General features: G+C 66.4%; 57 protein-coding genes (1 of these 57 cut by a window edge). 29 read left to right on the top strand and 28 right to left on the bottom strand.

All coding sequences use genetic code 11. The features are described 5' to 3' along the window. Window positions 1–1,350: the 5' portion of an aldehyde dehydrogenase gene (locus tag FFS62_RS19925; protein ID WP_137974600.1), read on the bottom strand. 144 nt of this gene lie to the left of the window's left edge; only the first 1,350 of its 1,494 coding nucleotides appear in the window; it begins with the start codon at window positions 1,348–1,350; its stop codon lies beyond the left edge, outside the window. A gap of 214 nt (window positions 1,351–1,564) precedes the next feature. Between FFS62_RS19925 and FFS62_RS19920 the strand changes: the two genes are divergently transcribed. Then, complete coding sequence (locus FFS62_RS19920) at window positions 1,565–1,927, top strand: cupin domain-containing protein (protein WP_137974599.1); 363 nt, start codon at window positions 1,565–1,567, stop codon at window positions 1,925–1,927. Between the two features lie 153 nt (window positions 1,928–2,080). Here FFS62_RS19920 and rpmG read toward each other — a convergent pair whose 3' ends face one another. After that, window positions 2,081–2,236 carry a 50S ribosomal protein L33 gene (rpmG, locus tag FFS62_RS19915; protein ID WP_021702025.1) on the bottom strand — a complete coding sequence of 52 codons (156 nt, stop codon included), beginning with the start codon at window positions 2,234–2,236 and terminating at the stop codon, window positions 2,081–2,083. A 10-nt stretch (window positions 2,237–2,246) separates the two neighbouring features. Next, complete coding sequence (gene rpmB / locus FFS62_RS19910; RefSeq protein ID WP_021702024.1) at window positions 2,247–2,483, bottom strand: 50S ribosomal protein L28; 237 nt, start codon at window positions 2,481–2,483, stop codon at window positions 2,247–2,249. Between the two features lie 322 nt (window positions 2,484–2,805). Here rpmB and FFS62_RS19905 point away from each other — a divergent pair, with 322 nt between their 5' ends. After that, window positions 2,806–4,380, top strand: coding sequence for an ABC transporter substrate-binding protein (locus tag FFS62_RS19905; RefSeq protein WP_137974598.1), 1,575 nt, complete (start codon window positions 2,806–2,808; stop codon window positions 4,378–4,380). Here FFS62_RS19905 and radC read toward each other — a convergent pair. Continuing rightward, window positions 4,377–5,051, bottom strand: a complete 675-nt coding sequence (gene radC, locus FFS62_RS19900; RefSeq protein WP_137974597.1) for a DNA repair protein RadC — start codon at window positions 5,049–5,051, stop codon at window positions 4,377–4,379. The genes FFS62_RS19905 and radC overlap by 4 nt on opposite strands. 138 nt (window positions 5,052–5,189) lie before the next feature. Here radC and coaBC point away from each other — a divergent pair, with 138 nt between their 5' ends. From coaBC to argB, 4 genes are all read left to right on the top strand, one after another. Next, window positions 5,190–6,398, top strand: a complete 1,209-nt coding sequence (gene coaBC, locus FFS62_RS19895) for a bifunctional phosphopantothenoylcysteine decarboxylase/phosphopantothenate--cysteine ligase CoaBC (protein ID WP_137974596.1) — start codon at window positions 5,190–5,192, stop codon at window positions 6,396–6,398. A gap of 23 nt (window positions 6,399–6,421) precedes the next feature. Beyond that, a complete protein-coding gene (dut, locus tag FFS62_RS19890; protein ID WP_137974595.1) occupies window positions 6,422–6,877 on the top strand; it encodes a dUTP diphosphatase in 456 nt (151 codons plus the stop codon). Between the two features lie 1,213 nt (window positions 6,878–8,090). Beyond that, window positions 8,091–9,497, top strand: coding sequence for a phosphomannomutase/phosphoglucomutase (algC, locus tag FFS62_RS23285; RefSeq protein WP_218569305.1), 1,407 nt, complete (start codon window positions 8,091–8,093; stop codon window positions 9,495–9,497). A 23-nt stretch (window positions 9,498–9,520) separates the two neighbouring features. After that, window positions 9,521–10,429: an acetylglutamate kinase gene (argB, locus tag FFS62_RS19880; protein ID WP_137974593.1), complete on the top strand. Its 909-nt coding sequence runs from the start codon at window positions 9,521–9,523 to the stop codon at window positions 10,427–10,429. A 21-nt stretch (window positions 10,430–10,450) separates the two neighbouring features. Here the strand turns inward: argB and FFS62_RS19875 are convergent, their stop codons facing one another. After that, window positions 10,451–11,053, bottom strand: coding sequence for a DUF4124 domain-containing protein (locus FFS62_RS19875; RefSeq protein WP_137974592.1), 603 nt, complete (start codon window positions 11,051–11,053; stop codon window positions 10,451–10,453). Between the two features lie 21 nt (window positions 11,054–11,074). Then, on the bottom strand, window positions 11,075–11,716 hold the full coding sequence (pyrE, locus tag FFS62_RS19870; RefSeq protein ID WP_137974591.1) for an orotate phosphoribosyltransferase: 642 nt from the start codon (window positions 11,714–11,716) through the stop codon (window positions 11,075–11,077). Between the two features lie 92 nt (window positions 11,717–11,808). Here pyrE and FFS62_RS19865 point away from each other — a divergent pair, with 92 nt between their 5' ends. Then, window positions 11,809–12,588 (top strand): exodeoxyribonuclease III, encoded by a 780-nt coding sequence (locus FFS62_RS19865; RefSeq protein WP_137974590.1) that lies wholly within the window; start codon window positions 11,809–11,811, stop codon window positions 12,586–12,588. Window positions 12,589–12,607: 19 nt separating this feature from the next. Here FFS62_RS19865 and FFS62_RS19860 read toward each other — a convergent pair whose 3' ends face one another. From FFS62_RS19860 to rph, 3 genes are read right to left on the bottom strand one after another with little or no spacing between them, the layout of a single operon-like run. Further along, a complete protein-coding gene (locus tag FFS62_RS19860) occupies window positions 12,608–13,543 on the bottom strand; it encodes a DUF808 domain-containing protein (protein ID WP_137974589.1) in 936 nt (311 codons plus the stop codon). Window positions 13,544–13,603: 60 nt separating this feature from the next. Continuing rightward, window positions 13,604–13,969, bottom strand: a complete 366-nt coding sequence (locus FFS62_RS19855) for a DUF4870 domain-containing protein (RefSeq protein ID WP_137974588.1) — start codon at window positions 13,967–13,969, stop codon at window positions 13,604–13,606. A 24-nt stretch (window positions 13,970–13,993) separates the two neighbouring features. Further along, window positions 13,994–14,713, bottom strand: coding sequence for a ribonuclease PH (gene rph, locus FFS62_RS19850; protein ID WP_137974587.1), 720 nt, complete (start codon window positions 14,711–14,713; stop codon window positions 13,994–13,996). Window positions 14,714–14,855: 142 nt separating this feature from the next. On the opposite strand from rph, the gene FFS62_RS19845 reads away from it, so the two are divergent. The 7 genes from FFS62_RS19845 to FFS62_RS19815 all read left to right on the top strand — a co-directional run bounded on the left by FFS62_RS19845 (window position 14,856) and on the right by FFS62_RS19815 (window position 20,450). Continuing rightward, window positions 14,856–15,719, top strand: a complete 864-nt coding sequence (locus FFS62_RS19845; RefSeq protein WP_137974586.1) for a YicC/YloC family endoribonuclease — start codon at window positions 14,856–14,858, stop codon at window positions 15,717–15,719. A 38-nt stretch (window positions 15,720–15,757) separates the two neighbouring features. Then, entirely contained in the window at window positions 15,758–16,378 is a 621-nt protein-coding gene (gene gmk, locus FFS62_RS19840) for a guanylate kinase (protein WP_137974585.1), read from the top strand. A 105-nt stretch (window positions 16,379–16,483) separates the two neighbouring features. Further along, on the top strand, window positions 16,484–16,750 hold the full coding sequence (gene rpoZ / locus FFS62_RS19835; protein WP_137974584.1) for a DNA-directed RNA polymerase subunit omega: 267 nt from the start codon (window positions 16,484–16,486) through the stop codon (window positions 16,748–16,750). Between the two features lie 63 nt (window positions 16,751–16,813). Next, entirely contained in the window at window positions 16,814–18,922 is a 2,109-nt protein-coding gene (gene spoT, locus FFS62_RS19830) for a bifunctional GTP diphosphokinase/guanosine-3',5'-bis pyrophosphate 3'-pyrophosphohydrolase (protein ID WP_137974583.1), read from the top strand. 49 nt (window positions 18,923–18,971) lie between these two features. Next, on the top strand, window positions 18,972–19,352 hold the full coding sequence (locus FFS62_RS19825; protein WP_137974582.1) for a RidA family protein: 381 nt from the start codon (window positions 18,972–18,974) through the stop codon (window positions 19,350–19,352). Between the two features lie 4 nt (window positions 19,353–19,356). Then, window positions 19,357–20,085 carry a hypothetical protein gene (locus tag FFS62_RS19820; protein WP_137974581.1) on the top strand — a complete coding sequence of 243 codons (729 nt, stop codon included), beginning with the start codon at window positions 19,357–19,359 and terminating at the stop codon, window positions 20,083–20,085. 5 nt (window positions 20,086–20,090) lie between these two features. Beyond that, a complete protein-coding gene (locus FFS62_RS19815; protein ID WP_137974580.1) occupies window positions 20,091–20,450 on the top strand; it encodes a type IV secretion protein Rhs in 360 nt (119 codons plus the stop codon). On the opposite strand, the gene FFS62_RS19810 is transcribed toward FFS62_RS19815, so the two are convergent. Further along, window positions 20,426–21,295 carry an SDR family oxidoreductase gene (locus FFS62_RS19810; RefSeq protein ID WP_137974579.1) on the bottom strand — a complete coding sequence of 290 codons (870 nt, stop codon included), beginning with the start codon at window positions 21,293–21,295 and terminating at the stop codon, window positions 20,426–20,428. The genes FFS62_RS19815 and FFS62_RS19810 overlap by 25 nt on opposite strands. 173 nt (window positions 21,296–21,468) lie before the next feature. On the opposite strand from FFS62_RS19810, the gene exbB reads away from it, so the two are divergent. The 6 genes from exbB to FFS62_RS19780 all read left to right on the top strand — a co-directional run bounded on the left by exbB (window position 21,469) and on the right by FFS62_RS19780 (window position 28,319). Then, window positions 21,469–22,569: a tonB-system energizer ExbB gene (gene exbB / locus FFS62_RS19805; RefSeq protein ID WP_137974578.1), complete on the top strand. Its 1,101-nt coding sequence runs from the start codon at window positions 21,469–21,471 to the stop codon at window positions 22,567–22,569. A gap of 3 nt (window positions 22,570–22,572) precedes the next feature. Continuing rightward, the gene (gene exbD / locus FFS62_RS19800) at window positions 22,573–22,998 is read left to right on the top strand and encodes a TonB system transport protein ExbD (protein WP_137974577.1); all 426 of its coding nucleotides are present in this window, start codon (window positions 22,573–22,575) and stop codon (window positions 22,996–22,998) included. Beyond that, window positions 22,995–23,708 carry an energy transducer TonB gene (locus FFS62_RS19795; RefSeq protein WP_137974576.1) on the top strand — a complete coding sequence of 238 codons (714 nt, stop codon included), beginning with the start codon at window positions 22,995–22,997 and terminating at the stop codon, window positions 23,706–23,708. Before exbD ends, FFS62_RS19795 begins: the two co-directional genes overlap by 4 nt. A gap of 93 nt (window positions 23,709–23,801) precedes the next feature. Then, window positions 23,802–24,734 carry a hydrogen peroxide-inducible genes activator gene (locus FFS62_RS19790; RefSeq protein WP_137974575.1) on the top strand — a complete coding sequence of 311 codons (933 nt, stop codon included), beginning with the start codon at window positions 23,802–23,804 and terminating at the stop codon, window positions 24,732–24,734. Then, complete coding sequence (gene recG, locus FFS62_RS19785) at window positions 24,731–26,806, top strand: ATP-dependent DNA helicase RecG (protein ID WP_137974574.1); 2,076 nt, start codon at window positions 24,731–24,733, stop codon at window positions 26,804–26,806. The genes FFS62_RS19790 and recG overlap by 4 nt, the downstream gene beginning before the upstream one ends. 103 nt (window positions 26,807–26,909) lie before the next feature. Continuing rightward, window positions 26,910–28,319 carry an aminoacyl-tRNA deacylase and HDOD domain-containing protein gene (locus tag FFS62_RS19780; RefSeq protein ID WP_137974573.1) on the top strand — a complete coding sequence of 470 codons (1,410 nt, stop codon included), beginning with the start codon at window positions 26,910–26,912 and terminating at the stop codon, window positions 28,317–28,319. Between the two features lie 60 nt (window positions 28,320–28,379). On the opposite strand, the gene FFS62_RS19775 is transcribed toward FFS62_RS19780, so the two are convergent. The 4 genes from FFS62_RS19775 to FFS62_RS19760 all read right to left on the bottom strand — a co-directional run bounded on the left by FFS62_RS19775 (window position 28,380) and on the right by FFS62_RS19760 (window position 30,436). Then, the gene (locus tag FFS62_RS19775; protein ID WP_137974572.1) at window positions 28,380–29,108 is read right to left on the bottom strand and encodes a hypothetical protein; all 729 of its coding nucleotides are present in this window, start codon (window positions 29,106–29,108) and stop codon (window positions 28,380–28,382) included. Window positions 29,109–29,177: 69 nt separating this feature from the next. Next, window positions 29,178–29,576, bottom strand: a complete 399-nt coding sequence (locus FFS62_RS19770) for a helicase (RefSeq protein ID WP_137974571.1) — start codon at window positions 29,574–29,576, stop codon at window positions 29,178–29,180. A gap of 137 nt (window positions 29,577–29,713) precedes the next feature. Next, window positions 29,714–29,986 (bottom strand): HU family DNA-binding protein, encoded by a 273-nt coding sequence (locus tag FFS62_RS19765; RefSeq protein ID WP_137974570.1) that lies wholly within the window; start codon window positions 29,984–29,986, stop codon window positions 29,714–29,716. Between the two features lie 282 nt (window positions 29,987–30,268). Continuing rightward, window positions 30,269–30,436 (bottom strand): rubredoxin, encoded by a 168-nt coding sequence (locus FFS62_RS19760; protein ID WP_068827612.1) that lies wholly within the window; start codon window positions 30,434–30,436, stop codon window positions 30,269–30,271. A 153-nt stretch (window positions 30,437–30,589) separates the two neighbouring features. On the opposite strand from FFS62_RS19760, the gene FFS62_RS19755 reads away from it, so the two are divergent. The 5 genes from FFS62_RS19755 (at window position 30,590) to FFS62_RS19735 (ending at window position 35,629) form a co-directional block, all read left to right on the top strand. Continuing rightward, window positions 30,590–31,138, top strand: coding sequence for a chorismate lyase (locus FFS62_RS19755; RefSeq protein ID WP_137974569.1), 549 nt, complete (start codon window positions 30,590–30,592; stop codon window positions 31,136–31,138). A 67-nt stretch (window positions 31,139–31,205) separates the two neighbouring features. Further along, complete coding sequence (gene ubiA / locus FFS62_RS19750; RefSeq protein ID WP_137974568.1) at window positions 31,206–32,099, top strand: 4-hydroxybenzoate octaprenyltransferase; 894 nt, start codon at window positions 31,206–31,208, stop codon at window positions 32,097–32,099. Window positions 32,100–32,185: 86 nt separating this feature from the next. After that, complete coding sequence (gene phoB / locus FFS62_RS19745) at window positions 32,186–32,875, top strand: phosphate regulon transcriptional regulator PhoB (protein ID WP_137974567.1); 690 nt, start codon at window positions 32,186–32,188, stop codon at window positions 32,873–32,875. A gap of 36 nt (window positions 32,876–32,911) precedes the next feature. Beyond that, window positions 32,912–34,216, top strand: coding sequence for a phosphate regulon sensor histidine kinase PhoR (gene phoR, locus FFS62_RS19740; RefSeq protein WP_137974566.1), 1,305 nt, complete (start codon window positions 32,912–32,914; stop codon window positions 34,214–34,216). A gap of 72 nt (window positions 34,217–34,288) precedes the next feature. Continuing rightward, a complete protein-coding gene (locus tag FFS62_RS19735; RefSeq protein ID WP_137974565.1) occupies window positions 34,289–35,629 on the top strand; it encodes a hemolysin family protein in 1,341 nt (446 codons plus the stop codon). A 58-nt stretch (window positions 35,630–35,687) separates the two neighbouring features. On the opposite strand, the gene FFS62_RS19730 is transcribed toward FFS62_RS19735, so the two are convergent. The 10 genes from FFS62_RS19730 to FFS62_RS19685 form a co-directional block, all read right to left on the bottom strand. Continuing rightward, window positions 35,688–35,960, bottom strand: coding sequence for a hypothetical protein (locus FFS62_RS19730; RefSeq protein ID WP_137974564.1), 273 nt, complete (start codon window positions 35,958–35,960; stop codon window positions 35,688–35,690). Between the two features lie 79 nt (window positions 35,961–36,039). Next, window positions 36,040–37,866 (bottom strand): diguanylate cyclase, encoded by a 1,827-nt coding sequence (locus FFS62_RS19725; protein WP_137974563.1) that lies wholly within the window; start codon window positions 37,864–37,866, stop codon window positions 36,040–36,042. Between the two features lie 95 nt (window positions 37,867–37,961). Beyond that, on the bottom strand, window positions 37,962–38,858 hold the full coding sequence (locus tag FFS62_RS19720) for a peptidoglycan DD-metalloendopeptidase family protein (RefSeq protein WP_137974562.1): 897 nt from the start codon (window positions 38,856–38,858) through the stop codon (window positions 37,962–37,964). A gap of 217 nt (window positions 38,859–39,075) precedes the next feature. Further along, window positions 39,076–39,993: a response regulator gene (locus FFS62_RS19715; protein ID WP_137974561.1), complete on the bottom strand. Its 918-nt coding sequence runs from the start codon at window positions 39,991–39,993 to the stop codon at window positions 39,076–39,078. A gap of 121 nt (window positions 39,994–40,114) precedes the next feature. Continuing rightward, window positions 40,115–40,840 (bottom strand): phosphate signaling complex protein PhoU, encoded by a 726-nt coding sequence (gene phoU, locus FFS62_RS19710; protein WP_137974560.1) that lies wholly within the window; start codon window positions 40,838–40,840, stop codon window positions 40,115–40,117. A gap of 55 nt (window positions 40,841–40,895) precedes the next feature. After that, on the bottom strand, window positions 40,896–41,729 hold the full coding sequence (pstB, locus tag FFS62_RS19705) for a phosphate ABC transporter ATP-binding protein PstB (RefSeq protein ID WP_137974559.1): 834 nt from the start codon (window positions 41,727–41,729) through the stop codon (window positions 40,896–40,898). Between the two features lie 77 nt (window positions 41,730–41,806). Then, window positions 41,807–43,423, bottom strand: a complete 1,617-nt coding sequence (gene pstA, locus FFS62_RS19700) for a phosphate ABC transporter permease PstA (protein WP_371920167.1) — start codon at window positions 43,421–43,423, stop codon at window positions 41,807–41,809. An 82-nt stretch (window positions 43,424–43,505) separates the two neighbouring features. Continuing rightward, the gene (locus FFS62_RS19695; protein ID WP_137974558.1) at window positions 43,506–45,788 is read right to left on the bottom strand and encodes an ABC transporter permease subunit; all 2,283 of its coding nucleotides are present in this window, start codon (window positions 45,786–45,788) and stop codon (window positions 43,506–43,508) included. A gap of 177 nt (window positions 45,789–45,965) precedes the next feature. Next, complete coding sequence (locus tag FFS62_RS19690; protein ID WP_137974557.1) at window positions 45,966–46,931, bottom strand: PstS family phosphate ABC transporter substrate-binding protein; 966 nt, start codon at window positions 46,929–46,931, stop codon at window positions 45,966–45,968. 153 nt (window positions 46,932–47,084) lie between these two features. Further along, window positions 47,085–48,392, bottom strand: coding sequence for an MFS transporter (locus FFS62_RS19685; RefSeq protein ID WP_137974556.1), 1,308 nt, complete (start codon window positions 48,390–48,392; stop codon window positions 47,085–47,087). A gap of 203 nt (window positions 48,393–48,595) precedes the next feature. On the opposite strand from FFS62_RS19685, the gene FFS62_RS19680 reads away from it, so the two are divergent. Together FFS62_RS19680 and FFS62_RS19675 are read left to right on the top strand one after the other, a co-directional pair. Next, window positions 48,596–49,000 carry an acyl-CoA thioesterase gene (locus FFS62_RS19680; RefSeq protein ID WP_137974555.1) on the top strand — a complete coding sequence of 135 codons (405 nt, stop codon included), beginning with the start codon at window positions 48,596–48,598 and terminating at the stop codon, window positions 48,998–49,000. Window positions 49,001–49,111: 111 nt separating this feature from the next. Beyond that, complete coding sequence (locus tag FFS62_RS19675) at window positions 49,112–50,011, top strand: D-hexose-6-phosphate mutarotase (protein WP_137974554.1); 900 nt, start codon at window positions 49,112–49,114, stop codon at window positions 50,009–50,011. A gap of 55 nt (window positions 50,012–50,066) precedes the next feature. Here FFS62_RS19675 and FFS62_RS19670 read toward each other — a convergent pair whose 3' ends face one another. The 4 genes from FFS62_RS19670 to purE all read right to left on the bottom strand — a co-directional run bounded on the left by FFS62_RS19670 (window position 50,067) and on the right by purE (window position 52,567). Then, window positions 50,067–50,597, bottom strand: a complete 531-nt coding sequence (locus FFS62_RS19670; RefSeq protein WP_137974553.1) for a DUF3299 domain-containing protein — start codon at window positions 50,595–50,597, stop codon at window positions 50,067–50,069. 55 nt (window positions 50,598–50,652) lie between these two features. Continuing rightward, window positions 50,653–50,898 carry a GlsB/YeaQ/YmgE family stress response membrane protein gene (locus tag FFS62_RS19665; RefSeq protein ID WP_137974552.1) on the bottom strand — a complete coding sequence of 82 codons (246 nt, stop codon included), beginning with the start codon at window positions 50,896–50,898 and terminating at the stop codon, window positions 50,653–50,655. Between the two features lie 83 nt (window positions 50,899–50,981). Continuing rightward, on the bottom strand, window positions 50,982–52,064 hold the full coding sequence (locus FFS62_RS19660; protein ID WP_137974551.1) for a 5-(carboxyamino)imidazole ribonucleotide synthase: 1,083 nt from the start codon (window positions 52,062–52,064) through the stop codon (window positions 50,982–50,984). Between the two features lie 14 nt (window positions 52,065–52,078). Further along, window positions 52,079–52,567, bottom strand: coding sequence for a 5-(carboxyamino)imidazole ribonucleotide mutase (gene purE / locus FFS62_RS19655; RefSeq protein ID WP_137974550.1), 489 nt, complete (start codon window positions 52,565–52,567; stop codon window positions 52,079–52,081). Window positions 52,568–52,961: 394 nt separating this feature from the next. Here purE and FFS62_RS19650 point away from each other — a divergent pair, with 394 nt between their 5' ends. Beyond that, a complete protein-coding gene (locus FFS62_RS19650; protein WP_137974549.1) occupies window positions 52,962–53,141 on the top strand; it encodes a hypothetical protein in 180 nt (59 codons plus the stop codon). Between the two features lie 83 nt (window positions 53,142–53,224). Next, a complete protein-coding gene (locus FFS62_RS19645; protein WP_137974548.1) occupies window positions 53,225–54,019 on the top strand; it encodes a hypothetical protein in 795 nt (264 codons plus the stop codon). The last annotated feature ends 32 nt before the right edge of the window (window positions 54,020–54,051 follow it).

The raw sequence follows: 54,051 nt of genomic DNA, 5'->3' as shown, positions 1-54,051 counted from the left end.
GGCACGCAGGGCCTTGCCGACCAGGTGCGCCTTGGACAGGTTGCTGGTCCAGACGCCGGCGGCCAGGCCGTAGATGGTGTCGTTGGCGATGGCCACGGCTTCCTCGGTGGTGTCGAAACCGATCACCGACAGTACCGGGCCGAAGATCTCTTCCTTGGCGATACGCATGGCGTTGGTCACGCCGTCGAACACGGTCGGCTCGACGTAGGTGCCGCCGGTCTCTTCCAGCACACGCTTGCCACCGGCCACCAGCTTGGCGCCGTCGTCGTGACCGGCCTGGATGTAGCTCAGCACGTTGTTCATCTGGGTGGTATCGACCAGGGCACCGACGTTGGTCGCCGGGTCCAGCGGATGGCCCGGCTTCCAGGCCTTGATCGCCTCGACCACCATGGGCACGAACTTGTCCTTGATCGAATTCTCCACCAGCAGACGCGAGCCGGCAGTGCAGACCTCACCCTGGTTGAAGGCGATGGCACCGGCGGCGCCCTCGGCGGCGGCCTGCAGATCAGGCGCGTCGGCGAACACGATGTTCGGGCTCTTGCCGCCAGCCTCCAGCCAGACGCGCTTCATGTTCGATTCGCCGGCGTAGACCATCAGCTGCTTGGCGATCTTGGTCGAACCGGTGAACACCAGGGTGTCGACGTCCATGTGCAGGGCCAGAGCCTTGCCCACGGTGTGGCCGAAGCCTGGCAGCACGTTGAACACGCCGGCCGGAATGCCGGCCTCGATGGCCAGCTGGGCGATGCGGATACCGGTCAGCGGCGACTTCTCGGACGGTTTGAGGATGATCGAGTTGCCGGTGGACAGGGCCGGGCCCAGCTTCCAGCAGGTCATCAGCAGGGGGAAGTTCCACGGCACGATGGCGGCGACCACGCCGACCGGCTCGCGGGTGACCAGGCCCAGTTCGTCATGGGAGGTGGCGGCCACTTCGTCGTAGATCTTGTCGATCGCCTCGCCGCTCCAGCGGATGGCGCGCGACGCGGCCGGCACGTCGACGTTCAGCGAGTCGCCGATCGGTTTGCCCATGTCGAGGGTTTCCAGCAGGGCCAGCTCCTCGGCGTGGGCGTCGATCAGGTCGGCGAAGCGGATCATGATCTCCTTGCGCTTGACCGGCGCCAGGCGCGACCACACGCCGGATTCGAAGGTGGCGCGGGCATCCTTGACCGCCAGCTCGGCGTCGGCGGCGTCACAGCTGGCCACCAGGCCGAGCAGACGACCGTCGACCGGGCTGATGCACTCGAAGGTATCGGCGGCAGCGGCCTCGGTGTATTCGCCGTGGATGAAGGCGCGACCTTCGATCTTCAGGTTCTTGGCGCGCTGTTCCCAGTCGGCACGGGTCAGGGTGGTCATGCGAGGATCCTCGGGTGGAAGCGTGTCGCAAATCGACAACACGCACTGTCAATTATTCTGCCAGGCCGATTGCCGGCCTTTATGCAGGCAACACTAAACCAGAGCGCCCAGCCTTTTCAATATTTTTGACACGCAGGACGCAAACGCCTTGAAATGTTCGCTTTATCAAACATAGACTTCCGGCCATTCGCGCCTCACAACAATAGGAACCGCCATGAACATCGAGCAGATCGTCGACTTCGCCACGGCCACCAGCGCGCCGCAACACTACCGCCCCGCCGCCGAGAAGATCCTCAAGGGCGATCCCGAGCAGAGCGTGCGCAACCACTACGATAGCCCCTGCGGCCAGTTCAACGTGGGCATCTGGGAAGGCGCCGTCGGCCAGTGGACGTTCAACTACACCGAGCACGAGTATTGCGAGATCCTCCAGGGCGTGTCGGTGATCCGCGACCAGGACGGCAACGCCAAGACCGTGCGTGCCGGCGACCGCTTCGTCATCCCGGCCGGCCTGAAGGGCACCTGGGAAGTGCTCGAGCACTGCCGCAAGGTCTATGTGATCTTCGAGGCCAAGGCCTGAGGCCAACAGTTTCGGCGGAGTTCGATCCGCCCACCGCTTGATCCTGCGACACCCTGTTAGCCCGCACCCCTGCGGGCTTTTTTTCGCCAGTACTTTTTCGTGGGCAAGAAAAAACCCGCCGAGGCGGGTTTCTTCGTACAAGGGCCGGATCAATTACTTGATCTTGGCTTCCTTGTAGGTCACGTGCTTGCGGACGACCGGATCGTATTTCTTGATCTCGATCTTGTCCGGAGTGGTGCGCTTGTTCTTGTCGGTGGTGTAGAAGTGGCCGGTACCGGCGCTGGACACCAAACGGATCAGTTCACGCATGATTAGCTCCTTAAACCTTTTCGCCGCGAGCGCGCAGCTCGGACAGAACTACGTCGATGCCGCGCTTGTCGATGATGCGCATGCCCTTGGCGGAAACGCGCAGACGCACGAAGCGCTTCTCGGACTCGACCCAGAAGCGATGGTGCTGCAGGTTCGGCAGGAAACGACGACGGGTTTTGTTGTTAGCGTGGGAAACGTTGTTCCCGGTTACCGGACCCTTACCGGTAACTTGACAGACTCTCGACATGCCTCAGCCCTCTAAACCACATGCCCAACCCGGCATGGGTTGGCCGCTTGAACTCAATAGTCATTTGGCGCTCAGCGCCGCGTTTCTCGGGGGTCTTACCGGCGTTTAGCGTTGCCGCTGGACCGGGCCCCTAGAAAAGAGCGCTGCTTTATACCAGAACACCCGGTCGCCCGCAAGAATTGCCGCGCCTTGCGGAACACCGCCGCCGCCAGGAACGGCGGCCTCTCGAGGCTACGGCGGCCCAACCGCTCGTCGCCCGATTCGATTGTCTGTCCGCAGCCTTTGGTCTAGGGTTGGCCTCTTGCCATTCGGAGGATTCGCGATGCGCCTTGCCGCCCTGCCCCTGCTGCTCGCTCCCGTGCTGAGCCAGGCCGCCACTCTCAGCGTGTGCACCGAAGCCAGCCCGGATGGTTTCGACGTGGTGCAGTACAACTCGCTGACCACCACCAACGCCTCGGCCGACGTGCTGATGAACCGCCTGGTGGACTATGACGTCGCGGCCGGCAAGCTGATAGCCAGCCTGGCCGAGCGCTGGGAAGTATCCGCCGATGGCCTGAGCTGGACCTTCCAGCTGCGCCCCGGGGTGAAGTTCCAGCGCACCGAATGGTTCGCCCCGAGCCGCGAACTGAATGCCGACGACGTGCTGTTCAGCTTCCAGCGCATGCTTGATCCCGCTCATCCCTGGCACAAGGTCGCCGCCAGCGGCTATCCGCACGCCCAGTCCATGCAGTGGCCGGCACTGATCGAGCGCATCGAGGCGCCGACGCCGTTGAGCGTGCGCTTCGTCCTCAAGCGCCCGGATGCCACTTTCCTCGCCACCCTGAGCATGGGCTTCGCCTCCATCTATTCCGCCGAGTACGCCGCCAAGCTGCTGGCCGCCGGCACGCCGGAGAAGCTCAACACCCAGCCGGTCGGCACCGGCCCGTTCGCTCTCAAACGTTTCCAGAAGGATGCGGTGATCCGCTATACCGCCAACCCGGACTATTTCGCCGGCAAGCCGGCCGTCGATGGCCTGGTGTTCGCCATCACTCCCGACGCCAACGTGCGCCTGCAGAAGCTCAAGCGTGGCGAGTGCCAGATCGCCCTGTCGCCCAAGCCGCTGGATGTGCAGAGCGCACGCCAGGAGCCGAAGCTGAAAGTGAGCGAGACGCCGGCCTTCATGACCGCCTTCGTCGCCCTCAACAGCCAGCACCCGCCACTGGACAAGCCGCAGGTGCGCCAGGCCATCAACCTGGCCTTCGACAAGGCCAGCTACCTGAAGGCCGTGTTCGAGGGCAGCGCCACCCCGGCCAGCGGGCCCTATCCGCCAAACACCTGGAGTTACGCCCAGCAGCTGCCGGGCTACGCCCACGACCCAGCCAAGGCCAAGGCGCTGCTGGCCGAGGCCGGCTTGCCAGACGGCTTCAAGACCACGATCTGGACCCGCCCCACAGGCAGCCTGCTCAACCCCAACCCGACTCTCGGCGTCCAGCTGCTGCAGGCCGACCTGGCCAAGGTCGGCATCCAGGCCGAAATCCGCGTAATCGAGTGGGGCGAGCTGATCCGCCGGGCCAAGGCCGGCGAGCACGACCTGCTGTTCATGGGCTGGGCCGGCGACAACGGCGACCCGGACAACTTCCTGACGCCGCAATTCGCCTGCGCCTCGGTGCAGTCCGGGCTGAACTTCGCCCGTTACTGCGACCCGCAGCTGGACCAGCTGATCGCCGAGGGCAAGGCCGCCAGTGCCCAGGAGCAGCGCAGCGCCTTGTACCAACAGGCGCAGACGCTGATCCAGCAACAGGCACTGTGGCTACCGCTGGCCCACCCCACTGCCTTCGCCCTGCACAGCGACAAGATCAGTGGCTACCAGGTCAGCCCGTTTGGCCGCCAGGACTTCGCCAAGGTGCGGCTGAACTAGACCCAGCCAAACTCGGCCATCGACAGTGGCTCACCATCGCCAACGATAAAGTGGTCGAGCACCCGCACCTCGATCAAGCCGAGCGCCTCCTTGAGGCGCTCGGTCAGCAGACGGTCGTCCTGACTGGGCTCCGCCACTCCTGAGGGGTGGTTGTGCACCAGGATGGCCGCGGCCGCATTATGCGCTAGAGCGCGCTTGACCACCTGGCGCGGATAGACGCTGGCACCATCGATGGAACCGAAGAACAGCGCCTCGAAGCAGATCACCCGGTGCTTGGCATCGAGAAACAGACAGCCGAACACCTCGTGCGGCTCGTGACGCAGGCGCGCCTTGAGGTAGTCGCGCACCGCCTGCGGACTCTCCAGCGCCGAGTCGCGCCGTAGCCGTTCGGCCAGATGGCGCCGGCCCATCTCCAGCACCGCCTGCAGCTGAGCGAACTTTGCCGGCCCCAGACCCAGGCGCTGGCTGAACGACTGCAGATCGGCCTCCAGCAGCGCCCGCAGGCTGCCGAAGTCGGCCAACAGGTGGCGGGCTAGGTCCACGGCACTCTGCCCGGCCACGCCCGTGCGCAAAAAAATCGCCAGCAACTCGGCGTCGCTCAGGGCCGCCGCACCCAGTTCCAGCAGCTTCTCCCGCGGGCGCTCCGCCGCGGGCCAATCGCGTATGCTCATGACATCTCCCTGTCCGTCGGCCCGCTGTTCCGGCGCAGGCCCTGTGCTATCTTAGCCCGGCTTTTTTGGCGCGTTGGTCGGCCTGGGGAGGCGCCTCCTTCGCGTTGCTATCCACACCACATTATTAAAGGCAGGCCTATGCAGCGGCTGTATCGGAAACGCATCGTCCTGGGCGTAGGCGGCGGCATCGCCGCCTACAAGAGCGCCGAACTGGTCCGCCGCCTGCGCGATCAGGGCGCCGAGGTGCGGGTAGTCATGACGCGCGGCGGTCGCGAGTTCATCACCCCGCTGACCCTGCAGGCCCTCTCCGGCCACCCGGTGCATCTGGATCTGCTCGATCCTGCCGCCGAGGCCGCCATGGGTCATATCGAGCTGGCCAAGTGGGCCGACCTGGTGCTGATCGCCCCCGCCACCGCCGACATCATGGCGCGCCTGACCCAGGGCGTCGCCGACGATCTGCTGACCACCCTGGTACTGGCTACCGATGCCCAGGTCGCCCTGGCCCCGGCGATGAACCAGGCCATGTGGCGCGACGATGCTACCCAGGCCAACGCCCAGACCCTGCAGAAGCGCGGCTACCAGCTGTTCGGCCCGGCATCCGGCAGCCAGGCCTGCGGCGATGTCGGCCTCGGCCGCATGCTCGAAGCCGACGAGTTGGCGCTACGCGCCGCCGACTGCTTCCAGTGGCAGGCGCTGACCGGCAAGCACGTACTGATCACCGCCGGCCCGACCCAGGAAAACATCGACCCGGTGCGCTACATCACCAACCACAGCTCCGGCAAGATGGGCTTCGCCCTGGCCGAGGCCGCCGTGGAAGCCGGCGCCAGGGTGACGCTGGTGACCGGTCCGGTACACCTGCCGACGCCCGACCGGGTCAACCGCATCGACGTGGTCAGCGCCCGCGACATGCTGGCCGCCTGCGAGGCCGCCATGCCCTGCGACCTGCTGATCGCCTCCGCCGCCGTAGCCGACTACCGCCCGGAAGTGGTGGCTCCGCACAAGATGAAGAAGGACCCGACCACCGGCGAAGGCCTGCTGCTGCAACTGGTGCGCAACCCGGACATCCTCGCCACCATCGCCGGGCGCGAAGATCGTCCGTTCAGCGTGGGCTTCGCCGCAGAAACCGAGAACCTGCTCGGCTATGCTGCGCGCAAGCTGAAGGACAAGAACCTCGATCTGATCGTCGCCAATGACGTGGCCAACCCCACCATCGGCTTCAACAGCGAAGAGAACGCCATCACCGTGATCGATCGCGAGCTGCAGGCGAGCGCCTTCGCCCAGACCAGCAAGAGCAAGATCGCCCGCCAGTTGGTGGCCTTCATCGCCGAGCGCCTGAACCGCGCCTGAACCATTCGTTTACGGAAACCGCCATGCACGCTCTGCAAGCCAAGATTCTCGACCCGCGCCTGGGCAGCGACTTTCCCCTGCCGCAGTACGCCACGCCCGGCTCCGCCGGCCTCGACCTGCGTGCCATGCTCAAGCAAGACACCGTTCTCGAGCCGGGGCAGACCCTGCTGATTCCGACCGGCCTGTCCATCTATATCGCCGACCCGAACCTGGCTGCGCTGGTCCTGCCGCGTTCCGGCCTGGGCCACAAGCATGGCGTCGTACTCGGCAACCTGGTCGGCCTGATCGACTCCGACTACCAGGGCGAGCTGATGGTGTCCTGCTGGAACCGCGGCCAGACGCCGTTCACCATCGCCATCGGCGAACGTATCGCCCAGCTGGTATTGGTACCGGTGGTGCAGGCGCACTTCGAACTGGTCGAGGAATTCGACGAAAGCCAACGCGGCGCCGGTGGCTTCGGCCATTCCGGCAGCCACTGAATCCGCCGCTCAGGATTAATCGCCAGGGAGACGTTGCGTGAAACTAAAGCGTGCAGCCAAGGATACCGACTCGCTCATCGCCGCCGCTCCGGCCAAGCCGGCAGCCAAGGTAGGTAACGACCAACAAGCCTTGCTGCCTGGCGCCATCGCCGCCCTCGGCGGCCTGCTACTGGCAGGCGCACTGATTGCCTTCAACCTCAACGGCAGCGGCCAGCAGCAGCAGCGACAGCTGATCGAAGCCTGGGGCGGCAGCCAGGCCAGCGCCCTGCAGCAGGCTCAACTGCAGTTGCAGGCCGATACCCAGGCCGCGGCAGCCGACCCATCGCTGCTGATTGCCCTGCAGAGTGGCGACCGCAACCTGGTCGCCAGCGCCGAGCGCAGCCTGCAGCACTGGCAGGGCGTGGTCGATGCCCATCTCAATCTGCCCAGCCGCGCCGCTCTCGATGTGGGTCGCAGCGGACCGATGAACTTTGCCGCGCTGGATATGCTGCGCCGCCTGGAAAACGGTCAGACACCGGCAGTAGAAGCCTACAAGGTCGGCGAGCGCTGGCTGGTCTACAGCGCCGCACCCCTGCGCAGCCCGGGCAGCGATCAGTTGCAGGGCACCCTGCTGCTGGTGGTCGACCTCGAGCGCCTGCTCGCCGCCCTGCCGGCCCTGCCCGATGACGCCGGCCAGGTGCAACTCGGCCAGCAGTTCGGCAACAGCGCCGCCCAGATCCTGATGCAACGCGGCAGCGCGACCGGTACGGCGCAACGCTTCGACACCGGCAATCCCAACTGGCAGCTCGACTTCACTCCGGGTCCGGCCCTGAGCGGCATGCCCATGTCACCGCTGATCCTCGGCATCGCCGCGCTGCTGGCCTTGTCGGGCGCCCTGCTCGGCCTGATGCTGACTCGCAACCACCTGCTCGGCCGCCTACGCGGCGACGTCCAGCAACTGGCGAGCATGCTGCAGGAGCTTTCCAGCGGAAAGTCGGTCAAAGCCTTCAGCCTGCACTTTGCCGCCCTCGACGGCCTTGCGCAGAGTCTGGCGCGCCTGCCGCGCCCCAAACAAGAAGCCTCAAGAAATGAGGCCGGCAGTTCCCCGATCACTGCCCCCTCGGCGGCGTCCAAGCCCGTGCAGTTGGCGGACCCGCTGTTCCAGGCCACCGATATCCTCGATATCGACATTCTCGACGAAGACCAGGACCTCCTGGGATTGGAGCAACCTTTCATGGATAGCACTGTGCACAACGTACAAACCCCACCCAAGCTGCCCGCCACCATCTTCCGCGCCTACGACATTCGCGGCGTGGTCGGCGACACCCTGACCGCCGAAGCCGCCTACTGGATCGGCCGCGCCATTGGTTCGGAGAGCCTGGCCAAGGGCGAGCCGAACGTCGCCGTCGGCCGCGACGGCCGCCTGTCTGGCCCAGAGCTGGTGCAGCAGCTGATCCAGGGCCTGCTGGACTGCGGTTGCACCGTCAGCGATGTCGGCATGGTGCCGACCCCGGTGCTCTACTTCGCCACCAACGTGCTCAAGGGCAAGTCCGGCGTGATGCTGACCGGCAGCCACAACCCGCCGGACTACAACGGCTTCAAGATCGTCATCGCTGGCGACACCCAGGCCAACGAGCAAATCCAGGCCCTGAAGACCCGCATCGACAACAACGACCTGGCCAATGGTGTCGGCAGCGTGGAGCAGGTCGATGTGCTCGAGCCCTACTTCAAACACATCGTCGGTGATATCGCCATCGCCAAGCCGCTCAAGGTAGTAGTCGACTGTGGCAACGGCGTGGCCGGCGTCATTGCGCCACGCCTGATCGAGGCTCTGGGCTGCAGCGTGATCCCACTGTTCTGCGACGTCGACGGCAACTTCCCCAACCACCACCCGGATCCGGGCAAACCGGAAAACCTGGTGGACCTGATTGCCCGGGTGAAGAGCGAGGGCGCCGACCTGGGTCTGGCCTTCGATGGCGACGGCGACCGCGTCGGCGTGGTGACCAACAAGGGCACCATGGTCTTCCCCGACCGCCTGATGATGCTGTTCGCCAAGGACGTGGTGTCGCGCAATCCGGGCGCCGATATCATCTATGACGTCAAATGCACCCGCCGCTTGGGCGCACTGATCAGCGGCTACGGTGGCCGCCCGGTGATGTGGAAGACCGGTCACTCGCTGATCAAGAAGAAGATGAAGGAAACCGGCGCCCTGCTGGCCGGCGAGATGAGCGGCCACATCTTCTTTAAGGAACGCTGGTTCGGCTTCGACGATGGCATCTACAGCGCCGCGCGTCTGCTGGAGATCCTCAGCCAGGATCGTCGCGACGCCGAGCAGGTGTTCTCCGCCTTCCCGCTGGACATTTCCACCCCCGAGATCAACGTCACCGTCACCGACGAGAACAAGTTCCGCCTGATCGACCGCCTGCAGCGCGACGGCGTGTGGGGCGAGGCCAACCTGACCACACTCGACGGCGTGCGCGTCGACTACCCGAAAGGCTGGGGCCTGGTGCGTGCCTCCAACACCACACCGGTGCTGGTGCTGCGCTTCGAGGCGGAGACCGAGGACGAGCTGTCGCGGATCAAGGAAGTGTTCCGCGCCCAGTTGTACAACGTCGCCCCCGACCTCAACCTGCCGTTCTGATCTGTTCCGGAGCCCGTTCCACCATGACCCTCAACCGTGATGCCGCCACCCAAGTCGCCAAGGTCCTGTCCGAAGCGCTGCCGTATATCCGTCGCTTCGTCGGCAAGACCCTGGTGATCAAGTACGGCGGCAACGCCATGGAGAGCGACGAGCTCAAGGAAGGCTTCGCCCGCGACATCGTGCTGATGAAGGCGGTCGGCATCAATCCGGTGGTGGTGCATGGTGGTGGCCCGCAGATCGGTGACCTACTGAAACGCCTGTCGATCGAAAGCCATTTCATCGATGGCATGCGCGTCACCGATGCGCAGACCATGGACGTGGTGGAGATGGTCCTCGGCGGCCAGGTCAACAAGGACATCGTCAACCTGATCAACCGCCATGGCGGCAGCGCCATCGGCCTGACCGGCAAGGACGCCGAGCTGATACGTGCGAAGAAACTTACCGTGACCCGCCAGACTCCGGAGATGACCCAGCCGGAGATCATCGATATCGGTCATGTCGGCGAAGTGGTCGGGGTCAACACCGATCTGCTGGGCATGCTGGTCAAGGGCGACTTCATCCCGGTGATCGCGCCGATCGGCGTGGGCGCCGAAGGCGAGTCCTACAACATCAACGCCGACCTGGTGGCCGGCAAGGTGGCGGAGGCACTGAAGGCCGAGAAGCTGATGCTACTGACCAATATTGCCGGCCTGATGGACAAGCAGGGCGAGGTTCTTACCGGACTGACCACCGAGCAGGTGGATGGCCTGATCGCCGATGGCACCATCTACGGCGGCATGCTGCCGAAGATTCGCTGTGCGCTTGAGGCAGTACAGGGCGGCGTGACCAGCGCGCACATCATTGACGGGCGCGTGCCGAACGCAGTACTGCTGGAGATCTTCACCGACAGCGGCGTCGGCACCCTGATCACCAATCGCAAACGCCATCACTGATGGCGCCAGTGCGCGGCGAAACTACTCGCCGCGCAACTCTACTAGCCGCGCACGATCGGCGGCAAAAGCTGCCTCTGCCTCGCTGCGGCCCTGCTGGTGACGTTGTATGTCCTTCTCGACGCCCGCCTGCTCAGCCTTGAGATTGTCGATTTGCACCAGCAAATGCTCCGGCACCTGGCGACCAGCGCGCTCAAACTCGGCAGCCTGGGCTTGCAAGTTCGCCTGCTGACCACGCAATGAGTGCAGGTTACTTTGCGCCACACGTATAACCCCATCCAGCTCGGCCAGCTTGCGATCGCGCGCACGGTCTACGTCAATTGGCTCCGAATAGATACGTAGCAACTGGACATCGGACTTTGCCCTGGCCTTTTCCTCGGCAAGGCGCTGACGCTCCTCCAAGGTAGGGGCTGGAGGCACCGTTCGAAGTACTCGTCCATCGACATCGAGCACCTCGTAGCCATTGGAAATAAATTCCGGAGGAATGCCCTGCCGGCTGATCACCACCCTGCCCTGATTGTCCTTGTAGCGATAGGACTCAATACCGGCATCTGCCGTACTGGCGGCGGACGCCAGATGAGGCATCGCGGCAATCATGAGGACCACAAGCTTCGCCAATCGGAACATGGAGCTTTTTCCTTGTTATGGTCAGATGCCGTACTGCGCGCGATATGCCTCCACCGCCGGCAGATGTTTCTTCAGCTCGGCATCACCCGCCAGATAATCCAGCACCTGCTCCAGGGACACAATACTGACCACCGGCATGCCGTAGTCGCGCTCCACTTCCTGGATCGCCGACAGCTCGCCCTGGCCGCGCTCCTGGCGGTTCAGCGCGATCAGCACGCCGGCCGCCTGGGCGCCCTTAGCCTGGATGATCTGCATGACTTCGCGGATGGCGGTACCGGCAGTGATCACGTCGTCGATGATCATCACCCGCCCCGCCAGCGGTGCACCGACCAGGGTGCCGCCTTCGCCGTGAGCCTTGGCCTCCTTGCGATTGAAGCACCAGGGCAAGTCGCGGTCATGCTGCTCGGCCAGCGCCACGGCGGTGGCCGCCGCCAGGGGGATACCCTTGTAGGCCGGGCCGAACAGGACGTCGAAGTCGATGCCGGCCTCGATCAGCGCGGACGCATAGAAGCGCCCCAGCTTGGCCAGCGCCAGGCCGCTGTTGAACAGGCCGGCATTGAAGAAGTAAGGACTGGTACGCCCGGACTTGAGGGTGAACTCACCGAAACGCAGCACGCCGCGTTCGATGGCAAAACGGATGAATTCGCGTTGATACGCCTGCATGCAAAGCTCCGTACGGCACGGATTTAGCTATGAATTTAGCTAATGGGAATGAGCTCGGGTATCATACACGCAGGTGTTTTTGGGGGCCATTTATGCGGATCATCAGTGTGAACGTGAATGGTATTCAGGCCGCAGTCGAGCGAGGTTTGCTCAGCTGGCTGCAGGCCCAGAATGCCGACGTGATCTGCCTGCAAGATACTCGCGCCTCTTCCTTCGAACTCGATGACCCGGCCTTCCAGCTGGATGGCTATTTCCTCTATGCCGTCGACGCCGAGGTGCCCGAACAGGGCGGCGTGGCCCTGTACTCCCGGTTGCAACCCAAGGCGGTGATCCACGGCCTGGGCTTCGAATCGGCCGATCGGTACGGGCGTTATCTGCAGGCGGATTTCGACAAGGTCAGTATCGCTACCCTGCTGCTGCCATCCGGCCAGGGCGGGGACGAGAACCTGAATCAGAAATTCAAATTCATCGACGACTTCACCGGTTATCTGGACAAGCAACGTCGCAAGCGCCGCGAGTACATCTATTGCGGCTCGCTCTACGTCGCCCACCAGAAACTGGATGTGAAGAACTGGCGCGACTGCCAGCAGCTGCCGGGCTTCCTCGCGCCGGAGCGCGCCTGGATGGACGAAGTGGTCGGCACCATGGGCTACGTCGACGCCCTGCGCGAAGTTAGTCGCGAGGGCGATCAGTACAGCTGGTGGCCGGATAGCGAACAGGCGGAGATGCTCAATCTCGGCTGGCGCTTCGACTATCAGCTGCTCACTCCCGGGCTGCGCCGCGTGGTGCGCAACGCCAAGCTGCCGCGCCAGCCGCGCTTCTCCCAGCACGCGCCGCTGATCGTCGACTACGACTGGCTGCTCAGCGTCTAAGCAGCCAGCCCCTCGCCGCTTAGGCGCGCAGCCCTTTCCAGGCCTTGCCCGCCACGCTCACCACCGCCAGCACCAGGGCACCTACCAGCACGCCGAACAGGGCATCGACCAGGGTCGGCGTCAGCACGGCCAGCACGCCGCCGATGCCCGGCACGCCATGAACCGCCTCGGCCCAGTGATGGATCAGTTCGTGGGCGCCGGGAATGCCGTGGGTGAGGATGCCGCCGCCGACCATGAACATGGCCGCCGTACCCACCACCGACAGCAGCTTCATCAGCCAGGGCGCCAGCCACAGGATGCCGCGACCGAAGGCCTGCAGCGCTGCACTGCCACGCTGGCTGAGGTAGAGACCGGCGTCGTCCAGCTTGACGATGCCGGCGACCAGGCCATAGACGCCCACGGTCATCAGCAGGGCGATGCCAGAGAGCACGATGACCTGCTGCATGAAGGCCTGTTCGGCCACCACGCCCAGGGTGATGGCGATGATCTCGGCAGACAGGATGAAGTCGGTACGCACTGCGCCCTTGATCTTGTCCTTCTCGAACGCCTGCATGTCCACCGCCGGATCGGCCAGCGCCTGAACATGTTCGGCGTGATGCTGGGCATCCTCGTGCTTGCTGTGCAGGAACTTGTGCGCCAGCTTCTCGAAGCCTTCGAAGCAGAGGAACGCGCCGCCCAGCATCAGCAGCGGCGTCACCAGCCAGGGCGCGAAAGCACTGATCAGCAGCGCCGCCGGTACCAGGATCAGCTTGTTGATCAGCGAGCCCTTGGCTACCGCCCAGACTACCGGCAGCTCGCGCTCGGCCTTGACCCCGGTGACCTGCTGGGCATTCAGCGCCAGGTCATCGCCCAGCACGCCGGCGGTCTTCTTCGCCGCCACCTTGGTCATTACCGAGACGTCGTCCAGCACGCTGGCGATATCGTCGAGCAGAGTTAACAGACTGGCTCCGGCCACTTCCGACTTCCTTATATGAGTGGTTGCAGAAAAAGGCCCCGCATGCGGGGCCCGAGAGAATTATTTGACCAGGCGCCAACACAGCGGATAGCGGTAGGTCTGGCCTTCGTTGGCCTTGATCCCGGCGATGACGGTCAGCACCAGCGCGGCCAGGCCGAGCAGCGGCAGCAGCAGGAAGCCGATCACCACCACGGCGAGCAGCATGCATACCAGCGCGGCGAGCGACACGGTGATGTGGAAATTCAGCGCCTCCTTGCCCTGGTCATCGACGAAGGGATCGAGGTCGCGCTTGAGTTGCCAGACGATCAGCGGGCCGAGCAGGTTGCCGAAGGGAATCAGCAACCCGGCGAAGGCCGCGAAGTGGCAGAACATTGCCCATTGGCGGGCTTCCGGGCTCGGGGTGGGGCTGAGGTTCTGCTCTTCCATGGGGCTCTCCGCGGGTTGTGGGAATCAGTCGGCCAGGGTCGCGCGCTGCAGTTCGAACAGCTCGCGCATGCCCTGTTGGGCCAGCGCCAGCATGGCATTCAGTTCTTCCGGCTGGAAGGGGGCGCCTTCGGCGGTGCCCTGCACCTCGATGAAACCGCCGCTGTCGGTCATCACCACGTTGAGGTCGGTCTCGGCGGCGGAGTCTTCCAGGTAGTCCAGGTCCAGCACCGGCTCGCCTTGGTAGATGCCAACCGACACGGCGGCAACCATCTGCTTGAGCGGCTCGCCCTTCAGCGCGCCGCGCTTCTTCAGCACCTTCAGCGCATCGACCAGCGCCACCATGGCACCGGTGATGGAGGCGGTGCGGGTGCCGCCGTCGGCCTGGATCACGTCGCAGTCGATGTAGATGGTGTTCTCGCCCAGCTTGCTCATGTCCAGCGCGGCGCGCAGCGAGCGGCCGATCAGGCGCTGGATTTCCAGGGTGCGCCCGCCCTGCTTGCCGCGGCTGGCCTCGCGCTGGTTACGCTCGCCGGTGGCGCGCGGCAGCATGCCGTACTCGGCGGTCAGCCAGCCCTGGCCCTGGCCCTTGAGGAAGCGCGGCACGCCGGACTCGACGCTGGCGGTGCAGATGACCTTGGTGTCGCCGAACTCGACCAGCACCGAACCCTCGGCGTGCTTGGTGTAGTTGCGGGTGATGCGCACGGAACGCAACTGGGTGGAAGCACGGCCGCTGGGACGTTTCATCTGCTGGTACCTGTAGAAAGCGGAAATCTCGGGCGCGCGGCGCCCGACCTGCCGGCATTATAGCGCCGCGACGGGGCGGATTGGGCCGGCGGTCGCTCTGCGCTACAATCCGCGCCCATTCGTCATTTCACGAGGCTCCCCCATGGTGCACAGCATGACTGCCTTCGCCCGCGTCGAAGGCGCAGAGGCCCACGGCACCCTGAGCTGGGAGCTGCGCTCGGTCAACCATCGCTACCTGGAGCCGCACCTGCGCCTGCCGGACTCGTTCCGCGACCTCGAAGGCGCCGTGCGCGAGGCCCTGCGCCAGGGCCTGTCGCGCGGAAAGGTGGAGTGCACCCTGCGCTTCGCCGAGGAAAACGCCGGCAAGAGCCTGCAGGTGGACGGCGAGCGCGCTCGCCAACTGATCTCCGCCGCCGAGCAGGTGGCGGCCCTGATTCAGCAGCCGGCGCCGCTCAACCCCCTGGAAGTGTTGGCCTGGCCCGGCGTGCTGGTGGCCGACGCCGCCGACCCGCAGGCCCTGAATGCCGCCGCCCTGCAACTGTTCGAGCAGGCCCTGGGCGAACTGAAGAGCGGTCGCGCCCGCGAAGGCGCCGAGCTGGCCAATCTGCTCAACGAGCGCCTGGATAGCATCGCCGAGGAAGTCGTCGCCCTGCGCGCGCTGGTGCCGGAGATGCTGGCCAACCAGCGTCAGAAGATCGAGACCCGCTTCGCCGAAATGCGTGCTGAAGTGGACCCGCAGCGTCTGGAGCAGGAGCTGGTGCTCCTCGCCCAGAAGAGCGACGTGGCCGAGGAACTGGATCGCCTGAACACCCACGTGACCGAAGTGCGCCGCGTGCTCAAGGCCGGTGGCGCCGCCGGACGGCGCCTGGACTTCCTCATGCAGGAACTCAACCGCGAGGCCAATACCCTCGGCTCCAAGGCCTTCGACCCGCGCAGCACTCAGGCCGCCGTCAACCTCAAGGTCCTGATCGAGCAGATGCGCGAGCAGGTCCAGAACATCGAATAGCCGCTAGGCTTGAACCAAAGCGTTATCAGGACATGCAGATGACCGTCACCACCGGCACCCTCTATATCGTTTCCGCACCCTCCGGCGCCGGCAAGACCAGCCTGGTCAAGGCCCTGCTCGACAGCGATGCGCGCATCCGTGTCTCCGTCTCGCATACCACCCGCGCCATGCGCCCGGGCGAGCAGAACGGGGTCAACTACCACTTCGTCGACCACGCCCAGTTCGGCGCGATGATCGAACGCGGCGAGTTCCTCGAGCACGCCCAGGTGTTCGACAACTTCTACGGCACCTCGCAGGTGTGGGTCGAGCAGACCCTGGCGGCAGGTTCCGACCTGATCCTGGAGATCGATTGGCAGGGCGCCCAGCAGGTGCGCAAGCTGATGCCGCTAGCGAAATCGATCTTTATCCTGCCGCCCACACAAGAAGCGTTGCGCCATCGCCTGACCAACCGTGGCCAGGACAGCGCCGAGATCATCGAGCGGCGCATGCAGGAAGCGGTCAGCGAGATGAGCCACTACGTCGAGTACGACTACCTGGTGATCAACGACGATTTCGCCCATGCCCTGGACGACCTGAAGGCCATCTTCCGCGCCAATCAGCTGCAGCAGAGCTGCCAGCAGCAGCGCCATGCCGGCCTGCTCAGTGAGCTGCTGGTCTGACCGGCCGCCGAAAGGCCTTCCCTAAACGCTGGTGATTTTTTAGACTATTCAGTCCGCTCGCCCATTCGGGCCCAGCCTTATTTGCTATTCGCCAAGAGGAACACCATGGCCCGCGTTACCGTTGAAGACTGCCTGGAGAACGTAGACAACCGCTTCGAGCTGGTCATGCTGGCTACCAAGCGTTCCCGTCAGCTGGCTACCGGCGGCAAGGAGCCGAAGGTCGCCTGGGAAAACGACAAGCCGACCGTCGTGGCCCTGCGTGAAATCGCTGCCGGCCTGGTCGATGCCGAGTTCGTTGCCCAGGAAGACCTGGTCGAGGACGAGCCGCTGTTCGCCGTCGCCTTCGAGGAAGAGGCCAACGAGCCTCTGTAAGCCTATGCCTGGTCGAAGTCTCGCGGCACCGGGTCAAGCGCCAGCGCGGCAGGGGGTGATCCCTTGCCGAGCATAGATACCCTCGCCGACAGACTCTCGTCCTACCTGGCCGCGGACCAGGTCAACCTGGTCCGCCGCGCCTACTTCTACGCCGAGCAGGCCCACGACGGCCAGCGCCGCCGCAGCGGCGAAGCCTACGTCACCCACCCGCTCGCCGTTGCCAACATCCTCGCCGACATGCACATGGACCATCAGAGCCTGATGGCCGCGATGCTGCACGACGTGATCGAGGACACCGGCATCGCCAAGGAAGCGCTCACCGCGCAGTTCGGCGAAACCGTCTCGGAACTGGTCGACGGGGTCAGCAAACTGACCCAGATGAACTTCGAGACCAAGGCCGAAGCCCAGGCCGAAAACTTCCAGAAGATGGCCATGGCCATGGCACGCGACATCCGCGTGATCCTGGTCAAGCTGGCCGACCGCCTGCACAACATGCGCACCCTGGAGGTGCTGTCCGGCGAGAAGCGCCGGCGCATCGCCAAGGAAACCCTGGAAATCTACGCCCCCATCGCCAACCGGCTGGGCATGCACAGCATGCGCGTGGAGTTCGAGGACCTCGGCTTCAAGGCCATGCACCCGATGCGTTCCGAGCGCATCCGTACGGCGGTCAAGCGCGCCCGCGGCAACCGCAAGGAAATCGTCGCCAAGATCGAGGAGTCGATCACCGCCTACCTGCAGCGCGAAGGCCTGCAGGGCGAAGTGATCGGCCGCGAGAAGCACCTCTACAGCATCTACCAGAAGATGCGCGGCAAGCGCCGGGCGTTCAACGAGATCATGGACGTCTACGCCTTCCGCATCATCGTCGACAAGGTCGACACCTGCTACCGCGCCCTCGGCGTGGTGCACAACCTGTACAAGCCCCTGCCGGGCCGCTTCAAGGATTACATCGCGATTCCCAAGGCCAACGGCTACCAGTCGCTGCACACCACCCTGTTTGGCATGCACGGCGTGCCCATCGAGATCCAGATCCGCACCCGCGAGATGGAAGAGATGGCCAACAACGGCATCGCCGCCCACTGGCTGTACAAATCCGATGGCGACGACGCGCCTAAGGGCAACCATGCCCGCGCTCGCCAGTGGGTCAAGGGCGTGCTGGAGATGCAGCAGCGCGCCGGCAACTCGCTGGAATTCATCGAGAGCGTGAAGATCGACCTGTTCCCGGACGAGGTCTACGTATTCACGCCCAAGGGCCGCATCATGGAGCTGCCGAAGGGCTCCACCGCGGTCGACTTCGCCTACGCGGTGCACACCGACGTCGGCAACAGCTGCATCGCCTGCCGCATCAACCGCCGCCTGGCACCGCTGTCGCAGGCCCTGGAAAGCGGCTCGACGGTGGAGATCGTCACCGCCCCCGGCGCGCGGCCGAACCCGGCCTGGCTCAACTTCGTGGTCACCGGCAAGGCCCGCACCCATATCCGCCACGCGCTCAAGCTGCAGCGCCGCTCGGAGTCGATCAACCTCGGCGAACGCCTGCTCAACAAGACCCTCACCGGCTTCGACAGCCACCTGGAGAAGATCGCCCCGGAGCGGGTGCAGGCGGTGCTCGGCGAATACCGCCTGGAGGTCATCGAGGACCTGCTGGAAGACATCGGCTTGGGCAACCGCATGGCCTACGTGGTCGCGCGCCGCCTGCTGGCCGAGACCGGCGACGCCGCGCCCAGCCCGGACGGCCCGCTGGCCATCCGTGGCACCGAGGGCCTGGTGCTGAGCTACGCCAAGTGCTGCACGCCGATCCCCGGCGACCCCATCGTCGGCTACCTGTCGGCCGGCAAGGGCATGGTGGTGCACCTGGACAGCTGCAAGAACATCGCCGACATCCGCCACAACCCGGAGAAGTGCATCCAGCTCAACTGGGCCAAGGATGTCGCCGGCGAATTCAACGTCGAACTGCGCGTCGAGCTGGAGCACCAGCGCGGCCTGATCGCCCTGCTCGCCAGCAGCGTCAACGCCGCCGACGGCAATATCGAGAAGATCGGCATGGACGAGCGCGACGGCCGCATCAGCGTGGTCCAGCTGGTGGTCAGCGTGCATGACCGCGTGCACCTGGCCCGCGTCATCAAGAAGCTGCGCGCCCTCAACGGCGTCATCCGCATCACCCGCATGCGCGCCTGACGGCGCCATGTCGCAGTACAACAACAATTCATCCGAATCGGAGTTCGTCATGAGCAAGACCGTCATTTCCTCGCCCAACGCCCCGGCCGCCATCGGCACCTACTCCCAGGCGATCAAGGCCGGCAACACCGTGTACCTGTCCGGGCAGATCCCGCTGGACCCGCAGACCATGGAACTGGTGCAGGGCTTCGAGGAGCAGACCGTGCAGGTGTTCGAGAACCTCAAGGCGGTGATCGAGGCCGCCGGCGGCTCGTTCAAGGACGTGGTCAAGCTGAACATCTTCCTCACCGACCTCAGCCACTTCGCCAAGGTCAACGAAGTCATGGGCCGCTACTTCGAGCAGCCCTACCCAGCCCGCGCCGCCATCGGTGTGGCCTCTCTGCCGCGCGGTGCGCAGGTGGAAATGGACGGCATCCTGGTTCTCGAATAACCCCATGCGTCGCCCCCTCCTGATCGCCCTCAGCGCCGGCCTGCTGGCCGGCTGCGCCGCCGACAGCCCCGACGGCACCTGGATCAACCAGCCGATCATCGACAGCGCCCGCCAAGGCGGGCCGCTGCGCGAGGCTCTGCTGGCCCACGGCCCCAACCTGGAATGGCGGCTCGACAGTCAGCGCGGCCTGGCCACCTACAGCAACGGCTTCGAAGCACCCGAAGGCCGCCTGGCGGCCGGCGAACCGGGGCACTGGCAGGTGAGCTACCAGGGCGACTATCAGGAGAACCTCGACCTGCAGGGTGACCAGCTGGTGCAGCAAGCCAGCACCTACGGCCCCGAGCAGCATTTCAGCCGCCCGCCGCACCAGGCGGAGGACGGCGCGCCGATCGGCAGCAGCTTCGAGTGGGCGCTGTACGACGCCTACCTGGGCGGCGAATGGATGATCCGCGAGGGTGTCGGCAAGGGCGGCCTGGTGCTGTTCCACCCGGATGGCCGCCTGGAAGGCCTGCCCGGCGCCGAGCGTTACGCCCTGTGCCTGGCCGGCGATTGCGCCTCGATGGCCGGCGAGCACGATAGCCTGTGGCTGCAGCTCGGCCAGCAGGGTGCCTCGTGGATCTTCGAGCGCGACGGCGACCAGCTGCGCATCCTCCAGGCGCTCAACCAGTCGGCGCCGGACGAGGTGCCCAGCTTCCGTCCCGGGCGCCAGGCCTGGCTGCTGCAGCGCGACTGAGCGACATGCGCGCGCTCCTGCTGTGCCTGCTGCTGGCGAGCCTGGCCGTCCAGGCCGAACAGCGCCATTACGAAGACAGCGGCCGCTATCTGGGGCGCACCGACGACGATGGCCGCAGCTACGATGACAGTGGGCGCTACACCGGCCGTACCGATGCGGACGGCCGCCAGTATGATGCCTCCGGCCGCTACACGGGACGCATCGACGGCGACGGCCGCAGTTATGACGACAGTGGCCGCTACACCGGCCGCCAGGATCAGGATGGTCGCCACTACGACGACTCGGGGCGCTACCAGGGCCGCGACGACCCGGACGGACGCCACTACGACGACAGCGGGCGCTACACCGGGCGCAGCGACGACTGATCGGCCAGCACCGCCGCATAGCCCTCGCGATAGCTGGGGTACTGCGGCGCCCAGCCCAGCGCGCGGGCACGGGCATTGCTGCAGCGCTTGCTGCCGGCGCGGCGCACGCTGTTCTCCTCGGCCCACTGGGTCACGCCCAACTGCTCGCGCAGCCAGCCCACCACCTCGTGCAGCGGCGCCGGTTCGTCGTCCACGCCCAGGTAGCAGTCGGCCAGCTGCGCGCCTTCGGCATCCGCCTGCAGCAGGAAGGCCAGCAACCCGGCGGCATCCTCGGCATGGATGCGATTGGCGTACAGCGGCGGTTCGCTGGTCACCCGATAGCCCTGGCGCACCTGATTGAGCAGCCACTGACGACCGGGGCCGTAGATCCCGGTCAGACGCACCAGGGTCGCCGGCAGGCCGCTGGCCAGGGCCAGGCGTTCGGCCTCCAGCATAACCCGGCCGGAGTAGCCCTCGGCCTCGGCCGGTGAATCCTCGTCGATCCATTCGCCGCCCTGCTGCACATAGACCCCACTGCTGGAGACGAACAGCAGGCGCCGCGGACGCTGACCATGCGCGGCCAGCCAGCCCAGCACGTGGCGCAGGCCATCGACATAGGCGGCGCGGTAGCCGGCCTCGTCGTGCTGGCTGGCCGCGGCGCAATACACCAGATAGTCCAGTTCGCCCTGGGGCCAGGTCTCAGGACAGACCGGTTGCTGCAGATCGCCGGCGACCGGACGGATCTCGGCGGGCAGCTGCGCGACATCGCGCCGCAGGCCGTAAACACTCCAGCCGGCCGCCGCCAGGCGCCGCGCCAGGCGGCTGCCAACATCGCCGCAGCCAGCAATCATCAGGGTCTTGGACATCACTAGGAGTACCTCAAGGAAACGCCGGATTCAGTGCACTGAATCCGAAGTGCACGGCGAATAGTTACATTGTATCTTTCACAAACAAGAATTACTTGCAATAATACACCCCGTTTTTGCACGGAGGTGCCGTTTCCTCCGTCCGACGCTCCCTCACTTCAGGTCCGGCCAGCATGAATTCTACCGCCCTCCGCGCTCAGCCAACCCGCACTTCCCGCCTGCCCATGGCAGCCCTGCTGCTCGGCCTGCTCCTGCCGTTCGGCGCCACGGCCGAGGAAGTGGCTCCGGTCGCGCAGCAACCGGCCGCTAGCGCTCCGGCAACCGCTCCGCTGACCAATGCCAGTGGCGCCCCAGCCAGCGCCGGTCAACTGCCGCCGCCGGTCCAGCATCCCCAGGCCGCCGCCCTGCAGCAGAAGCTGGAGACCCTGGGCGAACAGGCTACTGCCGAACAGGTCGCCGCCGCCCAGCAGGAATTCCTGCAGCAGAACAACATCAGCGGCGCCGACGCCGAACAACTGCTCGCCGCCCTGCAGGCGCTGCAGGCCGAGTCGGCGCTGGAAGGCGAGGAAGAGCTGCTGCACGACCTGTCGCCGTGGGGCATGTACCAAAACGCCGACCGCGTGGTGAAGAGCGTGATGATCGGCCTGGTACTGGCCTCGATCCTGACCTGGACCGTGTGGATCGCCAAGGGCCTGGAGCTGCTCATCGCGCGCCGTCGCCTGCAGCGCGAACTGCCCGATCTGAAGGGCGCGCGCACCCTCAACCAGGCCGCCGAGCAGGCCCGCGTCAAGCACAGCTTCAGCGCCCAGCTGATCGAGGACGCCCGCGAAGAGCTGCGCCTGTCGGTCGGCTGCAAGGAGAAGGAAGGCATCAAGGAGCGCGTCAGCTTCCGCCTGGAGCGCCTGGTCGCCGCCAGCGGCCGCAACATGAGCCAGGGCACCGGCGTGCTCGCCACCATCGGTTCCACCGCACCCTTCGTCGGCCTGTTCGGCACCGTGTGGGGCATCATGAACAGCTTCATCGGCATCGCCGAATCGCAGACTACCAACCTTGCCGTGGTCGCCCCCGGCATCGCCGAGGCCCTGCTGGCCACCGCCCTGGGCCTGGTCGCCGCGATCCCGGCCGTGGTCATCTACAACGTCTTCGCCCGCTCCATCGCCGGCTACAAGGCCCAGGTGGCCGATGCCTCGGCCCAGGTCCTGCTGCTGGTCAGCCGTGACCTCGACCAGCCGGCCGGCGAGCGCGCTCAGGCGCCGATCGCCAAGGCGGTCTGAACCATGGGGCTGCATCTGCACGAGGGCGGTGACGACCTCCAGGAAAACCACGAGATCAACGTCACCCCGTTCATCGACGTGATGCTGGTACTGCTGATCATCTTCATGGTCGCCGCGCCCCTGGCCACCGTGGACGTGAAGATCGACCTGCCGGCCTCCACCGCCAAGCCGGTGCCGCGTCCGGACAAGCCGATCTACCTGAGCATCAAGGAAGACACCAGCCTGTACCTGGACAACCAGCAGGTCGACGCGACCCAGCTCGGCGCCTCCCTGGACCGCCTGACCGGCGCCAACAAGGACAAGACCATCTTCGTCCGCGGCGACAAGGGCGTGGACTATGCCGACCTGATGGGCGTGATGGACAACCTGCGCGGTGCCGGCTACCTGAAGATCGGCCTGGTGGGCCTGGAAACGGTCGGCGCGCAATGAGCCAAGCGCGTCGCCTGCCGCTGTGGGTCATCAGCCTGATCGCCGTGATCGGCCTGCACCTGGTCGTCTATTACGCCGCCCTGCTGTGGCGTCCGGCCGTCACGCCGATCCTGCTGCAACCGGCGGCCATGCTGATCGAGCTGGAGCCGATGGTCGCGCCGCCGCAGCCGACGCCGCCGGAGCCGGTGATCGAGGAACTGCCGGAGCCCGAGATCGTCGAGGTGCCCGAGCCGAAGATCGCCATCGTCAAGCCCAAGCCGAAACCCAAGGTCCAGCCCAAGCCGCAGCCGCCGAAGCCCGAGGTCAAACCGCAGCCCGAGGCGCCCAAGGTGGCGAGCCAGGAGAAGACCGCGGCGCCGATCAAGGCCCCGGTGCAGCAGCAGGTCAGCACCGGCGAGATCGACCGCGAGCGCGCCATCTGGATGGCCAAGGTGCAGGCCTACCTGAGCAAGCACCTGCGCTATCCGGATCGCGAGCGGCGCTTCAACAAGCCCGGCAGCAAGCACGCCCTGCTGCTCAATTTCACCATCGACACCCGCGGGCGCATCCTCGCCGCCGAGGTGAAGCAGTCCACCGCGCGCAACTCCTTCGACCGCGACGTGCAGCGCCAGCTGCGCAAGGCCAGCCCGGTGCCGGCGCCGCCGACCAAGGTGCTGAGCGGCGGCAGCATGTCGATCGACTATCCGCTGAACTTCACCCTCACCCGCTGAGCGGCATGAACCGGGCCGCATCTTTATCGGCGGCCCGGTTGGTTCCATTGAATACAGTCGCTATGCTTGGCGGCATCTCAATGGAATTTACCTATGACCCTCACCGAACTGCGCTACATAGTGACCCTTGCCCAGGAACAGCACTTCGGCCGCGCGGCCGAGCGCTGCCATGTCAGCCAGCCGACGCTCTCGGTGGGGGTGAAGAAGCTCGAAGACGAACTCGGCGTGCTGATCTTCGAGCGCAGCAAGAGCGCGGTGCGCCTGACGCCGGTCGGCGAGGGCATCGTCACCCAGGCCCAGAAGGTGCTGGAGCAGGCCCAGGGCATCCGTGAGCTGGCCCAGGCCGGCAAGAACCAGCTGACCGCGCCGCTGAAGATCGGCGCCATCTATACCGTCGGCCCCTACCTGTTCCCCCACCTTATTCCGCAGCTGCACCGAGTCGCCCCGCAGATGCCGCTGTACATCGAAGAGAACTTCACCCACATCCTGCGCGACAAACTGCGCACCGGCGAGCTGGACGCGATCATCATCGCCCTGCCGTTCCAGGAAGCCGACGTGCTGACCAAGCCGCTGTACGACGAGCCGTTCTTCGCCCTGCTGCCGGCCGGCCACCCCTGGGCCGAGCGCGAGACCATCGACAAGGAGTTGCTCAACGACAAGAGCCTGCTGCTGCTCGGCGAGGGCCACTGCTTCCGCGACCAGGTGCTGGAGGCCTGCCCGTCGCTGCGCAAGGGCGGCGAGGACTCGGCCAAGCACACCACGGTGGAATCCAGCTCGCTGGAAACCATCCGCCACATGGTCGCCTCCGGCCTGGGCATCTCGATCCTGCCGTTCTCCGCGGTGGACAGCCACCACTACGCCCCCGGCGTGATCGAGGTGCGCCCGCTGAGTGCGCCGGCGCCCTACCGCACCGTGGCCATCGCCTGGCGCGCCAGCTTCCCGCGGCCCAAGGCCATCGAAGTGCTGGCCGACTCGATTCGCCTGTGCTCGGTGGCGCGCCCCCAGGGTGAAGCCATCCCGGCATGACCGAGCTGGCGCAGGTCCCGGTCACCGCGCTGAAGGGCGTCGGTGATGCGCTGGCCGAGAAGCTGGGCAAGGTCGGCCTGGAGAACCTGCAGGACGTGCTGTTCCACCTGCCCCTGCGCTACCAGGACCGCACCCGTATCACGCCCATCGGCGCCCTGCGTCCGGGCCAGGATGCCGTTGTCGAAGGCATCGTGGCCGGCGCCGATGTGGCCATGGGCCGCCGCCGCAGCCTGCTGGTGCGCCTGCAGGACGGCACCGGCACCCTGTCCCTGCGCTTCTTCCACTTCAGCCAGGCGCAGAAGGACGGCCTCAAGCGTGGCACCGCCCTGCGCTGCTACGGCGAGGTGCGCCCCGGCGCCACCGGCCTGGAGATCTACCACCCGGAATACCGCGCCCAGAGTAGCGACGAGCCGGCGCCGGTGGAGCAGACCCTGACGCCGATCTACCCGACCACCGAGGGCCTGACCCAGCAGCGCCTGCGCCAGCTCAGCCAGCAGGCCCTGGCCCGCCTCGGCCCGCACAGCCTGCCCGACTGGCTGCCCGCCGAGCTGGGCCGCGACTACCAGCTGGGCCCGCTGGCCGAGGCCATCCGCTACCTGCATCGGCCGCCGCCGGATGCCGACCAGGAAGAGCTGGCCGAGGGTCGCCACTGGGCCCAGCATCGCCTGGCCTTCGAGGAACTGCTGACCCACCAGCTGTCGCTGCAGCGCCTGCGCGAGCAGGTGCGCGCCCAGGCGGCGCCGGTACTGCCGCCGGCCAAAAAGCTGCCGCAGCGCTTCCTGGCCAACCTCGGCTTCGCCCCCACCGGCGCCCAGCAGCGGGTCGGCGCCGAGATCGCCTACGACCTGAGCCAGCCCGAGCCCATGCTGCGCCTGGTGCAGGGCGATGTCGGCGCCGGCAAGACGGTGGTCGCCGCCCTGGCCGCCCTGCAGGCGCTGGAGGCCGGCTACCAGGTGGCGCTGATGGCGCCGACCGAGATTCTCGCCGAGCAGCACTTCCTCAATTTCAGCCGCTGGCTGCAGCCACTCGGCATCGAGGTCGCCTGGCTGGCCGGCAAGCTCAAGGGCAAGGCCCGCGCCACGGCGCTGGAGCAGATCGCCGGCGGCGCACCGATGGTGGTCGGCACCCACGCGCTATTCCAGGACGAGGTGCGCTTCTCCAAGCTCGCGCTGGTGATCATCGACGAGCAGCACCGTTTCGGCGTGCAGCAACGCCTGGCCCTGCGCCAGAAGGGCATCGACGGGCGCCTGTGCCCGCACCAGCTGATCATGACCGCCACGCCGATTCCGCGAACCCTGGCGATGAGCGCCTACGCCGATCTGGACACCTCGATCCTCGACGAGCTGCCGCCCGGGCGCACGCCGGTGAACACCCTGGTGATTGCCGACAGCCGCCGCCTCGAGGTGGTCGAGCGCGTGCGCCTGGCCTGCCGCGAAGGCCGCCAGGCCTACTGGGTGTGCACGCTGATCGAGGAATCCGAGGAGCTCACCTGCCAGGCGGCCGAGACCAGTTTCGAGGAGCTCTCCGCCGCGCTGGGCGAACTGCGCGTCGGCCTGATCCACGGGCGCATGAAGCCCGCCGAGAAGGCCGCGGTGATGGACGAGTTCAAGCGCGGCGAGCTGCAGCTGCTGGTCGCCACCACCGTGATCGAGGTGGGCGTCGACGTGCCCAACGCCAGCCTGATGATCATCGAGAACCCCGAGCGCCTCGGCCTGGCCCAGCTGCACCAGCTGCGCGGGCGGGTCGGCCGTGGCAGCGCCGCCAGCCACTGCGTGCTGCTCTACCACGCGCCGCTGTCGCAGCTTGGCCGCGAGCGCCTAGGCATCATGCGCGAGACCTGCGACGGCTTCGTTATCGCCGAGAAGGACCTCGAGCTCAGGGGACCGGGCGAGATGCTCGGCACCCGCCAGACCGGTCTGCTGCAGTTCAAGGTGGCCGACCTGATGCGCGACGCCGATCTGCTGCCGGCCGTGCGCGAGGCGGCGCAAGAGCTACTGGCGCGCTGGCCGCAGCATGTCAGCCCGCTGCTCGAACGCTGGTTGCGCCACGGCCAGCAGTACGGCCAAGTGTGATCCGCCGCACGTAATGCCGCTGGTCGCCCGTCCGGCGGCCGAGCCTATCCCGCGGGGCGCTGGTTATACTCCTCGTCAGTAGTTCCTCAGCCGGATGTCGCCCATGACCGAAGTCGCCCTCGCCCCCGATTCCGCCCCGCGTCCGCCGGTGGTGATCCTGCAACTCCTCGAGAAACTCGGCGTCCCCTGCCACATCCGTCCCGACCACCCCGCACATCCCGCCGCTCGCCGCGTGCAGGCCGCGCTGCTGGAAGACGCGGTCGGTGCCCTGCTGGTGCTGTTCCCCCAGAGCCAGCTGCTCGACCTCAATCGCCTGGCCGAGCTGACCGGGCGCAAGCTCACCGCGGTCAAGCCCGAGCGCATGGAGCGCATGCTGGCCAAGCATAACCTCGGCCTGCTGCCCGGCCTGCCGCCGCTGACCAGCTCGCCCTGCCTGTACGACGAGCGCCTGCTGCAGGAGCCTAGCCTGCTGGTGGAGTCCGGCCAGGCCGGCGTGCTGCTGGAGATCGACAGCGAACACTACAAGGCCATCCTCCTGGCCAAGGCCAGCGCCGCCCGCTTCGGCGAGCCGCTGCTGGGCATCCGCCCGAACCTGAATCGCCCGGACGACGACCGCGCGGAGATCACCCAGGCCGTGCAAGCCTTCACCGCACGCCGCATCCAGCAGCGTCTCGAGGAAACCATCGAGATTCCGCCGCTGCCGGAGACCGCACAGAAGATCATCAAGCTGCGCGTCGACCCGGACGCTACCGTCGACGACATCACCGGCGTAGTCGAGACCGACCCGGCCCTGGCCGCCCAGGTGGTCAGCTGGGCCGCCTCGCCCTACTACGCCGCCCCCGGCAAGATCCGCTCGGTGGAGGACGCCATCGTCCGCGTGCTGGGCTTCGACCTGGTGATCAACCTGGCCCTCGGCCTGGCCCTGGGCAAGACCCTCAGCCTGCCCAAGGACCAGCCGCAGCAGGCCACACCCTACTGGCAGCAGGCGATCTACACCGCCGCCATCATCGAGGGCCTGACCCGCGCCATGCCGCGCGCCCAGCGCCCGGAAGCCGGCCTGACCTACCTCGCCGGGCTGCTGCACAACTTCGGCTACCTGGTCCTGGCCCACGTTTTCCCGCCGCACTTCTCGCTGATCTGCCGGCACCTGGAGGTCAACCCGCACCTGTCCGCCGGCTATATCGAGCAGCACCTGCTGGGCATCACCCGCGAGCAGATCGGCGCCTGGCTGATGCGCTTCTGGGACATGCCAGAAGAGCTGGCCACCGCCCTGCGCTTCCAGCACGACCCCGCGTACGACGGCGCCCACGCCGCCTACCCGAACCTGGTGTGCCTGGCCGTCAACCTGCTGCGCAGCCGCGGCATCGGCAGCGGCCCGCAGCATGACCTGCCGGACGAACTGTTCGAGCGCCTGGGGCTGACTCGCGAGAAGGCCGACGACGCGCTGAACAAGGTGCTGCAGGCGGAAGTGGCGCTGCGCGAGCTGGCCTCGCAGTTCAACCATCCGCACTGAGTGCGTCCGCCATGAAAAAAGGGGCCTGCGGGCCCCTTTTTCGTTGTGTCGGCTGGCTCGTTACTTGAGCTTGGCCCGCCGGGCGGCGAACACTTCCGGCAGGGCCTTGGTGCTGGCCTCCAGCACCGCGCGCAACGGTGCCTGCTCGTACAACGCGGCGTATTCGCCGAGCTTGTCGCTGGGGGTCTGGCGGTAGGCATAGAGCATGAAGGCTTCCACTCCACTGGCGCTGGACGCACGCAGCGGCGCCAGCTGGGCGGCGGTCTGCTCGGCCAGGGCCTTCTCGTCCAGATCACCACCACGGGCGCGCAGGGTCAGCAGGGCCTGGGTCTTGCCCACCTCGTAGCGCAGCAGGGTCGCCAGCTCGGTGGTGTGGGCAGCCTTGTCCAGGCGGCGCACCAGGTCCAGGCGCTTGCCCAGCGGCGGGCGCTCCTGCAGCTGCTGGCGGTAGGTGGCCAGGCCGCCATCCTCGCCCACCGCCCGCTCGGCGGCGGTGAAGTGCTGGGCCAACGGGCTATCGAGCAGCTTGAGTGCGGCCTCCAGCTGCTCGCGCTTGACCTTGAGCGCCACGCGCTTGGCCAGGTCGTCGCACAGCGGGGCGGCGGCGAATGCCTTGCCGAGGGACTTCTGCTGCTCGGCGCTCATGCCGCGCTGCAGCAGCGGCGCCGTCTGCTCGCATAGCAGCTGTACGCCGGCCAGCTCCAGCACGCGCTTGAGGGTGGCGTCGGTCGCCGCCTGGGCCGAGGCGACCAAGGACAGGAGCAGGGCGAGGATGAACAGCGGACGCATAACGGGACTTCCGTGGAAAACGCCCAGCCTAGCCAAGTGGCGCGGCCCGGGCCAGCAAGGGAAGGCGGCTCAGGCCGCTTTCTTGACCTCGGTCTTCTTTTTCTTCTTCGGCACCACGTGCTTGAGCAGGCCCTGGAACCAGATCACCAGCGCCGGGTTGCCCTGGATCTGGATGTCCTTGTTCTGGATGCCCTGCATGAAGGCCAGCTGCTTGTTCTTGGCGTTCATGGTGGCGAAGCCGTAGACCGCGTCCTTGAAGCCGATGGCGAAGGCCGGCTCGCGGGCCGTGCCGGCGTGGCTGGTGACGCGCTTGTCCTTGATGCGGTAGTGACGGGCGACTTTGCCGTCGAGGGTGTGCAGCTGGAATACCAGCTCCTTGCCTTCCAGCTGCTGCTGGAACTCGGGATTGGTGCGGCTGGCCTTGACCATCAGGCGGTCCAGCATCCAGAGGAGAAAGCGGAATTTCATGGCGCGCAGCCTCGAGGGTGATGAAATCGGCGGCGCATTGTAGCGGATGGCGCAGAACACTACATCCCGTCTGGCGGGCGTTTCGGCGCTGGAGAGGGGGGTGGCCCGGAGCCCTGGAGCTCCGGGCCGGGACTTGCTCAGTTGACGGCGTCGCGCAGGGACTTGCCCGGCTTGAAGGCCACGGTGTTGCTGGCTTTGATCTTGACCGGGGCGCCGGTCTGCGGGTTCTTGCCGGTACGGGCACCGCGGTGGCGCTGGAGGAAGGTGCCGAAACCGACCAGGGTGACGCTGTCCTTGCGGTTCAGCGCGCCGGTGATTTCTTCGAGCACGGCGTTGAGTACGCGGTTGGCCTGGTCTTTGGTCAGATCAGCCTTCTCGGCGATGGCCGCGGCGAGTTCAGGTTTGCGCATAGATGCCTCTTTGACTGTTTGTTGTTGTTGTGTGTCCGAGCTGTCTTTCCAGAACAGCGCCAAAGGCGCCGCAACGGCTCTGCGCTGCGGCAGACTGGGGGAGAATGGCACGCCATCCGGGACTGCGCCAGTGCTGCCGGGCAGTTTGCCCGACGGCGAATATGGTGAAGCAGACAGAACATCCGCCATTTCCGCCAGAAGCTGATCGATGCTCCGAATTCCTGGGGCAGAAACGCCGACGGCGGCCCGCAGGCCGCCGTCGAGGGTGTTGCACGAGCGGGATCAGCCGATCTCGATCATCTCGAAATCGGCCTTGCCGACGCCGCAGTCCGGGCACAGCCAGTCGGCCGGCACGTCTTCCCAGCGGGTACCGGCGGCGATGCCGTCGTCGGGCCAACCCTGGCTCTCGTCATAGATCAGGCCACAGACCACACATTGCCACTTCTTCATGCTCTACCTCATCGAGGGTCGTCTCTGGCGGACGTTGCCCTGGTTAAAAAATCAGCAGGCTTTGTACTGATATGGACGCCGTAGCGCAAGTGTCCGGGGCGGCCCTTCGTCGTGCTAAGCTCGCCGCCGTCCCCGGTAGCCGAAGCCGTTGTCGTGCCCTCCTCCGCCCTCGCCCACCCGCCCCGCTGGCTCAACGCCGGCCAGTTGCATCCTGCCCCCGCACCGCTGCTGCGCGACTGGCTGTTCGGCCAGGGCTCGCTGACCCGTCGCCTCACTGCCCTAAGTGCCGAGCGCTTCGCCGTGCAGCCGTTGCAGCAGGGCTGGCAGGTGTTGCGCGCCGACGAGTGCAGCGCCCTGCAGGTGCCGGCCGGCAGCATGGGCTGGGTGCGCGAGGTGTTCCTCCTCGGCGCCGGCCAGCCCTGGGTATTCGCCCGCAGCGTGGCGCCACGCACCGCCCTGGAGGGCTCCGGCTTAGAGCTGGGCAAGCTGGGCAGCCGTTCGCTGGGCGAGCTGCTGTTCAGCGACCGCGCCTTCGTGCGTGGCGAGCTGCAGGTCTGTCGCTACCCAGCGGCCTGGCTGCCCGCCGAGGCACGCGCTGAGCATCTCTGGGGACGCCGTTCCTGCTTCCGCCGCGACGGCCTCGGCGTGCTGGTGGCCGAGGTGTTCCTGCCGGCGTTCTGGGACCACGCCGCGCAGAACTAGACGCCGCCCTCGCTCCCGGTCCGGCCGCTGCTCGTATAATCGGCGCACCTGGCCCGGAGACCCGCCGATGTACCAATCCTTCCTGCTCGCCCTGAACCGCCTGCACCCGCGCACCTGGGACTTCGTCCAGCTGATGCGCCTGGAGAAGCCGATCGGCATCTATCTGCTGCTATGGCCGACCCTGTGGGCCCTGTGGGTGGCGAGCAAGGGCGTGCCGGACTTCGGCCTGCTGCTGATCTTCGTGTTCGGCACCCTGCTCATGCGCGCCGCCGGTTGCGTGATCAACGACTATGCCGACCGTAATTTCGACGGCCATGTGGCGCGCACCCGGGCGCGGCCAATGGCCGATGGCCGGGTCAGCCCGCGCGAGGCGCTGATCCTGTTCGCCGTGCTGGTGGGGCTGAGCTTCATCCTGGTGCTGTTCACCAACCTGACCACCATCCTGCTGTCGTTCGGCGGCCTCGCCCTGGCCGCCTGCTACCCCTTCATGAAGCGCTACACCTACTACCCGCAGGTGGTGCTGGGTGCGGCCTTCTCCTGGGGCATGCCGATGGCCTTCAGCGCGGTGACCGGCGAGCTGCCGCCGGCCGAGGCCTGGCTGCTGTACATCGCCAACCTGCTGTGGACGGTGGCCTACGACACCTACTACGCGATGACCGACCGCGAGGACGACCTGAAGATCGGTGTGAAATCCACCGCCATCCTGTTCGGCGATGCCGACCGCATCATCATCCTCACCCTGCAGGGTCTGGCCGTGCTGTGCCTGGCCATGGCCGGCGCGCGCTTCAGCCTGGGCATCTGGTTCCTCCTCGGCCTGCTCGGCGCCGCCGCCTGCTTCGCCTGGGAATTCTGGAGCACCCGCGACCGCGATCCGCAGAAATGCTTCGCCGCCTTCCTGCACAATCACTGGGCCGGCCTGGCGATTCTGCTGGGCATCGTCATCGACTACGCGCTGCGCTAGATCGGGGCCTGCCGCATGGCTGTCACATCGCTGCAATAATTCCGTTATCTAATGCGGCGCAAGACAGACGACCCGAGGCTCGACCCATGGTTGGCAAGAACATCCTGATCGTTGACGACGAAGCTCCCATCCGCGAGATGATCGCGGTGGCCCTGGAGATGGCCGGCTACGACTGCCTGGAAGCGGAAAACACCCAGCAGGCCCACGCCCTGATCGTCGACCGCAAACCGGACCTGATCCTGCTCGACTGGATGCTCCCGGGCACCAGCGGCATCGAGCTGGCCCGCCGCCTCAAGCGCGACGAGCTGACCGACGACATCCCGATCATCATGCTCACCGCCAAGGGCGAAGAGGACAACAAGATCCAGGGCCTGGAAGTCGGCGCCGACGACTACATCACCAAGCCCTTCTCGCCGCGCGAGCTGGTGGCCCGGCTCAAGGCCGTGCTGCGCCGCACCGCGCCGAGCGACGGCGAGGCGCCGATCGAGGTCGGCGGCCTGCTGCTCGACCCGATCAGCCACCGCGTCACCATCGACGGCAAGCCGGCCGAGATGGGCCCCACCGAGTACCGCCTGCTGCAGTTCTTCATGACCCATCAAGAAAGGGCGTATACCCGCGGCCAGCTGCTCGACCAGGTGTGGGGCGGCAACGTCTACGTCGAGGAGCGTACCGTCGACGTGCATATCCGCCGCCTGCGCAAGGCGCTCGGCGAGGTCTACGAGAATCTGGTGCAAACGGTGCGCGGCACCGGGTATCGTTTTTCCACCAAGAGCTGACTCACGCTCCTCGCGTCCAGAGAAAGGAAGCACTAGGTGAACCAAGACTGGCGCGGCGCCCTGGCGCGCCGCCTGCTGTTGTTGTTGGTCGGTTGCGGCCTGGTCGGCCTGATCACCGGCGAGTACGCCTGGGCCCTGGCCATCGGCCTCGGCGGCTACCTGCTGTGGCACCTCAAGCAGCTGCTGCGCCTGCACAAGTGGCTGCGCGAGCGCCAGCCGGACGAGGCGCCGCCCGAAGGCTACGGCCTGTGGGGCGAGATCTTCGACAACATCTACCACCTGCAGCGCCGCGACCAGCGCGTGCGCGGTCGTCTGCAGGCAGTGATCGACCGCGTGCAGGAGTCCACCGCCGCCCTGCGCGACGCGGTGATCATGCTCGACGCCGAGGGCAACCTGGAGTGGTGGAACCGCGCCGCCGAGCAGCTGCTGGGCCTGAAGACCCCGCAGGACAGCGGCCAGTCGATCGCCAACCTGGTACGCCACCCGCGCTTCAAGGAGTACTTCGAGGCCGGCAATTACCAGGAGGCCCTGGAGCTGCCCTCGCCGATCAACGACCGCATGCGCCTGCAGCTGCAGATCACCCAGTACGGCAACCACGAGCACCTGATGCTGGTGCGCGACGTCACCCGCCTCCACCAGCTGGAGCAGATGCGCAAGGACTTCATCGCCAATGTGTCCCACGAGCTGCGCACACCGCTGACGGTGATCACCGGCTACCTGGAGACCCTGCTGGACAATGTCGAGGACGTGAACCCGCGCTGGCTGCGCGCCCTGCAACAGATGCAGCAGCAGGGTTCACGCATGCAGAACCTGCTCAACGACCTGCTGCTGCTAGCCAAGCTGGAAGCCACCGACTATCCCTCGGACAACCAGCCGGTGGCCGTCGACCTGCTGCTGCTCTCGATCAAGAACGACGCCCAGGCCCTGTCCGGCGCGCGCAACCACCGCATCAGCCTGGAGGCGGACAGCCAGATCCGCCTCAAGGGCAGCGAGGCCGAGCTGCGCAGCGCCTTCTCCAATCTGGTGTTCAACGCGGTGAAGTACAGCCCCGAGGAGAGCGAGATCCGCATCCGCTGGTGGGGCGACGAACAGGGCGGGCACTTCAGCGTGGCCGACAGCGGCATCGGCATCGAGGCCAAGCACCTGCCGCGCCTGACCGAGCGCTTCTACCGGGTCGACTCCAGCCGCGCCTCCAACACCGGCGGCACCGGCCTCGGCCTGGCCATCGTCAAGCACGTGCTGCTGCGCCATCGGGCTCGGCTGGACATCAACAGCCTGGTCGGCAAGGGCAGCACCTTCACCTGCCACTTCCCGCCCCAGCAGGTCAGCCGGCGCGGCTAGAAATGGCCGGCGGCTTGCAATCACCGGCCTCAGCCGCCAACCTGTAGCGATCTTCCGCCAACCCTAGTACCCATGGACCCTTCCTCTAGTCTCTCCACTTCCGCCCTGGTCGCCGACCTCGGCCTCGTGCTGTTCGCCCTGTTCCTCGTTCTGCTCAACGGTTTCTTCGTCGCCGCCGAGTTCGCCATGGTCAAGCTGCGCGCGACCAAGGTCGAAGCCATCGCCGAGCAGCACGGCTGGCGCGGACACATCCTGCGCACCGTGCACAACCAGCTGGACGCCTACCTTTCCGCCTGCCAGCTGGGCATCACCCTGGCCTCACTCGGCCTGGGCTGGGTCGGCGAGCCGGCCTTCGCCGAACTGCTCACCCCGCTGCTCGGCGCCATCGGCATCGAGTCGGAGAAGCTGGTCCACGGCATCGCCTTCTTCTTCGCCTTCTTCATCATTTCCTACCTGCACATCGTGGTCGGCGAGCTGGCGCCCAAGTCCTGGGCGATCCGCAAGCCCGAGCTGCTGTCGCTGTGGACCGCCGCGCCGCTATACGCCTTCTACTGGCTGATGTACCCGGCCATCTACCTGCTCAACGCCAGCGCCAACGCCATCCTGCGCATCGCCGGGCAAGGCGAGCCGGGGCCGCACCACGAGCATCACTACAGCCGCGACGAGCTGAAGCTAATCCTCCACTCCAGCCGCGCCCGCGACCCCAGCGACCAGGACATGCGCGTGCTGGCCTCGGCCGTGGAGATGGGCGAGCTGGAGGTGGTGGACTGGGCCAACTCCCGCGAGGACCTGGTGTACATCGACGCCGATGCCAAGCTGGACGAGCTGTTCAACGTGTTCCGCCGGCACAAGTTCAGCCGCTACCCGGTGTACGAAGAAGCCACCGGCGGCTTCGTCGGCGTGCTGCACATCAAGGACCTGCTGCTGCAGCTGAGCCTGCTGGAGATGCTGCCGTCCAAGTTCAACGTGGCCGAGCTGATGCGCCCCATCGAGCGGGTCAGCAAGCACATGCCGCTGTCCTCACTGCTGGAGCAATTCCGCCAGGGCGGCGCGCACTTCGCCCTGGTCGAGGAGGCCGACGGCAAGGTGGTCGGCTTCCTGACCATGGAGGACGTGCTGGAAGTGCTGGTCGGTGATATTCAGGACGAGCACCACAAGGCCGAGCGCGGCATCCTCGCCTACCAGCCGGGCAAGCTGCTGGTGCGTGGCGATACCCCGCTGTTCAAGATCGAGCGCCTGCTCGGCCTAGACCTCGACCATATCGAGGCCGAGACCCTGGCCGGCCTGGTCTACGAGAGCCTGAACCGGGTGCCGGAGGAGGACGAGGTGCTGGAGACCGAGGGCCTGCACATCATCGTGAAGAAGATGAAGGGGCCGAAGATCGTCCTGGCCAAGGTGCTCAAGCTGGACTGACGCACCCCGCCGCTCCGCGAAACGCCGCAGCCTGTCTGCGGCGTTTTGCTGTGCGGCCCTAGGCGGCCCTGGTGCGGCTGACGCCGGCCAGGCTCATGCCGTGGTCCAGATGCTGGTCCACCAGCCACTTGCCGTGGGCCAGCGAGGCACGCTGGGCGCTCTCCAGGTCGGCGAGAAAGGCGAACTGCAGCGGCAGCGAGATGCGCTTGCTGACATGGCCGTCGGGCAGGGTGATCTGGCAGCCCGCCGCCCAGGGCGTGGGAATGCCCGGGTGCTCGATGATGGCGGCGCTGATGGCGTGGTCGCGGTAAGTGCAGTGCAGATTGTTCATGATCTTCACCTTGCGGATTCGGCGTGTCTGGCCACCTTAGCGCCAGAACGACCGCGCGGCGCCGCGGACCGACCAAGGGTCAGCCGGCCACGCACACCCGATTGCGCCCGGCCGCCTTGGCCGCGTACAGCGCCTGGTCGGCGGCATCGATCAGCGCCTGCATGTGCAACGCTGCCTGGCCATCGTGATGCACCAGGCCGATGCTCACGCTCAGCGGCACGCTGGCGCCACGGTGCTGCAGATCGAGCGCCGCCACCTGGGCGCGGACGCGCTCGGCCAGGGCCTGGGCACCCGCCGCATCGACATCCGCCAGGACCAGCAGAAACTCCTCGCCGCCATAACGCGCGGCCAGATCGCCGGCGCGCCGGGCGCTGTCGCGCAGCACCTTGGCCACGGCGGCGATGCAGCGGTCGCCGAAGGGATGGCCATAGCCATCGTTGATGCGCTTGAAGTGGTCGATATCGATCAGCAGCACGGCCAGCCGGGTGTTGGCCTGATCGGCCAGCTGCTGGTCGCAATGACGACGGTTGGCCAGCTGGGTCAGGGCATCGGTGTTGCTCAGGCGGGTCAACTCGGAGTTGGCCTCGGCCAGCTCGCGGGTCGATTGCTGCAGCTCGGCGGTGCGCGCCAGCACCCGCCGCTCCAGTTCCTCGTTAAGCCGCGCCTGCTCGACCAGCAGCTGTTCCTGGCTGGCCAGGCGCGCCTCGCGCTCGCCGATCAGCGCGGTCTGTGCGGCGATGCGTGCGGAACGCTCGCTGTTGATACGGTCGGCCAGGGCCACCGAGAGCAGGATGAATTCGACGAAGAAGCCCAGGGTCTGCATGCGTAGGGTCAGCTGGTTGACCGGCAGGGCGCCCTGCAGGGCCGCCACATGCACCGCGGTGCCGACGATGAGGAAGATCCACGCCAGGCTGAACAGCGGCGCCGAACGATTGCCGCGCCGCCACAGCTCCACCGCCGTCGCCAGCGCCAGCAGGCAGCTGAGCAGCGCCACCGGCCCGGTGCCGATGGTGATCAGCCACTGCGGCCGCACCAGCAGCAGCGCGATCGCCAAGGCCCAGTAGCCGAGCAACAGATTGTTGACCCACAGCACCCAGCCGCCGTAGCGCGGGATGCGCAGGAACACGCGCGCGAAGTAGGTCGAGGCGAAGAAGCTCCACAGCGCGGAGAACGCGTAGATGAGACCCGCCGGCCGGCCCAGCTCGGGCCACAGGAAGAGCACACCGAAGCCGCTCAGGCTCAGCTCGTAGACCACCACGCCGAGCAGATAGAGGCTGTACCACAGGTAACTGAGGTGGCGGGTGAACAGGTACAGGCTGAAGTTGTACAGCAGCACTGCCAGCATGGCGCCGAAGAACAGCCCCAGCAGCATGCGCTGGTCCAGCTCCTGCTGCTGATGGGCCGTCTCGGTGAGCACCTGCATGGGCGCCACGATGTTCTCGCGGCTGTGCAGGCGCAGGTAGACCCAGCGCTGTTCGCCGGGCTGCAGCGCCAGGGGGAACAGCGGTTGCCGACCGGGTACCGGCCAGGCGCTCAGCGGCAGATGATCACCGGCCTCCAGCAGCGGCCCCCAGCTTCCGCTGGCGGGATCGAACAGGCGCAGCTCGAGGCGATCGAGAATCGGCCACTCCACCAACAGGCGCCAGTCGGCGCGAGCGGAGCGGTTGTGCAGGGCCATGCGCACCCACACCGGCCCTTCCTGGTAACCCAGGCTCAGCGAGGCGCCTTTCAGCTTGCGCCAGCCGCTGGCCTCGGCGACCTCGGCAAAATCCAGCTCCTCGGCAGGCAGCAGGTATTCCAGCCAGGGTGCGGGACGCAAAACCTGACGGTCATCGGTGAGCTCGAGCGGAGCGGCTACGCAATGAAGGGTAGCCAGCAGACAGAACAGCAGGCTGAACAGACGCACGGGCAGATTGGTTTCCTCGATTCGGCGCCACTCTCGGGGACTGCTGGCGCCAGTCCCCCAAGCATTGCCGCGATTCGCCGATCGCGCCAGTCCGGCTATTCGCCACCCACCGCGAAGTTGGGCAGGCTGTCCACCGGTTGGGCGAAGTTGAACGGAATAGACTCCAGCGCCAGGCCGATGTTGCGCTGCACCACGAAGTGCAGGTGCGGGCCGGTGCTGTTGCCGGTGTTGCCGGAACGGGCGATCTGCATGCCGGCCTCGATCCGCTCGCCCTCGCGCACCGCCACCGAGCCGCGCATCAGGTGCAGGTAGACGCCCATGGTGCCGTCGTCATGCAGGATGCGCACGTAGTTGCCGGACGGGTTGTTGCCGCGGCCGCTCTGGCGGTTCTCGGTCTTCACCACCATGCCGCTGCGCGAGGCGACGATCGCCGTGCCCTCGGGCATGGCGATGTCCATGGCGTAGCGGCCCTTGGGCGTGAAGTGGCTGTACTTGCCGTTGGCACCCTGGGTCAGCTTGAACGGCCCGCCGCGCCAGGGCAGCGGGTAACGGAACAGCAGCGGCTGCAGGCGCGGGTCGCCCATGGCGTAACGCAGCCGCGGCTTGTAGCTCATCGGCTTGGTGGCATCCAGCGGCGCCAGGGTGGTCAGGCGGATATGGCTGCGCGGCGGCAGCACCCAGCGGATCGGCGCATCCGGCGCGCCGGCGACGTTGACCAGGCGATCCAGGCGCAGCTCGACCTCCACCGGGGCGTACAGGTCGTTGCGCAACACCAGGGTCTCGCCGGCATCGTGCTTCTTGGTTTCCAGCTTCACCAGGTTGTCGAGCTTCTCCACCATGCGGTCGCGGAACACGAACACCTGGGCACCGGGCACGGCCTTGTCGCTATAGGTCACCGTGCCGTGCTGGTCGACATACTTGTAGATGGTCAGCGCGCTGGCCTGGCCGGCGGCCAGCAGCAGTGCGCAGAAAATGATTGAACGCCCTAGCATAACTTCACGGATTTAATGGTTATTTGGTATCCGGGACGAAAAGACTAGCAGCGCCCCAGCCGGCTCGCGAGTGCTGGCGCTGCGGGCTGTGCGGCAATCCGCAGGGCCGGGCAGCGATTCGCGGCGATATCCGACGAAAGGCACGCTCCGGAACAGGTACTCCCAGAAATGACCACGGCGCCCGTAGGCGCCGTGGTCGTGAATCTGGCTAGCGGCGTCAGGCGCCGGGAACGAAGTGCTTCTGCGCGGTGCCGCGGGCGATCAGGCGCGACAGGTAGTCGAGCTTCTGCGGATCTTTGTCGACGAACTTGAAGCTCAGCTGCAGCCATTCGCTGTCCGGCTTCGGCTCCAGGGCCGCCACCGAATGCAGGTAGCCGTTGAGGCGCGCGGTCTCGGCCGCCTCACCCTGCTCCAGGTCGAGTACCGCGCTTTCCAGCACCTGGGGCAGCAGCTCGGTGCGCTTCACCACCAGCAGCGCTTCCTTGAGGCTCAGCGCCTTGATCACGCAGGCCATGCTGCCACCGGGCAGGCGCAGCTGACCCTGGCCACGGCCGGTCGGCGCGGCGGAAGCCTTGGCGGCCGGCGCGGCGGGTTTGGCGAAGGCGGCAGCCGGATCGGCAGCAGCGGCGGCGGGCTTGGCGGCCGGCTTGACCACATCGGCCTTGCCACCGGTCAGGGCGCTCAGGGAGTCGTTGGCGAAGCCGCCGGTGCTGAGCATCTTCGGCGGCGCGCTGGCGGCCAGGGCCTGCAGCTTGCCGGCGCGGTGCAGGGCCTTCTTGACCTTGGTGATCAGCTGGTCGTTGGAGAACGGCTTGCCGATGTAGTCGGAGACCCCGGCCTGGATGGCCTGGACCACGTTCTCCTTGTCGCCACGGCTGGTGACCATGATGAACGGCACGATCTTCAGGGCTTCCTGCTCGCGGCACCAGGTGAGCAGTTCGAGGCCGGACAGCTCGGGCATTTCCCAGTCGCAGAGGATCAGGTCGACCGCCTGGCGGGCGAGCATCTGCTGGGCCTTGCGGCCGTTGACCGCCTCTTCGATCTGGATGCCGGGGAAGTGGTCGCGCAGGCCCTTCTTCACCAGATCACGGATAAAGGTGGCGTCGTCCACCACCAGCACACTGACTTTGCTCATCGACCACTCCCGACAACGATGTCGACAAGCATAGCTGCGGATACTGGCCCGAGGCCAACATGGCGCACTCGGTGAATCCCCGAGCGCGCCGGGGATTGTCCGCGGGCGCCGCGCGGGCGGGTTACTCTTTCTTGCCCTGCACTTCTTCCTGCATGCGTGCCAGACCCATGTGCCGCACGTCGGTGCCGCGCACCAGGTAGATCACCAGTTCGGCGATGTTGCGCGCGTGGTCGCCGATGCGCTCCAGCGAACGCAGGACCCAGATGATGTTGAGCACGCGGCTGATCGCGCGCGGGTCTTCCATCATGTAGGTGACCAGCTCGCGCAGGGCGGTCTTGTACTCGCGGTCGACGGTCTTGTCGTACTGGGCCACGGACAGGGCCAGGTCGGCATCGAAGCGGGCGAAGGCGTCCAGCGCCTCCTGCACCATGCGTCGTACCTGGTCGCCGATGTGGCGCACCTCGACGTAGCCGCGCGGCGACTCGCCCTCCTCGCACAGCTGGATGGCGCGCTTAGCGATCTTCGACGACTCGTCGCCGATGCGCTCGAGGTCGATCACCGACTTGGAGATGCTGATGATCAGGCGCAGGTCGGAGGCGGCCGGCTGGCGGCGGGCGAGGATGCGCAGGCACTCCTCGTCGATATTGCGCTCCATCTGGTTGATCTGGTCGTCGATCTCGCGCACCTGCTGGGCCAGGCCGGAGTCGGCCTCGATCAGCGCGGTGACCGCGTCATTGACCTGCTTCTCGACCAGGCCGCCCATCGCCAGGAGGTGGCTGCGCACTTCCTCCAGCTCGGCGTTGAACTGCTGGGAGATGTGATGGGTGAGGCTGTCTTTGTTGATCATCGCGAAGTCCTATGCAAACCGGTTTCGAGTTCGTTGTTGTGGGACCGCTGCACCACTAGCCGTAACGGCCGGTGATGTAGTCCTCGGTTTGTTTTTTCGCCGGGTTGGTGAACAGGGTGTCGGTATCGCCGAACTCGATCAGCTTGCCCATGTACATGAACGCCGTGTAGTCGGAGACGCGCGCGGCCTGCTGCATGTTGTGGGTGACGATGACGATGGTGTACTTGCTCTTCAGCTCGTAGATCAGCTCTTCGACCTTGAGGGTGGAGATCGGGTCCAGTGCCGAGCAGGGTTCGTCGAGCAGCAGCACTTCCGGCTGTACCGCCACGGTACGGGCAATCACCAGGCGCTGCTGCTGGCCGCCGGAGAGGCCGAGGGCGGACTCGTGCAGGCGGTCCTTGACCTCGTCCCACAGGGCGGCGCTCTTCAGAGCCCATTCAACGGTCTCGTCGAGCACGCGCTTCTGGTTCACGCCCTGGATGCGCAGGCCGTACACCACGTTCTCGTAGATGCTCTTGGGGAACGGGTTGGGCTTCTGGAACACCATGCCGACGCGGCGACGCAGTTCGGCGACGTCCACGCCCTTCTTGTAGATGTCGTGGCCGTCGAGGCGGATCTCGCCCTGCACGCGGCAGCCGTCGACCAGGTCGTTCATGCGGTTGAAGGTGCGCAGCAGGGTCGACTTGCCGCAGCCGGACGGGCCGATGAAGGCGGTCACCCGCTGCTTGGGGATGTTCATCGACACGTCGAACAGCGCCTGCTTGTCGCCGTAGAAAAGGTTCAGGCTCGGCACCTCCAGGGCGACGGTTTCTTCCGCCAGGTTGAGGCCCTGCTTCTGCCGGCCGAGGGCGGCCATGTCGATGCCGTGGGTGTGTACTTCGTGCTGCATGGGATGCTCCCTACGCTAACAATTCGTTCAATTCGTGCATGCCGCCGCGGCCACTGCAGCGGCGACGCAATTCGTGATCAGTGATCCAGCGCCTTGTACCTCTCGCGCAGGTGGTTGCGGATGAACACGGCGCTCAGGTTGAGCAGCGCGATCACCAGCACCAGCAGCAGCGCGGTGGCGTACACCAGCGGGCGGGCGGCCTCGACGTTGGGGCTCTGGAAGCCGACGTCGTAGATATGGAAGCCCAGGTGCATGATCTTCTGGTCCAGGTGCAGGTACGGGTAGTTACCGTCCACCGGCAGCGCCGGGGCCAGCTTGACCACGCCGACCAGCATCAGCGGCGCCACTTCGCCGGCGGCGCGGGCCACGGCGAGGATCATGCCGGTCATCATGGCCGGGCTGGCCATCGGCAGCACCACCTTCCACAGGGTCTCGGCCTTGGTCGCACCCAGGGCCAGGGAGCCTTCGCGCAGGGCCCGCGGGATACGCGCCAGGCCTTCCTCGGTGGCGACGATCACCACCGGCACGGCGAGGATCGCCAGGGTCAGCGAGGCCCACAACAGGCCCGGGGTGCCGAAGGTCGGCGCCGGCGCCGCTTCGGCGAAGAACAGGCGGTCGATCGAGCCACCCAGCACGTAGACGAAGAAGCCCAGGCCGAACACGCCGTAGACGATGGCCGGCACGCCGGCCAGGTTGTTCACGGCGATGCGGATGATGCGGGTCATCGCGCCCTGTTTGGCGTATTCGCGCAGGTAGATGGCCGCCAGCACGCCGAACGGGGTGACGATCACGGCCATGATCAGAGTCATCATCACGGTGCCGAAGATGGCCGGGAAGATGCCGCCCTCGGTGTTGGCCTCACGCGGCTCGTCGCTGAGGAACTCCCACAGCTTGGCAAAGTAGAAGCCGAGCTTGGTCAGCACGCCCATAGCGTTCGGCTGGTAGGCGCGCACCACCTTGCTCAGGGCGATTTCCTGCTCGCGGCCGTCGACGGTCTTCACCGTCACGCTGTCGCGATCGAGCTGCTGGTTGAGCTCCACCAGCTGGCCTTCGAGCACCTTGTACTGGGCATCCAGCTCGGCGCGCCGGGCGTCGAGGTCGGCCTGGGCGGCGGCGTCCAGGCGGTCCTTCAGCTCCAGGCGGCGGCCTTCCAGGCGCAGCTGCTCGAGGCCGTGGTTGATATGGCCGATGTCGCGCTTCTCCAGCTGCACCAGCTGCGCGTGCAGTTCGTCGACGCGGGTGATGCGGCTCTGCAGTTCGCCCCAGGCGGCATCGCCTTCGGCCACCACCTGGCCGCCTTCCTTGACGTTGACCAGGTAGCCGTAGAAGTTGCCCCACTCGCGGCGCTCCATGCCCATCAGGTTTTCCGGGGTGCGCGGCTCGCTCATCCACTCGGCCACCACCCAGCTGAAGTCGGCGCCGTAGACCTCACGGTTACCGACCTTGAACAGCTCGCGGGTCATGAACTCGCCGCCCTTCACGTCCACCGGCAGGCCGGCGGCAGCCAGGCGGGCACGCGGCACTTCTTCTTCCTGCACCAGCTCGCCGGCCATCACCCGGGCGGCCTCGCCCGGCACCTGGTACTTGGCCTCGATCACGTCGGCCGGCCAGAAGTGGCCGAGGCCGCGCACGGCGATCACGGCGAGCAGGCCGATGGTCATGATCACGGCGATGGACACGCCGCTGGCGGTCATCCACACCCAGGGCGAACCGCTCTTGAACCAGGACTTGAGGTTTTGCTCTTTGATTTTCACTGACGTCTACCTTTCCCAGTTCTCAGAGCGACGCGTACTTCTTGCGCAGGCGAGTACGAATCACCTCCGCCAGCGTGTTCATCACGAAGGTGAAGGCCAGCAACACCAGCGCCGAGAGGAACAGCACGCGATAGTGGGTACTGCCCACCTCGGATTCCGGCATTTCCACCGCCACGTTGGCGGCCAGGGTGCGCAGGCCCTCGAAAATGTTCATGTCCATGATCGGCGTGTTGCCGGTGGCCATCAGCACAATCATGGTCTCGCCCACCGCACGGCCCATGCCGATCATCAGGGCGGAGAAGATGCCCGGGCTGGCGGTGAGGATCACCACGCGGGTCAGGGTCTGCCAGGGCGTGGCGCCGAGGGCCAGGGAGCCGAAGGTCAGGCTCTTGGGCACGCTGAACACGGCGTCCTCGGCGATCGAGTAGATGTTCGGGATCACCGCGAAGCCCATGGCCAGGCCGACCACCAGGGCGTTGCGCTGGTCGAAGGCGATGCCCAGGTCGTTGCTGATCCACAGGCGCATGTCGCCGCCGAAGAACCAGTTCTCCAGGTGGCCGCTCATGCCCAGGGCGCCACTGCCGATCAGCAGGATCACCGGGATCAGCAGCGCCGCTTCCCAGCCATCGGGGATCACCAGGCGGATCTTCTCCGGCAGGCGGCTCCAGCCGTAGGCGGCCAGCAGCACGCCGATCGGCGTGAGCAGCAGCAGGCTGAAGATGCCCGGCAGGTGGCCTTCGACATAGGGCGCGAGGAACAGGCCGGCGAAGAAGCCGAGGATCACCGTCGGCAGCGCCTCCATCAGCTCGATCACCGGCTTGACCTTGCGGCGCATGGCCGGGGCCATGAAGTAGGCGGTGTAGATCGCCGCGCAGATGGCCAGCGGAGCGGCCAGGAGCATGGCGTAGAAGGCGGCCTTGAGGGTGCCGAAGGTCAGCGGCGCCAGGCTCATCTTGGGTTCGAAATCGCTGTTGGCCGAGGTCGACTGCCAGACGTACTTGGGCTCGTCGTAGCTCTCGTACCAGACCTTGCCCCACAGCGCGCTCCAGGAGATCTCCGGGTGCGGGTTGTCGATGACGAAGCGCTGCAGCTGGCCGTTGGACTCCACCAGCACGCGGTTGGCGCGCGGCGACAGGGCGGCCACGCCCTGGCCCTCGGCGACCTTCTCGGTCAGCAGGGTGCGGTGCGCGGTGCTGTGGAAGATGCCCAAGTGGCCTTCCGCGTCCAGCGCGACGAAGCCCTTGCGGCGCTCCTCGGAGAGGATCTGGATGATCGGCGCATCGCCCAGCTGGAAGCCACGGATATGGGTCAGCGCGGCCTTGTTGTCGGCATCGCGCACCATGAACCACTGGCCGATGCCGCCCTTGCTGTCGCCGATCAGCAGCGAGATGCCGCCGAGCAGCGGCGTGACGGTGCTGACCTCGGCATCGCCGCCAAGCAGGGTGTAGCGGCCGTTGAGGGCCTTGGTGCGCAGGTCGAAGACGTCGGCGGTGGCCTTGCCGTTGATCACGAACAGCCACTGCTGACGCGGGTCGATGATCATCGCCTTGATCGGCTCGGCGATCTGCGGCAGGGCGATGCGCTCCTCGGTGAGAGTGGCCTCGCCGGTTAGCATGTTCTCTTCGCGGGTGATCGCCAGCACCTGCAGCTCGGCACCGGTGGAGGCGCTGAGCATCAGGGTGTCGCCGTTCTCGCTGATTGCCACGTGCTCCAGCGGCCGGCCCTGGGCGTCGAGGACGATGGGCTCAGCACCGTAGGGATAGTCCAGCTCGGGGGTGATGGTCTTGACGTTGTTCGGGTAGCTGACCTTGTAGGCGTGCTCGAACACCAGCACCTGGCCGTTGGACAGGCCCAGCACCACGCGGTGGCTGCCCGGCTGGTCCTGGCTGACCGAGGCGATGCTGACACCGCTCGGCAGGGCCAGCTGGTAAGCGTTCAGCGCGACGCCGTCCTTCAGCCCGAAGAACTGGACCTGGCCGCTGCGGCTCAGGCGCATGGCCACCTTGTTCTGTTCTTCCACCGCCAGCAGCAGGGCCTCGCTCTGCCCGGCCAGCCAGGCCGGCTGCTGGGCCTCGCGCGCCTCCATGTCGGCACCACCGAAGATCGGCGCCACCACATAGGCGAGGTAGAAGAAGATCAGCGTGATGCATGCCAGTACGGCCAGGCCGCCGATCGACACGTACCAGCGCGCCATGCGGTCCTTGAGCGCACGCATACGGCGCTTGCGCTGCAGGGCGGGAGTGTCGAAGTCGATGCGGTGGTTGTTCGCGGAGGCGCTCATGCTGTTGTTGGCCAGGTCATTCATGAGGAGGTCTCGAGCACAGCGGACACAGCCCGCTCAATGTGAAGTACTTCAATCTATCCGCCTTGTGTGACAGAAAGATTACAGCTCGGTGACGCGACAACGCCCACGGCTCCAGAAGAGTCGCGGGCGTGTCGAACAGCGCGCCGAGGGATGGGCCTCGGCGTCACTGGCGGGCCGTTACAGGCCCAGTTCTTTCTTGGTCTTCTCGATCACTTTGGCCGGCAGCGGGATGTAGCCATCCTTGACCACCACGTCCTGGCCCTGCTTGGACAGCACCAGCTTGACGAACTCGGCTTCCAGCGGGCTCAGCGGCTTGTTCGGCGCCTTGTTGACGTAGACGAAGAAGAAGCGCGACAGCGGGAACTTGCCTGCCAGGGCGTTGGCTTCGTTGGCCTCGAAGGCCTCGCCACCTTTCTTCGACAGCGGTACGGCGCGGACGCTGGCGGTCTTGTAGCCGATGCCCGAGTAGCCGATGGCGTTGACGGTGCTGGAGATGGACTGCACCACCGAGGCCGAACCCGGCTGCTCGTTGACGTTGGCCTTGAAGTCGCCTTTGCACAGAGCGGCTTCCTTGAAGTAGCCGTAGGTGCCGGATACCGAGTTGCGACCGAACAGTTGGATCGGCTTGTCGGCCCACTCGCCGGTCAGGCCCAGGTCGCCCCAGGTCTTCACGTCGCTACCACCGCACAGGCGGGTGCTGGAGAAGATGCCGTCGACCTGAGCCATGTCCAGGGACTTGATCGGGTTGTCCTTGTGCACGAACACGGCCAGGGCGTCGATGGCCACCGGCACGGCGACCGGCTTGTAGCCGAACTTCTCTTCGAAGGCCTGCAGCTCGTTGTCCTTCATGGCGCGGGACATCGGGCCGAGGTTGGCGGTGCCTTCGGTCAGGGCGGGCGGCGCGGTGGAGGAGCCGGCGGCCTGGATCTGGATGTTCACGTTCGGGTACAGCTTCTTGTATTCCTCGGCCCACAGGGTCATCAGGTTGGCCAGGGAGTCGGAGCCGACGCTGGACAGGTTGCCCGATACACCGGAAGTCTTTTGGTAAGCCGGGATGGACGGGTCGACAGCGGCAACCGCACTAGCGGCGCTTACGCCAGCGGCGACAAAGGTCAGGGCCGCCATCAAACGCTTGAGTTTCATGCCTTGCTCCTAGCAGGAAGGGGTTGTGATGGAACGGGCCCAAGTATCTGTAGGCCGCATGAACACTCTATGACTGGATTGTGACAATCAGGTTAAAGCGCATGAAAAACATAAAAGGCCCGTAAACGGGCCTCTTATAGACGGTCGAAAGGCTCAGGCCAGTGCGGGCTGGCGGACCTGGCGCTGCCACAACAGCACGCCGATCAGCATGAACAGCAGGCACAGGGCGCCGACGTAATAGGCCGGGCCCAGCGGGCTCCATTTCAGCAGCAGGCTGACCAGGATCGGCGTCAGCCCGCCGAAGATGGCGTAGGCCAGGTTGTAGGAGAACGACAGCCCGGAGAAGCGCACCACCGCCGGGAAGGCCTTGACCATCACCATGGGGATGGCGCCGATCATGCCCACGCACAGGCCGGCCAGGGCATACAGCGGCACCAGCAGGTCCGGCTGGGTCTTCAGCGTGGTGTAGAACAGCCAGGAGCTGACCAGCAGCAGCGCGCCGCCGACCAGGAAGGTCGGGCCCGGGCCGAAGCGATCGGCGGCCAGGCCCGCCAGCACGCAGCCGATGCTCAGGCAGACGATGGCCAGGCCGTTGGCCGTCAGGGTATCGGCCGGGGTGAAGCCGTACTGGGTCTGCAGCAGGGTCGGGGTCATCAGGATCACCACGACTATGCCGGCCGACAGCACCCAGGTCAGCAGCATGGACAGGATGATCGCTGGGCGATGCTCGCGTACCACCGCCTTGAGCGGCAGCTCGGCGGCCAGCGACTGGCGCTGCTGCAGCTCGGCGAACACCGGGGTCTCGTGCAGCCAGCGGCGCAGGTAGACGGAGATCAGGCCGAACACGCCGCCGACCAGGAAGGGGATGCGCCAGGCGTAGTCGGCGATCTGTTCCGGGGTGAAGCTGCGGTTGATCGCGCTGGCGGCCAGCGAGCCGAGCAGGATGCCGGCGGTGAGCCCGGCGGTCAGGGTGCTGCAGGCGAAGCCGATGCGTTTGGCCGGCACGTGTTCGGCGACGAACACCCAGGCTCCCGGCACTTCGCCGCCGATCGCCGCGCCCTGCATCACGCGCAGGGCCAGCAGCGCCAGCGGCGCCCAGATGCCGATCTGCGCGTAGGTCGGCAGCAGGCCCATCAGCAGGGTCGGCACCGCCATCAGGAAGATGCTCAGGGTAAACATGCGCTTGCGCCCGAGCAGGTCGCCGAAGTGGGCCATGATGATGCCGCCCAGCGGCCGCGCCAGGTAGCCGGCGGCGAAGATGCCGAAGGTCTGCAGCTGGCGCAGCCACTCGGGCATCTCGGCGGGGAAGAACAGCTTGCCGACCACAGCGGCGAAGAACACGAAGATGATGAAGTCGTAGAACTCCAGCGCGCCGCCGAGGGCGGAGAGCGAGAGGGTCTTGTAGTCACTGCGGTTCAATGGGCGCGCCACGGGCGCGGTGCTGGCATGTTCGGCGGGCATAGTGGGCTTCATTATTGGAGTGGCAAGGCTGCGCCGCACCATAGCAAATCGGGCCCCGGGCCGCAGCTTTACGGCGCAAAAGCGAAACCATGCGGTCGTCGTTTGACGCGCGCCTCTATATACTGCGCACGGCCCGTCTGGCACGGGCCGCAGCCTGCCACCGAACAGCCAATCATAAGAATCCACCAGCGGGGCCCAGCAGCATGATCGAACTCGAACAGGAAGACCCCATCCCTCAGGGCGATCTGGCCCTGCAGATCACCGCCCTACCGCGTGAAACCAACGGTTTCGGCGACATCTACGGTGGCTGGCTGGTCTCGCAGATGGACCTGGCCGGCACCGCCATGGCCAGCAAGGTGGCCGGCGGCCGTGTCGCCACCGTGGCCATCGACCGCATGGCCTTCCTGGTACCGGTGGCCGTGGGCGCGCAGCTGTCCTTCTATACCCAGGCCCTGGAAGTCGGGCGCAGCTCGATCCAGATGCTGGTCGAGGTGTGGAGCGACGATCCGCTGTCCAGCGAGTGGCGCAAGGTCACCGAGGCGGTATTCGTGTTCGTCGCCATCGACGGCAGCGGCCGCACCCGCCCGGTACCGCCGCGCCGCGGCTGAGCCACAAGCCCCGATCCAGACAACGCCGACCTAGTGTCGGCGTTTTCTATTGGGCTTGGCCTTTTGCCCTGCGCTGGAGTCAAATGGGCCATGACTTCAGGGAGAACCGACATGAGCCAGGCCCAGATTGAACGCATCGAACTGGATGAGCTGACCTGCTGGCGCGTGCGCCACGCCGGGGCCGAGCTGCTGGTGGCCCAGCAGGGCGCCCAGGTGCTGAGCTACCAGCAGGGCGAGCAGCCGCCGCTGATCTGGCTCAGCGAGCAGGCCAGCTACCAGCGCCGGCAATCGGTGCGCGGCGGCGTGCCGATCTGCTGGCCCTGGTTCGGCGACCTCGGTCGCAACCCGCTGCAGGTACAGGCCCAGCACGACAACCTGGGCGCCGCGCCCTTCCACGGCGGCGTCCGCGCGCTGGAGTGGCAGCTGCTGGGCATCGACAGCGAGGACGAGGCGGTGCACCTGCGGTTCGCCTTCGACAGCCGCCAACATCCGCTGCCCGACTGGCCGCACGCCGCCGAGCTGCGCCTGGACATCCGCCTGGATGAGCGCCTGCACCTGGACCTGACCAGCCACAATCTGGGGGATGCTCCACTGGCCCTGAGCCAGGCGCTGCACAGCTACTTCGCCGTCAGCGACATCCGCCAGGTGGCCGTGCATGGCCTGGAGGACAGCCGCTATATCGACACCCTGGAGGACTGGCAGGAACGCCACCAGCAGGGCGAGCTGCGCTTCGCCGGCGAGACCGACCGCATCTACCTCGACCTGCCACCGCACTTGCGCCTGCATGACGCCGGCTGGCAGCGCGAGCTGCACCTGCAGACCCGCAATTCGCGCTCGGCAGTGCTGTGGAATCCCTGGATCGACAAGGCCCAGCGCCTGTCCAGCTTCGCCGACGACGCCTGGCAGCGCATGCTGTGCATCGAGACGGCCAATGTCTGGGACGACTGCGTGGAGCTGGCCCCCGGCGAGCGCCACAGCATGGGCCTGAGTCTGTGGAGCGAGCCCGCGTAGCGCACGCAAGCCCCCTCACCCGCCCTGCGGGCACCCTCTCCCAAAGTGAGAGGGGTCAGAGGTCGCCTTCCTCCACCAGCCGTACCGAGCTGGCATCCAGGGCATAGGAAGCCGCGGCCAACTCGTTCTCCACCGCCTCGACATGCAGGGTGCCGTCGACCCACAGCGGCTCGTAGATATCGTCCAGGGCGATACCCTGGGGATAGCGCACCAGCACGATCTGGTTCGGCGGTGGCGGCGGCACATGGATGCAGGCGCCCGGATAGGGCACCAGGAACAGCAGGGTGCTCTTGCCCTCGGCATCGCTCTCCAGCGGCACCGGGTAGCCACCCAGGCGGATCTGCTTGCCGTCCAGGCGCGCCACGGTCTTCTTCGAGTACATCACCGCCGGCAGACCCTGCTCCTGCTTGAGGCCGCCCTGCTGGCCAAAGGCGCCGGCCGCCTCGGGGCTGTCATGGCTGATCTCCGGCATCGCCTCCAGGGCCTGCTGGTCCTCCTTGGGCATCAGCTCCAGCCAGTCCAGTTCGGGCGGTTCGGCGTGGCCCAGCAGGGGCAGCAACAACAGGGTCAGCAGCAGGCGGCGCATGGCGGTCTCGGAGTAGCAACGGGGTGGCCAAGCCTAACGGCTCGGCGCGCGTACGTCAGTCCCGCTTCAGCAGGCCGTAGATCAGCAGCAGGACGATAGCGCCGACCACCGCACCGACGAAGCCCGCCGCTTCACCGGCCTGGTAGATGCCCAGGGCCTGGCCGCCATAGGTCGCGGCCAGCGAACCGCCGATGCCGAGCAGGATGGTCATGATCCAGCCCATGCTGTCGTCGCCCGGTTTGAGGAAGCGTGCAATCAGACCCACGATCAGGCCGATGAAGATGGTGCCGATAATGCTCATGCCATGCTCCTTGAAAGAGGCCAGAAACGAACAAGGCGCACCGAGTGGCGCGCCTTGTTGTGACCGGAGCGGAGCGGTGGGGTTCAACCCTGGATCAGCGCCTCGACCTCGGCGATGCGTGCCTTGAGGGTCGCCATGTCCTTGCTGCGCAGGGTGGCGTGGCCGACCTTGCGCCCGGCCTTGAAGGCCTTGCCGTAGTGGTGCAGGTGGCAGTCCTCGATGGCCACCACCTTGCTCACGTCCGGCACGCTGCCGAGGAAGTTGAGCATGGCACTCTCGCCGACCTTGGCGGTGGAGCCCAGCGGCAGGCCGGCCACGGCACGCAGGTGGTTCTCGAACTGGCTGCACTCGGCGCCTTCGATGGTCCAGTGCCCGGAGTTGTGCACGCGCGGGGCGATCTCGTTGGCTTTGAGGCCGCCGTCGACCTCAAAGAACTCGAAGGCCAGCACGCCGACGTAGTCGAGTTGCTTGAGCACGCGACCGACATAGTCCTCGGCCAGCGCCTGCAGCGGATGGTCGGTGCTGGCGATGGACAGAGCCAGCACGCCGCTGTCGTGGCGGTTGTGCACCAGCGGGTAGAAGCGCGTCTCGCCGTCACGGGCACGCACGGCCACCAGCGACACCTCGCCGGTGAATGGCACGAAGCCTTCGAGGATGCACGGCACGCTGCCCAGCTCGGCGAAGGCACCGACCACGTCTTCCGCCTTGCGCAGAACCTTCTGGCCCTTGCCGTCATAGCCCAGGGTGCGCGTCTTCATCACCGCCGGCAGACCGATGGCGGCCACGGCGGCGTCGAGGTCGGCCTGGGACTGGATATCGGCAAACTCCGGAGTCGGGATGCCGAGGTCCTTGAACATGGACTTCTCGAACCAGCGGTCGCGGGCGATGCGCAGGGCTTCGGCGCTCGGATAGACCGGCACGAACTGCGAGAGGAAGGCGACGGTCTCGGCCGGCACGCTCTCGAACTCGAAGGTCACCAGGTCGACCTGCTCGGCCAGGCGGCGCAGCTGCGCCTGGTCGTCGTAGTCACCGAGGATGTGCTCGCCGAGCGCCTGGGCGCACGCATCGGTGGCCGGATCGAGGAAGGAGAAGTGCATGCCCAGCGGAGTGCCCGCCAGGGCCATCATGCGACCCAGCTGGCCGCCACCGATTACGCCGATCTTCATCTATAGGGCCTCGATCAGGAACGCGGGTCCGGGTTGTCCAGCACGCTCTGGGTCTGCTCGTCGCGGAACGCCTTGAGCTTGTCGTGGAACTGCGGGTGCTGGTGACCGAGGATGCTGGCGGCCAGCAGTGCGGCATTGATCGCACCAGCCTTGCCGATGGCCAGGGTGGCGACCGGGATGCCGGCCGGCATCTGCACGATGGACAGCAGCGAGTCGACGCCCGACAGCACCGCGGACTGCACCGGCACACCGAGCACGGGCAGGTGGGTCTTGGCCGCGCACATGCCCGGCAGGTGGGCGGCGCCACCAGCACCGGCGATGATCACCTGGATGCCACGGCCTTCGGCTGCTTCCGCGTACTGGAACAGCAGGTCCGGCGTGCGGTGGGCGGAAACCACCTGCACTTCGTAGGGAATGCCCAGCTTGTCCAGCATGTCTGCGGTGTGACTGAGGGTGCTCCAATCGGACTTGGAACCCATGATCACGCCAACCAGTGCGCTCATCGTTTTGCCTCTAACTCGGGCGCCTGTCGGCGCGACAAAAACCAACAAGCCACGCATTCGGCGTGGCTTGTTATGTGCGGGCCAGGCCACTAGGGGCCTGGAGGCGGGGCAGTATACCGGAAAGCCACGGCAGTCGCGCCTCTGCCGTGACCGTCTGTCAGCGCGGATTTGTAACCTGACTGTAAGCGGCCTGCTCGGTCAGTATTGGCGTACCGATAGAGATCGAATCGAAGGGGCCCAATGCGTGCCCACGCTGCAGGCACTGGTTGAACCGCCCCCCCAGATGACGAACGGATGACAGCGCGGCGTAAAGCGAGAACTCCGCCACCCCCAATTTTCGGCGCATTGCCTACAATCCGCGCCTTCTTCCCGCCAGATTGAAAAGGACTTCAATATGCGCCGCGCCTTTGCCCTCACCGCCCTGCTCGCCACCCTCGCCGGCTGCGCCACCGCACCGCAGGGCGACGCACCGCTCGCCGTGCACGATGAAACCCTCGAGCCGCAGGCCGGCGTCGAGGTCTGCTACCAGTTGATCTTCTGCCCGCTGGTCAGCGCCGCCGAACTGTCGCGCTGATCGTCAGCCGGCGGCAGGGCTCCCAGGCCAGCCGGTCACGGCCGGCTAGACTCGCCACCTTTCCCACCAACAAGGAAGTTGTCATGCGCAAGCTATCCCTTATCGCCGTTTCCCTGCTGCTCGCCAGCCAGGCCAATGCTCTGGAACTGGCCAAGTACCCGCAGGTATTCGATACGGGCCAGGCGGTCATGGTGACCCTCGCACCCACTGCCGACGGCACCCAGGCCCTGCTGCAGGTCAAGGGCCTCAACCATCCCCTGGACTCGGTGGTGTTCCTTACCGAGGTCGACGACCGCGGCAACCAGGAGCGTGACTACAGCACCACCCTGGACGGCGGCCGCTACAACATGCTGCTCAAGCGCCAAGGCTGGGATGGCGACAGCTATCAGCTGTACCTGCCGGATACCGCGGGCTTTGCCCTGACTTTCGACGAGGCCCTGAGCAAGCGTGCCAAGCCGGCCGAGCTACTGGCCTTGTATGAACAACAGCAGAGCCAGGGCATACAGGAGAAGCTGGCCCGGTTCGACCGTGCCAAGCACCTGCAGACCAACAAGCGCCTGCTCAAGGAACTGGATCAGGAGGCCAGCGAGGCCTGCGGCGTGCCGCTGCAGACCCGGGTGGAGTGGAACGCCATCGACGACCAGAAAATGAAGGCACTGAGCATCGCCGGCTATTGCGGCGAGGTGGTCAACCAGTTGGCCAGCCTGTGCGAGGACGATGCCAGCTTCAAGGCGCAGACGATCGCCATCAAGACTGTGGAGTGCCGCTTCGGCAAGGACATGAAGCTGCGCGAGAAGGATGGCAGAATCCTCTTCACCACCGAGCAGGAGGCGCCCAACCAGGGCGACTTCATCAACGCCTTCCTGCGTAATCGCTGATCCCTGCGCCGCCCTTCCGCAATGGAGGGGCG

The sequence above is a fragment of the Pseudomonas sp. F(2018) genome (assembly GCF_005508865.1).
GTDB lineage: Bacteria > Pseudomonadota > Gammaproteobacteria > Pseudomonadales > Pseudomonadaceae > Aquipseudomonas.
Note: the sequence above shows the minus strand (reverse complement) of the source record. Positions and strands in the feature narration are given on the sequence as shown.

What these genes read in the sequence shown, in the direction of transcription:
- FFS62_RS19795 (WP_137974576.1), top strand. Translation starts at nt 22,995, where the DNA reads ATGAGCCAAGCGCGTCGCCTGCCGCTGTGGGTCATCAGCCTGATCGCC.
- FFS62_RS19790 (WP_137974575.1), top strand. Translation starts at nt 23,802, where the DNA reads ATGACCCTCACCGAACTGCGCTACATAGTGACCCTTGCCCAGGAACAG.
- gmk (WP_137974585.1), top strand. Translation starts at nt 15,758, where the DNA reads ATGACCGTCACCACCGGCACCCTCTATATCGTTTCCGCACCCTCCGGC.
- FFS62_RS19650 (WP_137974549.1), top strand. Translation starts at nt 52,962, where the DNA reads ATGCGCCGCGCCTTTGCCCTCACCGCCCTGCTCGCCACCCTCGCCGGC.
- FFS62_RS19775 (WP_137974572.1), bottom strand. Translation starts at nt 29,108, where the DNA reads ATGCGTCCGCTGTTCATCCTCGCCCTGCTCCTGTCCTTGGTCGCCTCG.
- algC (WP_218569305.1), top strand. Translation starts at nt 8,091, where the DNA reads ATGGATAGCACTGTGCACAACGTACAAACCCCACCCAAGCTGCCCGCC.
- FFS62_RS19865 (WP_137974590.1), top strand. Translation starts at nt 11,809, where the DNA reads ATGCGGATCATCAGTGTGAACGTGAATGGTATTCAGGCCGCAGTCGAG.
- FFS62_RS19665 (WP_137974552.1), bottom strand. Translation starts at nt 50,898, where the DNA reads ATGAGCATTATCGGCACCATCTTCATCGGCCTGATCGTGGGTCTGATT.
- FFS62_RS19685 (WP_137974556.1), bottom strand. Translation starts at nt 48,392, where the DNA reads ATGCCCGCCGAACATGCCAGCACCGCGCCCGTGGCGCGCCCATTGAAC.
- FFS62_RS19820 (WP_137974581.1), top strand. Translation starts at nt 19,357, where the DNA reads ATGCGTCGCCCCCTCCTGATCGCCCTCAGCGCCGGCCTGCTGGCCGGC.
- FFS62_RS19760 (WP_068827612.1), bottom strand. Translation starts at nt 30,436, where the DNA reads ATGAAGAAGTGGCAATGTGTGGTCTGTGGCCTGATCTATGACGAGAGC.
- FFS62_RS19690 (WP_137974557.1), bottom strand. Translation starts at nt 46,931, where the DNA reads ATGAAACTCAAGCGTTTGATGGCGGCCCTGACCTTTGTCGCCGCTGGC.
- FFS62_RS19645 (WP_137974548.1), top strand. Translation starts at nt 53,225, where the DNA reads ATGCGCAAGCTATCCCTTATCGCCGTTTCCCTGCTGCTCGCCAGCCAG.
- phoB (WP_137974567.1), top strand. Translation starts at nt 32,186, where the DNA reads ATGGTTGGCAAGAACATCCTGATCGTTGACGACGAAGCTCCCATCCGC.
- FFS62_RS19770 (WP_137974571.1), bottom strand. Translation starts at nt 29,576, where the DNA reads ATGAAATTCCGCTTTCTCCTCTGGATGCTGGACCGCCTGATGGTCAAG.
- purE (WP_137974550.1), bottom strand. Translation starts at nt 52,567, where the DNA reads ATGAGCGCACTGGTTGGCGTGATCATGGGTTCCAAGTCCGATTGGAGC.
- FFS62_RS19670 (WP_137974553.1), bottom strand. Translation starts at nt 50,597, where the DNA reads ATGCGCCGCCTGCTGCTGACCCTGTTGTTGCTGCCCCTGCTGGGCCAC.
- FFS62_RS19845 (WP_137974586.1), top strand. Translation starts at nt 14,856, where the DNA reads ATGGTGCACAGCATGACTGCCTTCGCCCGCGTCGAAGGCGCAGAGGCC.
- FFS62_RS19675 (WP_137974554.1), top strand. Translation starts at nt 49,112, where the DNA reads ATGAGCCAGGCCCAGATTGAACGCATCGAACTGGATGAGCTGACCTGC.
- FFS62_RS19920 (WP_137974599.1), top strand. Translation starts at nt 1,565, where the DNA reads ATGAACATCGAGCAGATCGTCGACTTCGCCACGGCCACCAGCGCGCCG.
- pyrE (WP_137974591.1), bottom strand. Translation starts at nt 11,716, where the DNA reads ATGCAGGCGTATCAACGCGAATTCATCCGTTTTGCCATCGAACGCGGC.
- rpmB (WP_021702024.1), bottom strand. Translation starts at nt 2,483, where the DNA reads ATGTCGAGAGTCTGTCAAGTTACCGGTAAGGGTCCGGTAACCGGGAAC.
- FFS62_RS19720 (WP_137974562.1), bottom strand. Translation starts at nt 38,858, where the DNA reads ATGCTAGGGCGTTCAATCATTTTCTGCGCACTGCTGCTGGCCGCCGGC.
- coaBC (WP_137974596.1), top strand. Translation starts at nt 5,190, where the DNA reads ATGCAGCGGCTGTATCGGAAACGCATCGTCCTGGGCGTAGGCGGCGGC.
- exbB (WP_137974578.1), top strand. Translation starts at nt 21,469, where the DNA reads ATGAATTCTACCGCCCTCCGCGCTCAGCCAACCCGCACTTCCCGCCTG.
- rph (WP_137974587.1), bottom strand. Translation starts at nt 14,713, where the DNA reads ATGAAACGTCCCAGCGGCCGTGCTTCCACCCAGTTGCGTTCCGTGCGC.
- dut (WP_137974595.1), top strand. Translation starts at nt 6,422, where the DNA reads ATGCACGCTCTGCAAGCCAAGATTCTCGACCCGCGCCTGGGCAGCGAC.
- phoU (WP_137974560.1), bottom strand. Translation starts at nt 40,840, where the DNA reads ATGATCAACAAAGACAGCCTCACCCATCACATCTCCCAGCAGTTCAAC.
- rpmG (WP_021702025.1), bottom strand. Translation starts at nt 2,236, where the DNA reads ATGCGTGAACTGATCCGTTTGGTGTCCAGCGCCGGTACCGGCCACTTC.
- rpoZ (WP_137974584.1), top strand. Translation starts at nt 16,484, where the DNA reads ATGGCCCGCGTTACCGTTGAAGACTGCCTGGAGAACGTAGACAACCGC.
- FFS62_RS19695 (WP_137974558.1), bottom strand. Translation starts at nt 45,788, where the DNA reads ATGAATGACCTGGCCAACAACAGCATGAGCGCCTCCGCGAACAACCAC.
- FFS62_RS19825 (WP_137974582.1), top strand. Translation starts at nt 18,972, where the DNA reads ATGAGCAAGACCGTCATTTCCTCGCCCAACGCCCCGGCCGCCATCGGC.
- FFS62_RS19855 (WP_137974588.1), bottom strand. Translation starts at nt 13,969, where the DNA reads ATGGAAGAGCAGAACCTCAGCCCCACCCCGAGCCCGGAAGCCCGCCAA.
- FFS62_RS19875 (WP_137974592.1), bottom strand. Translation starts at nt 11,053, where the DNA reads ATGTTCCGATTGGCGAAGCTTGTGGTCCTCATGATTGCCGCGATGCCT.
- FFS62_RS19810 (WP_137974579.1), bottom strand. Translation starts at nt 21,295, where the DNA reads ATGTCCAAGACCCTGATGATTGCTGGCTGCGGCGATGTTGGCAGCCGC.
- radC (WP_137974597.1), bottom strand. Translation starts at nt 5,051, where the DNA reads ATGAGCATACGCGATTGGCCCGCGGCGGAGCGCCCGCGGGAGAAGCTG.
- exbD (WP_137974577.1), top strand. Translation starts at nt 22,573, where the DNA reads ATGGGGCTGCATCTGCACGAGGGCGGTGACGACCTCCAGGAAAACCAC.
- FFS62_RS19735 (WP_137974565.1), top strand. Translation starts at nt 34,289, where the DNA reads ATGGACCCTTCCTCTAGTCTCTCCACTTCCGCCCTGGTCGCCGACCTC.
- FFS62_RS19715 (WP_137974561.1), bottom strand. Translation starts at nt 39,993, where the DNA reads ATGAGCAAAGTCAGTGTGCTGGTGGTGGACGACGCCACCTTTATCCGT.
- pstB (WP_137974559.1), bottom strand. Translation starts at nt 41,729, where the DNA reads ATGCAGCACGAAGTACACACCCACGGCATCGACATGGCCGCCCTCGGC.
- FFS62_RS19680 (WP_137974555.1), top strand. Translation starts at nt 48,596, where the DNA reads ATGATCGAACTCGAACAGGAAGACCCCATCCCTCAGGGCGATCTGGCC.
- FFS62_RS19730 (WP_137974564.1), bottom strand. Translation starts at nt 35,960, where the DNA reads ATGAACAATCTGCACTGCACTTACCGCGACCACGCCATCAGCGCCGCC.
- FFS62_RS19780 (WP_137974573.1), top strand. Translation starts at nt 26,910, where the DNA reads ATGACCGAAGTCGCCCTCGCCCCCGATTCCGCCCCGCGTCCGCCGGTG.
- FFS62_RS19905 (WP_137974598.1), top strand. Translation starts at nt 2,806, where the DNA reads ATGCGCCTTGCCGCCCTGCCCCTGCTGCTCGCTCCCGTGCTGAGCCAG.
- recG (WP_137974574.1), top strand. Translation starts at nt 24,731, where the DNA reads ATGACCGAGCTGGCGCAGGTCCCGGTCACCGCGCTGAAGGGCGTCGGT.
- argB (WP_137974593.1), top strand. Translation starts at nt 9,521, where the DNA reads ATGACCCTCAACCGTGATGCCGCCACCCAAGTCGCCAAGGTCCTGTCC.
- FFS62_RS19815 (WP_137974580.1), top strand. Translation starts at nt 20,091, where the DNA reads ATGCGCGCGCTCCTGCTGTGCCTGCTGCTGGCGAGCCTGGCCGTCCAG.
- FFS62_RS19660 (WP_137974551.1), bottom strand. Translation starts at nt 52,064, where the DNA reads ATGAAGATCGGCGTAATCGGTGGCGGCCAGCTGGGTCGCATGATGGCC.
- pstA (WP_371920167.1), bottom strand. Translation starts at nt 43,423, where the DNA reads ATGACCGCCAGCGGCGTGTCCATCGCCGTGATCATGACCATCGGCCTG.
- FFS62_RS19765 (WP_137974570.1), bottom strand. Translation starts at nt 29,986, where the DNA reads ATGCGCAAACCTGAACTCGCCGCGGCCATCGCCGAGAAGGCTGATCTG.
- ubiA (WP_137974568.1), top strand. Translation starts at nt 31,206, where the DNA reads ATGTACCAATCCTTCCTGCTCGCCCTGAACCGCCTGCACCCGCGCACC.